Source organism: Janthinobacterium sp. (genome assembly GCF_031995485.1).
Classification (GTDB): Bacteria; Pseudomonadota; Gammaproteobacteria; order Burkholderiales; family Burkholderiaceae_D; genus Janthinobacterium.
In genome coordinates this window covers 54,630-110,194 of the sequence record NZ_DAMAGB010000004.1, presented here as the reverse complement: position 1 = coordinate 110,194, position 55,565 = coordinate 54,630, and the positions used below count along the sequence as shown (strand labels likewise).

54 protein-coding genes (2 of these 54 cut by a window edge) are annotated in these 55,565 nt (G+C 63.9%); 30 read left to right on the top strand and 24 right to left on the bottom strand.

Going from position 1 to position 55,565, the window contains the following annotated elements; all coding sequences use genetic code 11:
- Both tssF and RTQ46_RS04685 read right to left on the bottom strand, forming a co-directional pair.
- Positions 1-1,149: the 5' portion of a type VI secretion system baseplate subunit TssF gene (gene tssF / locus RTQ46_RS04690; protein WP_312434913.1), read on the bottom strand. The gene continues 681 nt to the left of window position 1, outside the view; only the first 1,149 of its 1,830 coding nucleotides appear in the window; it begins with the start codon at positions 1,147-1,149; its stop codon lies off the left edge, out of view.
- 78 nt (positions 1,150-1,227) lie between these two features.
- A complete protein-coding gene (locus RTQ46_RS04685) occupies positions 1,228-2,040 on the bottom strand; it encodes an outer envelope protein (protein ID WP_312435014.1) in 813 nt (270 codons plus the stop codon).
- 477 nt (positions 2,041-2,517) lie between these two features.
- Here RTQ46_RS04685 and RTQ46_RS04680 point away from each other — a divergent pair, with 477 nt between their 5' ends.
- The 6 genes from RTQ46_RS04680 to RTQ46_RS04655 all read left to right on the top strand — a co-directional run bounded on the left by RTQ46_RS04680 (position 2,518) and on the right by RTQ46_RS04655 (position 9,787).
- Positions 2,518-4,041 (top strand): ABC transporter ATP-binding protein, encoded by a 1,524-nt coding sequence (locus RTQ46_RS04680; protein ID WP_312434912.1) that lies wholly within the window; start codon positions 2,518-2,520, stop codon positions 4,039-4,041.
- Positions 4,034-5,110: an ABC transporter permease gene (locus tag RTQ46_RS04675; RefSeq protein WP_312434910.1), complete on the top strand. Its 1,077-nt coding sequence runs from the start codon at positions 4,034-4,036 to the stop codon at positions 5,108-5,110. The genes RTQ46_RS04680 and RTQ46_RS04675 overlap by 8 nt, the downstream gene beginning before the upstream one ends.
- The gene (locus RTQ46_RS04670) at positions 5,110-6,039 is read left to right on the top strand and encodes an ABC transporter permease (RefSeq protein WP_312434909.1); all 930 of its coding nucleotides are present in this window, start codon (positions 5,110-5,112) and stop codon (positions 6,037-6,039) included. Before RTQ46_RS04675 ends, RTQ46_RS04670 begins: the two co-directional genes overlap by 1 nt.
- 33 nt (positions 6,040-6,072) lie before the next feature.
- On the top strand, positions 6,073-7,158 hold the full coding sequence (locus RTQ46_RS04665; protein ID WP_409518296.1) for a BMP family ABC transporter substrate-binding protein: 1,086 nt from the start codon (positions 6,073-6,075) through the stop codon (positions 7,156-7,158).
- A gap of 71 nt (positions 7,159-7,229) precedes the next feature.
- Positions 7,230-8,066, top strand: a complete 837-nt coding sequence (locus tag RTQ46_RS04660; protein ID WP_312434908.1) for an HDOD domain-containing protein — start codon at positions 7,230-7,232, stop codon at positions 8,064-8,066.
- Positions 8,067-8,146: 80 nt separating this feature from the next.
- Positions 8,147-9,787, top strand: a complete 1,641-nt coding sequence (locus RTQ46_RS04655) for a M28 family peptidase (RefSeq protein ID WP_312434907.1) — start codon at positions 8,147-8,149, stop codon at positions 9,785-9,787.
- Between the two features lie 113 nt (positions 9,788-9,900).
- On the opposite strand, the gene RTQ46_RS04650 is transcribed toward RTQ46_RS04655, so the two are convergent.
- Together RTQ46_RS04650 and RTQ46_RS04645 are read right to left on the bottom strand one after the other, a co-directional pair.
- On the bottom strand, positions 9,901-11,109 hold the full coding sequence (locus tag RTQ46_RS04650) for an MFS transporter (RefSeq protein WP_312434906.1): 1,209 nt from the start codon (positions 11,107-11,109) through the stop codon (positions 9,901-9,903).
- Between the two features lie 143 nt (positions 11,110-11,252).
- Positions 11,253-12,251, bottom strand: coding sequence for an LLM class flavin-dependent oxidoreductase (locus RTQ46_RS04645; protein WP_312434905.1), 999 nt, complete (start codon positions 12,249-12,251; stop codon positions 11,253-11,255).
- Positions 12,252-12,457: 206 nt separating this feature from the next.
- On the opposite strand from RTQ46_RS04645, the gene RTQ46_RS04640 reads away from it, so the two are divergent.
- A complete protein-coding gene (locus tag RTQ46_RS04640; protein ID WP_312434904.1) occupies positions 12,458-13,960 on the top strand; it encodes a dipeptidase in 1,503 nt (500 codons plus the stop codon).
- A gap of 158 nt (positions 13,961-14,118) precedes the next feature.
- Positions 14,119-15,240 (top strand): peptidase M24, encoded by a 1,122-nt coding sequence (locus RTQ46_RS04635; RefSeq protein ID WP_312434903.1) that lies wholly within the window; start codon positions 14,119-14,121, stop codon positions 15,238-15,240.
- Positions 15,241-15,274: 34 nt separating this feature from the next.
- Here the strand turns inward: RTQ46_RS04635 and RTQ46_RS04630 are convergent, their stop codons facing one another.
- Positions 15,275-15,691, bottom strand: coding sequence for a hypothetical protein (locus RTQ46_RS04630; protein ID WP_312434902.1), 417 nt, complete (start codon positions 15,689-15,691; stop codon positions 15,275-15,277).
- Between the two features lie 224 nt (positions 15,692-15,915).
- Here RTQ46_RS04630 and RTQ46_RS04625 point away from each other — a divergent pair, with 224 nt between their 5' ends.
- The gene (locus RTQ46_RS04625; protein WP_312434901.1) at positions 15,916-16,206 is read left to right on the top strand and encodes a hypothetical protein; all 291 of its coding nucleotides are present in this window, start codon (positions 15,916-15,918) and stop codon (positions 16,204-16,206) included.
- Between the two features lie 10 nt (positions 16,207-16,216).
- Here the strand turns inward: RTQ46_RS04625 and RTQ46_RS04620 are convergent, their stop codons facing one another.
- From RTQ46_RS04620 to RTQ46_RS04600, 5 genes are all read right to left on the bottom strand, one after another.
- Complete coding sequence (locus RTQ46_RS04620; RefSeq protein ID WP_312434900.1) at positions 16,217-16,642, bottom strand: VanZ family protein; 426 nt, start codon at positions 16,640-16,642, stop codon at positions 16,217-16,219.
- A gap of 461 nt (positions 16,643-17,103) precedes the next feature.
- Positions 17,104-17,868 (bottom strand): SDR family oxidoreductase, encoded by a 765-nt coding sequence (locus RTQ46_RS04615; protein WP_312434898.1) that lies wholly within the window; start codon positions 17,866-17,868, stop codon positions 17,104-17,106.
- 7 nt (positions 17,869-17,875) lie between these two features.
- On the bottom strand, positions 17,876-18,397 hold the full coding sequence (locus tag RTQ46_RS04610) for a TPM domain-containing protein (RefSeq protein ID WP_312434897.1): 522 nt from the start codon (positions 18,395-18,397) through the stop codon (positions 17,876-17,878).
- Positions 18,397-19,221, bottom strand: coding sequence for a TPM domain-containing protein (locus RTQ46_RS04605; protein ID WP_312434896.1), 825 nt, complete (start codon positions 19,219-19,221; stop codon positions 18,397-18,399). Before RTQ46_RS04605 ends, RTQ46_RS04610 begins: the two co-directional genes overlap by 1 nt.
- Positions 19,222-19,223: 2 nt before the next feature.
- Positions 19,224-19,838: a LemA family protein gene (locus tag RTQ46_RS04600; RefSeq protein ID WP_312434894.1), complete on the bottom strand. Its 615-nt coding sequence runs from the start codon at positions 19,836-19,838 to the stop codon at positions 19,224-19,226.
- A gap of 180 nt (positions 19,839-20,018) precedes the next feature.
- Between RTQ46_RS04600 and pyrF the strand changes: the two genes are divergently transcribed.
- Positions 20,019-20,840, top strand: coding sequence for an orotidine-5'-phosphate decarboxylase (pyrF, locus tag RTQ46_RS04595; protein ID WP_312434892.1), 822 nt, complete (start codon positions 20,019-20,021; stop codon positions 20,838-20,840).
- 87 nt (positions 20,841-20,927) lie between these two features.
- Here the strand turns inward: pyrF and sbcB are convergent, their stop codons facing one another.
- Entirely contained in the window at positions 20,928-22,370 is a 1,443-nt protein-coding gene (gene sbcB, locus RTQ46_RS04590) for an exodeoxyribonuclease I (RefSeq protein ID WP_312434891.1), read from the bottom strand.
- Between the two features lie 152 nt (positions 22,371-22,522).
- Between sbcB and RTQ46_RS04585 the strand changes: the two genes are divergently transcribed.
- Entirely contained in the window at positions 22,523-23,122 is a 600-nt protein-coding gene (locus tag RTQ46_RS04585; protein WP_312434889.1) for a DUF5610 domain-containing protein, read from the top strand.
- Here RTQ46_RS04585 and RTQ46_RS04580 read toward each other — a convergent pair.
- From RTQ46_RS04580 to RTQ46_RS04560, 5 genes are all read right to left on the bottom strand, one after another.
- Positions 23,119-24,084, bottom strand: a complete 966-nt coding sequence (locus RTQ46_RS04580; protein ID WP_312434888.1) for a GGDEF domain-containing protein — start codon at positions 24,082-24,084, stop codon at positions 23,119-23,121. The genes RTQ46_RS04585 and RTQ46_RS04580 overlap by 4 nt on opposite strands.
- A gap of 203 nt (positions 24,085-24,287) precedes the next feature.
- A complete protein-coding gene (locus tag RTQ46_RS04575; RefSeq protein WP_312434887.1) occupies positions 24,288-24,665 on the bottom strand; it encodes an HPF/RaiA family ribosome-associated protein in 378 nt (125 codons plus the stop codon).
- A 195-nt stretch (positions 24,666-24,860) separates the two neighbouring features.
- Complete coding sequence (locus RTQ46_RS04570; protein WP_312434885.1) at positions 24,861-25,526, bottom strand: DUF1345 domain-containing protein; 666 nt, start codon at positions 25,524-25,526, stop codon at positions 24,861-24,863.
- A gap of 40 nt (positions 25,527-25,566) precedes the next feature.
- A complete protein-coding gene (locus RTQ46_RS04565) occupies positions 25,567-26,838 on the bottom strand; it encodes an MFS transporter (protein WP_312434883.1) in 1,272 nt (423 codons plus the stop codon).
- Between the two features lie 83 nt (positions 26,839-26,921).
- Positions 26,922-27,947 (bottom strand): CDP-6-deoxy-delta-3,4-glucoseen reductase, encoded by a 1,026-nt coding sequence (locus RTQ46_RS04560; protein ID WP_312434882.1) that lies wholly within the window; start codon positions 27,945-27,947, stop codon positions 26,922-26,924.
- A gap of 12 nt (positions 27,948-27,959) precedes the next feature.
- Between RTQ46_RS04560 and RTQ46_RS04555 the strand changes: the two genes are divergently transcribed.
- The 3 genes from RTQ46_RS04555 to RTQ46_RS04545 all read left to right on the top strand — a co-directional run bounded on the left by RTQ46_RS04555 (position 27,960) and on the right by RTQ46_RS04545 (position 29,854).
- Positions 27,960-28,880 carry an SDR family oxidoreductase gene (locus RTQ46_RS04555; RefSeq protein WP_312434881.1) on the top strand — a complete coding sequence of 307 codons (921 nt, stop codon included), beginning with the start codon at positions 27,960-27,962 and terminating at the stop codon, positions 28,878-28,880.
- Positions 28,881-28,965: 85 nt separating this feature from the next.
- Positions 28,966-29,226 carry a hypothetical protein gene (locus tag RTQ46_RS04550; protein WP_312434880.1) on the top strand — a complete coding sequence of 87 codons (261 nt, stop codon included), beginning with the start codon at positions 28,966-28,968 and terminating at the stop codon, positions 29,224-29,226.
- A gap of 388 nt (positions 29,227-29,614) precedes the next feature.
- The gene (locus RTQ46_RS04545) at positions 29,615-29,854 is read left to right on the top strand and encodes a hypothetical protein (protein ID WP_029496207.1); all 240 of its coding nucleotides are present in this window, start codon (positions 29,615-29,617) and stop codon (positions 29,852-29,854) included.
- A gap of 140 nt (positions 29,855-29,994) precedes the next feature.
- Here RTQ46_RS04545 and RTQ46_RS04540 read toward each other — a convergent pair whose 3' ends face one another.
- From RTQ46_RS04540 to RTQ46_RS04530, 3 genes are all read right to left on the bottom strand, one after another.
- Entirely contained in the window at positions 29,995-30,693 is a 699-nt protein-coding gene (locus tag RTQ46_RS04540; RefSeq protein WP_312434877.1) for a hypothetical protein, read from the bottom strand.
- 177 nt (positions 30,694-30,870) lie between these two features.
- Entirely contained in the window at positions 30,871-32,712 is a 1,842-nt protein-coding gene (locus RTQ46_RS04535) for a CHASE domain-containing protein (protein WP_312434875.1), read from the bottom strand.
- 192 nt (positions 32,713-32,904) lie between these two features.
- Complete coding sequence (locus tag RTQ46_RS04530; protein WP_312434874.1) at positions 32,905-34,671, bottom strand: glutamine--tRNA ligase/YqeY domain fusion protein; 1,767 nt, start codon at positions 34,669-34,671, stop codon at positions 32,905-32,907.
- Positions 34,672-34,832: 161 nt separating this feature from the next.
- Here RTQ46_RS04530 and RTQ46_RS04525 point away from each other — a divergent pair, with 161 nt between their 5' ends.
- The 4 genes from RTQ46_RS04525 to RTQ46_RS04510 all read left to right on the top strand — a co-directional run bounded on the left by RTQ46_RS04525 (position 34,833) and on the right by RTQ46_RS04510 (position 37,413).
- Positions 34,833-35,126, top strand: coding sequence for a DnaJ domain-containing protein (locus tag RTQ46_RS04525; protein WP_312434873.1), 294 nt, complete (start codon positions 34,833-34,835; stop codon positions 35,124-35,126).
- Positions 35,127-35,221: 95 nt separating this feature from the next.
- A complete protein-coding gene (locus RTQ46_RS04520; RefSeq protein WP_312434871.1) occupies positions 35,222-35,734 on the top strand; it encodes a hypothetical protein in 513 nt (170 codons plus the stop codon).
- Complete coding sequence (locus tag RTQ46_RS04515; protein ID WP_312434870.1) at positions 35,724-36,521, top strand: hypothetical protein; 798 nt, start codon at positions 35,724-35,726, stop codon at positions 36,519-36,521. The genes RTQ46_RS04520 and RTQ46_RS04515 overlap by 11 nt, the downstream gene beginning before the upstream one ends.
- A 19-nt stretch (positions 36,522-36,540) precedes the next feature.
- Positions 36,541-37,413: a DUF6178 family protein gene (locus RTQ46_RS04510; RefSeq protein ID WP_312434868.1), complete on the top strand. Its 873-nt coding sequence runs from the start codon at positions 36,541-36,543 to the stop codon at positions 37,411-37,413.
- 91 nt (positions 37,414-37,504) lie between these two features.
- On the opposite strand, the gene RTQ46_RS04505 is transcribed toward RTQ46_RS04510, so the two are convergent.
- Complete coding sequence (locus RTQ46_RS04505) at positions 37,505-37,804, bottom strand: YciI family protein (RefSeq protein ID WP_312434867.1); 300 nt, start codon at positions 37,802-37,804, stop codon at positions 37,505-37,507.
- A 44-nt stretch (positions 37,805-37,848) separates the two neighbouring features.
- On the opposite strand from RTQ46_RS04505, the gene RTQ46_RS04500 reads away from it, so the two are divergent.
- From RTQ46_RS04500 to RTQ46_RS04485, 4 genes are read left to right on the top strand one after another with little or no spacing between them, the layout of a single operon-like run.
- Complete coding sequence (locus tag RTQ46_RS04500; RefSeq protein ID WP_312434866.1) at positions 37,849-39,465, top strand: ABC transporter substrate-binding protein; 1,617 nt, start codon at positions 37,849-37,851, stop codon at positions 39,463-39,465.
- Positions 39,462-40,394, top strand: a complete 933-nt coding sequence (locus RTQ46_RS04495) for an ABC transporter permease (RefSeq protein WP_312434864.1) — start codon at positions 39,462-39,464, stop codon at positions 40,392-40,394. The genes RTQ46_RS04500 and RTQ46_RS04495 overlap by 4 nt, the downstream gene beginning before the upstream one ends.
- Positions 40,391-41,158, top strand: a complete 768-nt coding sequence (locus tag RTQ46_RS04490; protein ID WP_312434863.1) for an ABC transporter permease — start codon at positions 40,391-40,393, stop codon at positions 41,156-41,158. The genes RTQ46_RS04495 and RTQ46_RS04490 overlap by 4 nt, the downstream gene beginning before the upstream one ends.
- Positions 41,151-42,560, top strand: a complete 1,410-nt coding sequence (locus RTQ46_RS04485; protein WP_312434862.1) for an ATP-binding cassette domain-containing protein — start codon at positions 41,151-41,153, stop codon at positions 42,558-42,560. The genes RTQ46_RS04490 and RTQ46_RS04485 overlap by 8 nt, the downstream gene beginning before the upstream one ends.
- Before the next feature lie 212 nt (positions 42,561-42,772).
- Here RTQ46_RS04485 and RTQ46_RS04480 read toward each other — a convergent pair whose 3' ends face one another.
- On the bottom strand, positions 42,773-43,675 hold the full coding sequence (locus RTQ46_RS04480; RefSeq protein WP_312434860.1) for a LysR family transcriptional regulator: 903 nt from the start codon (positions 43,673-43,675) through the stop codon (positions 42,773-42,775).
- Between the two features lie 107 nt (positions 43,676-43,782).
- Between RTQ46_RS04480 and RTQ46_RS04475 the strand changes: the two genes are divergently transcribed.
- Both RTQ46_RS04475 and RTQ46_RS04470 read left to right on the top strand, forming a co-directional pair.
- On the top strand, positions 43,783-45,072 hold the full coding sequence (locus RTQ46_RS04475; protein WP_312434859.1) for an MFS transporter: 1,290 nt from the start codon (positions 43,783-43,785) through the stop codon (positions 45,070-45,072).
- Between the two features lie 67 nt (positions 45,073-45,139).
- On the top strand, positions 45,140-45,466 hold the full coding sequence (locus tag RTQ46_RS04470) for a hypothetical protein (RefSeq protein WP_312434858.1): 327 nt from the start codon (positions 45,140-45,142) through the stop codon (positions 45,464-45,466).
- Between the two features lie 6 nt (positions 45,467-45,472).
- Here RTQ46_RS04470 and RTQ46_RS04465 read toward each other — a convergent pair whose 3' ends face one another.
- Together RTQ46_RS04465 and RTQ46_RS04460 are read right to left on the bottom strand one after the other, a co-directional pair.
- On the bottom strand, positions 45,473-46,336 hold the full coding sequence (locus RTQ46_RS04465) for a LytTR family DNA-binding domain-containing protein (RefSeq protein ID WP_312434856.1): 864 nt from the start codon (positions 46,334-46,336) through the stop codon (positions 45,473-45,475).
- On the bottom strand, positions 46,333-47,472 hold the full coding sequence (locus RTQ46_RS04460; RefSeq protein ID WP_312434854.1) for a sensor histidine kinase: 1,140 nt from the start codon (positions 47,470-47,472) through the stop codon (positions 46,333-46,335). The genes RTQ46_RS04465 and RTQ46_RS04460 overlap by 4 nt, the downstream gene beginning before the upstream one ends.
- A gap of 182 nt (positions 47,473-47,654) precedes the next feature.
- Between RTQ46_RS04460 and ugpQ the strand changes: the two genes are divergently transcribed.
- Entirely contained in the window at positions 47,655-48,383 is a 729-nt protein-coding gene (ugpQ, locus tag RTQ46_RS04455) for a glycerophosphodiester phosphodiesterase (RefSeq protein ID WP_312434853.1), read from the top strand.
- A 281-nt stretch (positions 48,384-48,664) separates the two neighbouring features.
- Here ugpQ and RTQ46_RS04450 read toward each other — a convergent pair whose 3' ends face one another.
- Positions 48,665-50,677 carry a TonB-dependent receptor domain-containing protein gene (locus RTQ46_RS04450; protein WP_312435010.1) on the bottom strand — a complete coding sequence of 671 codons (2,013 nt, stop codon included), beginning with the start codon at positions 50,675-50,677 and terminating at the stop codon, positions 48,665-48,667.
- Between the two features lie 197 nt (positions 50,678-50,874).
- Here RTQ46_RS04450 and RTQ46_RS04445 point away from each other — a divergent pair, with 197 nt between their 5' ends.
- From RTQ46_RS04445 to RTQ46_RS04425, 5 genes are all read left to right on the top strand, one after another.
- Entirely contained in the window at positions 50,875-51,309 is a 435-nt protein-coding gene (locus RTQ46_RS04445; protein ID WP_312434852.1) for a transcriptional repressor, read from the top strand.
- A 130-nt stretch (positions 51,310-51,439) separates the two neighbouring features.
- On the top strand, positions 51,440-54,055 hold the full coding sequence (gene alaS / locus RTQ46_RS04440; protein WP_312434850.1) for an alanine--tRNA ligase: 2,616 nt from the start codon (positions 51,440-51,442) through the stop codon (positions 54,053-54,055).
- Between the two features lie 204 nt (positions 54,056-54,259).
- Positions 54,260-54,517: a sulfurtransferase TusA family protein gene (locus tag RTQ46_RS04435; protein WP_225317265.1), complete on the top strand. Its 258-nt coding sequence runs from the start codon at positions 54,260-54,262 to the stop codon at positions 54,515-54,517.
- Between the two features lie 242 nt (positions 54,518-54,759).
- A complete protein-coding gene (locus RTQ46_RS04430; RefSeq protein WP_312434847.1) occupies positions 54,760-55,509 on the top strand; it encodes an electron transfer flavoprotein subunit beta/FixA family protein in 750 nt (249 codons plus the stop codon).
- Positions 55,510-55,549: 40 nt separating this feature from the next.
- Positions 55,550-55,565, top strand: the beginning of a protein-coding gene (locus tag RTQ46_RS04425; protein WP_312434845.1) for an FAD-binding protein. Its footprint extends 920 nt past the window's final position; the window shows 16 of its 936 coding nt (coding positions 1-16); it begins with the start codon at positions 55,550-55,552; its stop codon lies off the right edge, out of view.

The window sequence follows — 55,565 nt, the reverse complement described above, 5'->3', positions numbered from 1 at the left end:
GTCGCCGCTGCGTGCGTCGTACAGCGGCATGAACGAAGTCAGCCGCTCGCCCGTGTCGTCCTTGCGCACCATGGTGACGGCGTCGATGTTGTAAATGTCATAGGCAAACGCATGCGTGCCGTCGGCCACCAGCGCGTAATCTGGCTCGGTATGCGTGAGGCGGATCGGCACGCCGCCCTTGGCAAACAGATTGACCACCGGCGTGCAGCCGAGCAGCAGGTTGTCCGCGCCCACACTGGCCAGCAAGCGCGCCGCATGGCTGTCGCTGCGCACATTGTTGAGCGGCAGGTGCAAAGTGAATTGCCGGCAGTTTTTCGGCAGCAGCGCGGCCAGCAGCGGCCAGGCGATATCGAAAAAATGGAATTTGTCGGGAAAGGCAAAATATTCGGTCAGCAGCCGCTGTGCGGGATGCGAGCGCGGTGAATACGGTATCAGCGCTTCGTCATCGGCATAGCCGGCCGGCTGCAGCAGCGCGCCATCGACGGCCAGCCAGGGCGCGTGGCTATCGAGCGCAACATACGCGCCGGCGCCGCGCAGGAACAGCGCATCGAGCAGGGCCGCGCGCAGGGAGGCTTCGCCATCGGCAAACACGCGCAGCTGCTGCAGGCCCGTGTCGTGCAGGTCGAACTGCTCGCTGGTGCTGGCAAACACGATGGACAGCAAGGCACTGGCGCCGTCAGGCAGGCACAGCCCGGGTGGCGCATCGATGATCGGCGAGAAGCGCAGCTGGGCAATCGCCAGCGGCGCCACGGTCACATCGTAGCTGCTGGTAAATTTGCAGGCCACGCCCTGCACCGGCTGCGAGCGCAGCACGGTGCCGCGTGGAATGCTTGTCACCTGGCCGCCGGCCTGCGCCGCATCGGGATAGACGCGCGCAACCGAGCACGAAGGGAAGGGACGCAGATAATGCGGGTACAGCGTTTCCAGCAAGGACTCGGTCAATTGCGGATAGCTGTCGTCGAGGCGCTTGGCGATGCGCGCCGTCAGCAGGGCAAAGGACTGGATCAGCCGTTCGACGTGGGGGTCTTCGCAGCTGTCGCCGGCGATCAGCAGGCGTCCGGCGGCGCGCGGAAAGCGGCTGGAAAATTCACGCGTGTACTGGCGGAACAGGCCCAGTTCGCGTTCGTAATACGGGAGCAGCTGTTCCACGATCGCCCTCTTTGCCAGCTGGAAAGTTCCATGCTGGCATCAGGCGCGATCGTGGATATTGATTTACGGCAATCAGCCTCAGAAATGGTATTCGGCGCGCACCATCGGTGTCTTCGCCGTCTGGCCCTGGTTGCCGGTGGTGGCCGCCGAGTTGCCGAACTTGTTCTTCCAGTACTGGTACTCGAGGCCGACGCGGAAGGTATTTTTCGCGTTGCCCATGGCGGCGCCCACGTCGAACATCACCTGCATGTCGATATTCGTCTCCACCGCGGTATTGCGGCCCACTTCATCCTTGCCCTTGGAGTCGATCAGGTTGAAAAAACCTTCGAACGAAAACAGCGGCGACAGCGGAATGCCCCAGGCGCCCGTCAGCATGGCGTGGGTTTTATAGGTGTAGCGGCCGGTGACCAGCGAGATGGGCGGGAAGGCGCCGCTCGGGGCATTGCTTTCGCGCAGCAGCAGCAGGCTGGTGTTGAAGAAGCCGGGCACGTCCCACATCAGGGTCGGGCCTGCCACCAGCATGCGCTTGCGCGAGTTGTAGCCGACGTCGTTCTTGGTATTGACATCGAAACCCAGGGTGACGCCGACGCCGCGCACGGGACCGAATTTGATGTCGCTGCCGCGCACCTTGCCGATATCGATGGTGTTGCGGTACACCAAGTAGGCTTCCTGCGCGCCCGAGGTCTTGCCCAGCGCGCCAGGGTCCTTGCTGTCGGACATCAGGAAGTCGAGGTTGACGAAGTTGCTGCCGTACTTGTAACCGCTGGCATGGGTGATGGCGAAAATATTTTTCTTGATGTCATCGGGATTGAACGGCTCGCGATAATCATTGCCGGCGCGCCAGCTCAGTGCGGTGTCGCTCCAGTCGGCGGCGTGGGCATTGGCGCCCATCCCCAGGGTGGTGGCAAGGCACAGGCATGACAACAGACACGGTGCGAATTTGGACAATTTTGACTCCTGGTAGCGATGTTAAAAAATGGTATGTATCTGGCAAAGCGGTCTGGCGCGACGGGTAAGGCATGCGATGCGGCGCAATGATGGAAACTTGCGCTCCGTTCAATCCATGATGCGAGAATTGCCACGTCCGGCCATATGGACTATTTGCATAGTGACTATCAGTTCTTGCATATAATCATCGCACCAACGTGGCGCTGCGGGGCAGGGAGCTGTGGTAGAGGGGGCAATATTTTTTCAAAATGCCGCAGCGGTGTTGTTTTTTTGTGGAAACGTCAAGTTCCCCCCGCAAACCTGTCCACCTCAACCGCCCGGATGCCGATACGATAGATGGCAACGGCGGCATGAGAATCTGCATGCAGCTGCTGCATCCGATCAACGTAGGCAAGCGCCTGCTCCAGGCAGAAAACACAGATGACGGCACGTTTGGAACTCATCAATATCAGCAAGCGCTACCCGACCGTGGTGGCCAACGACGGCATTCATCTCACCGTCGAGCCAGGCCAGATTCACGCGGTGCTCGGCGAAAACGGCGCCGGCAAATCGACCCTGATGAAAATCATTTATGGCGCCGTCAAACCCGATGGCGGCCAGATGGCGTGGAACGGCCGCGAGGTCGAGATCGCCAACCCGTCGGCGGCGCGCGCGCTGGGCATCGCGATGGTGTTCCAGCACTTTTCGCTGTTCGATACGCTCACCGTCACCGAGAACATCGCGCTCGGTCTGCCGGCCAATACGGATCTGGCGGAACTGGCGCAGCGCATCGAGGAGACGGCGCGCGAATACGGCCTGGACCTGGAGCCGCAGCGCCATGTGCATACGCTGTCGGTGGGTGAATGCCAGCGGGTGGAAATCGTGCGCGCGCTGCTGGCCAAACCGCAGCTGCTGATTCTCGACGAGCCGACTTCGGTGCTGACGCCGGCCGCTGTCGAGAAACTGTTTGAGACCCTGCGCCTGCTGGCCGCGCGCGGCTGCAGCATCCTGTACATCAGCCACAAGCTCGATGAAATCCGCGCGCTGTGCCATACCTGCACGGTGGTGCGCGCCGGCAAGAACGTGGGCGTGTGCGATCCGTCGCAGGAAACGGCGGCCAGCCTGTCGCGCATGATGATCGGCGCCGAGCCGCCGGCCGTCACGCGACGGGCCAGCGCGCCCGGCCCGGTCATGCTGAGCGTGAACAAGCTGAATTTGCCGAAGAGCCATCCGTTCGCCACCGAGCTGCGCGATATCTGCCTGGACGTGCGCGCCGGCGAGATCGTCGGCATCGCCGGCGTGTCCGGCAATGGCCAGCAGGAGTTATTGGCCGCGCTGTCGGGCGAGGATATGCGCGCGCTGCCAGCCGCCATCAAGCTCGGCAGCGTCGAGGCCGGGCGCCTGCCGCCGGGCAAGCGCCGCGCGCTCGGTTTCGGTTTTGTGCCGGAAGAGCGGCTGGGACGGGGCGCCGTGCCCGACATGTCGCTGGCCGACAATATTTTATTGAGTCTGCAGACGCCGGCCACCATCCGCCACGGCTTTTTGCGGCGCCATGCCATCGTGCAGCGGGCAAGCGAGATCATCGCCCGCTTCCACGTGAAAGCGGGCGGGCCGCAGGCGCTGGCGCGCAGCCTGTCGGGCGGCAACTTGCAGAAATATATCGTCGGGCGCGAAGTGCTGCGCCAGCCCACGGTGCTGGTGGTGGCACAGCCGACCTGGGGCGTCGATGTGGGCGCTGCCGCGCAGATCCGCGCCGAACTGCTGGCGCTGCGCGACGCTGGCTGCGCGTTACTGGTGGTATCCGAGGAGCTGGACGAATTGTTTGAAATCAGTGACCGCCTGCTGGTGATGGCGAAAGGAAAATTGTCGCCCTCGCTGGCGGTGCAGGACGCCAGCGTCACGCTGGTGGGGCAATGGATGAGCGGACTGTGGCCACAGGCGACCAAGGAGGCAGCCCATGGTTAAGCTGGCCTTTTACCTGGAAGCGCGGCCCACGCCGTCGCGCCTGATGTCGTGGCTGTCGCCGGTGCTGGCGGTGCTGCTGACCGTGATCTGCGGCGCGCTGCTGTTCGTGGCGCTGGGCCACGATCCGCTGGCGGGCCTGGGCGTGTTCTTTGTCGAGCCGCTGCGCGACCTGCATGGCTGGTCGGAACTGGCCATCAAGGTCGCGCCGCTGCTGCTGATTGCCGTGGGCCTGGCCATGTGTTTTCGTGCCAATGTGTACAACATCGGCGCCGAAGGGCAGCTGACGCTGGGCGCCATCTGCGGCGGCGCGGCCGCGCTGTACCTGGACACGGGCGACGGTGCCAACGGCGGCGCGATCATTGCCGTGTCGCTGCTGGCCGGCATGGCCGGCGGCATGGCGTGGGCGGCGATTACGGCCTGGCTGCGCGACCGTTTCAACGCCAGCGAAATCCTGGTCTCGCTGATGCTCGTGTATATCGCGCAGTTGCTGCTCAGCTATCTGGTGTACGGCGTGCTGCGCGACCCCGAAGGATTCAACTTTCCACAATCGAAACTGCTGTCGGACGGCCTGCTGCTGCCGACCATCCTGGCCGATACGCGCTTGCATATCGGCATCGTGTTTGCCTTGCTGGCCTCGCTCGGCGGCTGGCTGTTCCTGTCGAAAAGCATTTCGGGTTTCCGGCTGCGCGTGGGCGGCATGGCGCCGGCTGCGGCGCGCTATGCGGGCTTTTCCTCGCGCAAGGCGCTGTGGTCGTCGATGCTGATCTGCGGCGCATTGTCGGGCCTGGCGGGCGTGTGCGAAGTGCTGGGACCGATGGGGCAGCTTACGCCCACCGTGTCGCCCGGTTACGGCTTTGCCGCCATTATCGTTGCCTTTGTGGGACGGCTGCATCCGGTCGGCGTGATCTTTTCCAGCTTCGTGATGGCGCTGTTCTATATCGGCGGCGAACTGGCGCAGTCGCGCCTGGGCCTGCCCAGTGCGATCACCGGCGTGTTCCAGGGCATTTTGCTGTTCGCCCTGCTTGCCTGCGACGTGCTGATTCAATACAAACTGCGCTGGAGAAAATAATGGACAACCTCGCACTCACGCTTGCGCCGCTGGTTGCCGCCAGCATCAATGCCGGCACGCCGCTGATGCTGGCCGCGCTCGGCCTGCTGGTCAATGAAAAGGCCGGCGTGGTCAACCTGGGCGCCGAAGGCATGATGCTGGTCTCCGCCATTACCGGCTTTGCGGTGGCCGTCAATACGGGCAGCCCCACCTTGGGCTTTATTGCCGGCGCGGCGTCCAGCATGCTGCTGTCGGGCTTTTTTGCCTGGCTGACGGTGTGGCTCGGCACCAACCAGTATGCGACGGGCCTGGCCTTGTCGCTGTTCGGCGCCGGTGCGTCGACGTATATTGGCCTGAACTATGTGGGCAACAGCCTGCAGAACGGCCGCTTCGGCATCCCGTTGCTGGAGGACATACCGTTCGTCGGGCCGGCCCTGTTCCGCCAGCATCCGATGGTCTACCTGGCGCTGCTGCTGTGCGCGGCCATCGCCTGGTTTCTGTACCGCACACGGGCCGGCCTGGTGCTGCGCGCCGTGGGCGAGTCGCCGTCGTCGGCGCATGCGCTCGGCTACCCGGTGCGCCGCATCCGCCTGGCGGCGGTGCTGTTCGGCGGCGCCTGCTGCGGCCTGGCCGGCGCCTTTTTGTCGCTGGTGTATACACCGCTGTGGGTCGAGGGCATGGTGGCCGGACGCGGCTGGATCGCGCTGGCGCTGACCACCTTTGCCACCTGGCGCCCGGCGCGCGTGGTGGGCGGCGCCTATCTGTTTGGCGGCATCACCATCCTGACTTTCCATGCACAGGCGATCGGCGTGCCGGTGGCGTCGCAGCTGCTGTCAATGCTGCCCTACCTGGCCGCCATCGTGGTGCTGGTGCTGATATCGAGCAACGCCAACTACATCAAGCTGAATATGCCGGCCTCGCTGGGAAAAAACTTCAATCCAGGTCATTAATCACTCACCAAAAGGAAACTCATGTCCAAGCTTATGCCCAAGAAAATGCTGCGTGCCGCACTGTGCGGTGTCGTACTGATGCCGGCCGTCGCCATGGCCGCCGCCGCTCCCGCCGCTGCGCCACTCAATGTCGGCTTTGTATATATCAGCCCCATCGGCGACGCCGGCTGGACCACCCAGCACGACCAGGCGCGCAAGGAAATGGAAAAGGCGCTGGGCAGCAAGATCACCACCAAGTATGTGGAAAACGTGCCGGAAAGCGCCGACGCCGAACGCGTCATCCGCGACCTGGCGCAGACCGGCAGCAAGCTGGTCATCACCACCTCGTTCGGCTACATGAATCCGACCTTGAAAGTGGCCAAGCAATTTCCTAATGTGAAGTTCATCCACCTGACCGGCTACAAGACGGCTGTCAACGTGGCCAATACCAATGCGCGTTTCTATGAAGGCCGCTACCTGGCCGGCGTGCTGGCCGCCAGGATGAGCAAGACGCATGTGGCCGGCTACGTGGCGGCGTTTCCGATTCCGGAAGTGCTGCAGGGCGTGAACGCCTTTACGCGCGGCATGCGCAGCGTCGATCCGAAAGCGGAAGTGAAAGTGGTGTGGGTCAACAGCTGGTTCGATCCGGGCAAGGAACGCGATGCGGCCATCACGCTGATCGGCCAGGGCGCCGACGTGATCACCCATCACACGGACTCGACCGCCGTGGTGCAGGCGGCCGAAGAGAAGGGCAAGTATGCGATCGCCTACCATTCGGACATGAAGAAATACGGTCCGAAAGCGCAGCTGGCCGCCGTTACCCATCATTGGGGCGCGTACTACACGAAACAGGCGCAAGCCGTGATCGATGGGACCTGGAAAACCAGCAGCACCTGGGGCGGCATCAAGGACGGCATGGTCAAGCTGGAAGGCATCAACAGCAGCGTGCCGGCGGACGTGAAGCAATTCGTCGCCGCGCGCGAAAAAGAATTGGTGGCCGGCACGCTCAATCCGTTCACCGGTCCGATCAGGGATAACGACGGCAAGGTGCGCCTGGACAAAGGTGTGCTGGACGATGCGGCGCTGTCGAAGATGGATTATTTCGTCGAGGGCGTGGCCGGGAAAGTTTCCGGCAAGTAACATCAACTTGATGTAGTATGGCCGGTACGATCCACGCAGCAGAGCCCGCACAGGCCGTACCGGAGACAGACATGGACAGACTCGAAGTATTCAAGATCATTGCGCACCAGGCGGGCAAGGGCGAACTGACCTTTCCCGCCAACGTCAACGCGACCCTCAAACTGCAGCAAGCGCTGGACGATCCCGATTGCCATATCGAAACGGCCGCCCATATGGTGATGGCCGAACCGCTGCTGTCGGCGCGCGTGGTGGCGCTGGCCAATTCGGCCGCCTACAACCGTTCCGGCAATGAAATCGCCAATGTGCGCGCGGCCGTCTCGCGGCTCGGTTTTGCCACGCTGAAATCGATGGTGGCATCCGTCATCGTGCGCCAGCTGGGCAGCCAGATCACCGATCCGCAACTGCGCGCCAAGACGGCCAGGCTGTGGGAACATACGGCCCATGTGGCTGCGCTGAGCCAGGTGATCGCCAAAAAGGTCACGCATGTGGACCCGGAGACGGCCATGTTCGCCGCCATCGTGCATGAAGTGGGCGGCTTCTATCTGCTGTCGCGCGCCGAGGAGTATCCGGGCCTGCTCGACAACAATACCGAAGACTGGCTCGAATACGGCGAAAAGCTGATCGGCCGCGGCGTGCTGCGCCAGCTCGAAGTGCCGGACCAGGTGCTGCAGGCAGTCGAAGGCCTGTGGCATGGCGGCGGCCCGTTCCCGCCGCGCACCCTGGGCGCCACCCTGGTGCTGGCCAACGACCTGGCGCCCGTCGCTTCGCCGCTGCATCCGCCGGAAGTGGCCGAGCGGCGCCGCGCGGCGGCGCTGATCGACTTCAGCATTAACGGCAGCACCTTGCACACCATCCTGGCCGAATCGGCCGAAGAGATCGAATCGCTGGCGGCTGCACTGCTGGTGTAGTTCTTCCTCGTATCGCATACAATCGCCGGCGCGGCTATCCGCCGCCCGGTTTTTTTTCGTCCTCTTATCCCAAGGATCTCATGCCAAAGCTGTTTTCATCCCTGACTTTTTCCGCGCTGGCCACCAGCCTGGCGCTGGCTTTCCCCGTTCACGCTGCATCGACGCTGCCGGTGGTGCAGGAAGCGCCGCTGCGCGCCCACCTGGCCTTCCTGTCGAGCGACCTGCTCGAAGGCCGCGGCACCGGCCAGCGTGGCGCCGACCTGACCGTGTCCTACCTGGAAACCCAGGCGCTGCTGGCCGGTTTGAAACCGGTGCGCGGCAACAGCTTTCGCCAGAGCGTGCAGATCGCCGGCGTGAAGTCGCTGCCGCAAGAGAGCAGCCTGCAGGCGGTGGCTGGCGACGGCAAGGCCGTGCCGCTGGCCTTCGGGCCGGACTGGGTCTGGGCCACGGGCGACTCGGTGGCCGCGCACACGTTCGACGCGCCGCTGGTATTCGTCGGCTACGGCATCACGGCACCGGAAGAGGGCTGGAATGATTTCAGGAATGCAGACGTGAAAGGCAAGATCGTCGTCATGATGGTCAACGACCCGCAGCCGACCGAAGCCGAGCCGAACCGCTTTGCCGGCAAGGCGCTTACTTATTATGGCCGCTGGACCTACAAGTTCGAGGAAGCCAAACGCCAGGGCGCGACCGGCGTGCTGCTGATCCACACCAAGCCGTCGGCCTCGTACGACTGGAACGTGGTGCAGAGCAGCTGGAGCGGCAGCGAGCGTTTCCAGCTGGCCGACCGTACGGCCGGCACGCCGCTGCAGGGCTGGATCACGGAAGCTGCCGCGCGGCGCCTGTTCGCGGCCGGCGGCCAGGATCTCGATGCCTTGCGAGCAAAAGCCGAAAGCAAGGACTTCCAGGCCGTGGCCTTGAACGTCAGACTGGCGGGCGAAATGAAGTCCGCCGTGCGCAAGGTCGAGCAGTTCAATATCGCCGGCATGGTGCCCGGTACCGATGCGAAACTGAAGGACGAGGCCGTGATCTACAGCGGCCACTGGGATCACCTGGGCAAGCAGGGCGATGAAAAGGCGGGCGTGGACATCATCTACAACGGCGCAGTGGACAATGCGTCGGGCACGGCGGGCCTGTTGGCGATGGCGCAGGAAGCGGTGAAAAAGCCGGCCAAACGCACGCAGATTTTCCTGTGGGTGGCGGCGGAAGAACAGGGCTTGCTGGGCAGCGCCGCGTATGCGGCCGATCCGCTGTGGCCACTGAACAAGACGGCCGCCGCATTGAACCTGGACAGCCTTAATTTTGTCGGCGCCACGCGCGACATGGGCGCCCAGGGCAGCGAGCGCACGGAGCTGGGCAGCGTTGCCGCCACGGTGGCGAAAGCCATGGGCCTGCAGATCGCCGCCGCCCGTCCCGACCTGGCAGGCGGCTATTTCCGCAGCGACCACTTCAGCTTTGCCAAGGCCGGTGTGCCCGCGTTTTCCATCAATGGCGGGCGCGACTATGTGAAGGATGCGGAAGCGTCGAAAGCCAAGGCCGCGGCGTATGGCCCGCGCTACCATCAGGTCACCGACGAGTACGATGCGAGCTGGGACCTGTCGGGCATGACGCAGCAGGCGCAGTTCACGCTGAACCTGGGGCAGGCGGTGGCGAATGCGCCGAAGATGCCGGCGTGGAAGGCGGGCGATGCGTTTGGCAAGGTGCGCGAACAAACAAAATAAACCCTGACGCAGGCGTAGGTCGGATTAGCGTAGCGTAATCCGACAAACATTGTTGGCGTCGGTGGTGTTGTCGGATTACGGCGCTTTGCGCCTAATCCGACCTACGTCATTTATCAGGCGCGTTCCAGGCGCCGTTGCTCAAAGCGGTACTTGCTCCACACCAGCAACATCACCAGCGGCATCGCCCCGCCGACCGCGCACAGCGCCAGCCAGCCGCCGGCGGCAAAGCTGGCGCTGGCCAGGGCTGACCCTGCCGAGGCGCCGATAAAGCCGGCGGCGATAAACACGGTGGTGACCCTGGCGCGCGCCTGCGGCGCCAGTTTGTAAATGATGGACTGGTGCGTCACCTGCAGGCCCATCACGCCCATGTCCAGCAGCACGATGCCGATCAACAGCAGCGTGAGCGATTGCGCGCCGAAGCCGATCAGCGCCCAGCCGGCAATCGAAGCAATTGCCAGCAGCCAGGTCGCCTGCCGCGCATAGCCGCGGTCGGCCATGCGCCCGGCCGTATTGGCGGCCAAAGCACCGGTGGCGCCAGCCAGGCCGAACAGGCCGATCTGCATTTCCGTGTAGTGATACGGCGCGCCGCTCAGCAAGAAGGTCAGGCCGGTCCAGAACACGCTGAAGGTGCCCAAGCCGAGGCTTGAGAACAGCGCGCGCTGGCGCAGCAGCGGTTCCTGGCGGATGATCTCGGCCAGCGACGCCATCAACTTGCCGTATTGCAGTTTTCCGCGCGGCGCTTCGTCGGGCAGGATGCGGCGCAGCATCACCAGCAGGGCCGCCACCACGACGGCCGCCAGCACATACACGGTGCGCCAGCCGCCGCTGATCTGCGCCACCGTGCCCGACACGGTGCGCGCCAGCAGTATCCCCAACAGCAAGCCCGTCATCACGGTGCCTACCATACGGCCCCGGCTGTGGTCGGGCGCATACGAGGCCACCATGGCCGTGACCACCATCAGCGCGCTGGCGGTAATGCCCATCAGCACGCTGGCAATCGCAAACACGACGATATTCTGGCTGGTGGCCGCCAGCAGCAGCGCCCCGATCTTGGCGACCAGCATCCAGGTGAGCAGTTTGCGCCGGTTCAGTACGTCACTGAGCGGCACCAGGAACACGATGCCCAGCACATAGCCGATCTGCGTGGCCGTGACCAGGTAGCCCGCTTGCGTGACGCCCACGCCGAACGAGGCGGCCAGCATCGAGGTCAAGGGTTGTACGTAATACAGGCTGGCCACCAGTACGCCGGCCGACAGGGCAAACAGCAGGATGCGGGTGGAGGTCAGCAGGGCGCTGGCGTTGATGGAGGAAGGGGATGACATGCTGCGGCTTTCAAATGATGCTCAAGGCCACGCATGATACTGGCGATGCACTTTTCCTGCCGGAGGGAGCAAAAAAATCCCGGCGGTCCATCTGGACGGCCGGGAAAAGGGTATACGCTGGGGTATATACCAGGGAGAGAAGGTTACGACTGTGCTGACAGCTCCGCATGCACCTGCGCCGTGATTTCATACGAGCGCAAGCGGTGCTGGTGCTCGAAGATCTGCGAGGTGATCATCAGTTCGTCGGCGCCCGTCTCGGCGATAAACGCCGCCATTTTTGCCTTGACCGTTTCCGGCGAGCCGATGGCGGTGCAGGACAGCACGGAGTCGAGCATGGCGCGTTCCTGCGGCCCCAGCTGCTCCAGGTAGCCGGGCACGGGCGGCTGCAGGCGCGACGGCCGTCCGGTGCGCAGGTTGACGAACGCCTGCTGCATCGAGGTGGCGCGCACATGCGCTTCGGCGTCGGTATCGGCGGCAAACACGTTATAGCCGAGCATCACATAGGGCTTGGCCAGCTGCTTCGACGGCTTGAAATGTTCGCGGTAGTAGGCGACGGCCTGCATCATCATCTGCGGCGCAAAGTGCGAGGCGAATGCATACGGCAAGCCCAGGTGCGCGGCCAGCTGCGCGCCGAACAGGCTCGAACCGAGGATCCACACGGGCACATTCGAGCCCTTGCCGGGCACGGCCAGCACGCGCTGGCGCGGCTCGTCGCACATGTAGTCGATCAGTTCCAGCACGTCCTGCGGGAACTGGTCCGAGTCGGACTGCAGGTCGCGGCGCAGCGCGCGCGCGGTGGTCTGGTCGGAGCCGGGCGCGCGGCCCAGGCCCAGGTCGATGCGGCCCGGATGCAGCGCTTCCAGCGTGCCGAACTGTTCCGCGATCACCAGCGGAGAATGGTTCGGCAGCATCACGCCGCCGGCGCCGACGCGGATCGTCTTGGTGCCGGCCGCCACATGGGCGATCACCACTGCGGTGGCGGCGCTGGCGATGCCGGGCATGCCGTGGTGTTCCGCCAGCCAGTAGCGGTTATAGCCCCAGCGCTCGCCGTGCTGGGCGAGATCCAGGGTGTTCTGGAAAGAAATCGAGGCATTGCTGCCTTCGGCGATGGGCGCCAGGTCGAGTATGGAAAATGGGATCATGAAAGAGATATCGGGTCGGGTTATGAAATCACAATGGACGATTTGTCTATCCCCTGACGCCAGCATGGTTGTCGGCAGCGACGGGTGGGGAACATCATAGGACGATTCGCGATCCGGCGTACGGGACGGTCAAAAAAGCATACCGATTGGAAATTGCCGGAGGCAGTGCTAGAGTCGCTTTTTCCCTCCTCCCGGCCCGCGCTTCCATGATGCTGAAACAATTCGCCCTGCTTGCCCTCCTGCTGCCCTCGCTTTACAGCCATGCCGCGCCCGTCAGCGCGGAAGCGCGCGACACCGCCAGCTACGCGCTGGCCACTTATCCTGAACCGATGATCGCCAGCCTGGCCAGAATGGTCAGCTTCAATACGGTGGCGGTGCCGAACCTGCCGTTGGCCGACAACCCGCAGCATACGGGCTTCAAGCGCTATCTGGCACAGGAAGCGCAGCGGCTGGGACTGGACTTCCAGGACTACGGTTATGTGGTGGTCATTGGCCTGGGCAAGGGCGCCGAACGCGTCGGCGTGATCACGCATGGCGACGTGCAGCCGGTCGATCCGTCGAAATGGGCGCGCTCGCCATTCGAGCTGGACCGCACCAGCGAACCGGGCAAGCTGCTGGGCCGCGGCACGGAAGACGACAAGGGGCCGATCGCCACGGCCCTGTATGCGATGAAGGCGATTGCCGACAAGAAGGTGGTGCTGAACAAGCGCATCGAGCTGTATGTCTACATGGCCGAGGAGTCGGACTGGGAGCCGCTCAAGCAATTCCTGCAAACGCACACGCCGCCGCAAATCAATATCACCATCGATGCCGAATATCCGGTGGTGACGGCCGAGAAAGGCTACGGTTCGATCAAGCTGAGTTTGCCGGTGCCCGCCATCTCGCAAAGCCCCGACCACCCCGTGCTGGCCAGCCTGACGGGCGGCTTTTTCGGCAGCCAGATTCCGGAAGATGCGCGGGCCGTGATCGAGTATGCGCCGGCCTCGCTGGAAAAGGCCATCCGGGCGCGGGCAGAAATCCAGCAGGGCATGCGCTACACGTTCGAGCGCACCGGCCAGACCTTGAGCGTCAAGGCGCGCGGCGTCTCGGCCCATTCCTCGAAACCGGAAGACGGCGTCAATGCCATCAGCATGCTGGCCGATGCGCTGCAGGTGCAGCCATGGCAGGGCACGCAGGCGGCCGACATGCTGTCGTTCCTGAACGAACTGGTCGGCACCGGCATCTACGGCGAGCGCTTTGGCGAGATCGCCTACCGCGACGGTTTCATGGGGCCGATGACGGTGGCGCCGACCGTGCTCAAGCAGAACGGCAATGCACTGGAACTGAATATCAACCTGCGCCGCCCGCAAGGCAAGAGCAGCGAGGTGTTGCACCAGCAGGTGATGGCCGCGTTTGAAGCGTGGCGCGCGCGGCGCCAGGCGCAGGCGTCGCTGAAGGTGCAGATCGGCGAGCCGTGGCTGCAAACCGCTGCGCCGCAGATTCCCACTTTGCTGGGCGTATTCGAACACTACACCGGCATCGCCGATCCGCAGCCGGTGGCGATCGGCGGCGGCACCAACTCGCGCCTGTTCCCGAACGCCGTCAGCTTCGGCCCGGCCATGCCGCACACGGTGTACACGGGGCATTCCGAGCATGAATTCATGACGGAAAAACAGCTGCTGCTCAATTTGCAGATGTACACAGCCGTCTTGATCGAACTGGCGAAATAGGCACGTAAAACTGCAGGGCGTCTGATCTGCCGCGTGAAAAAGGGCGGAACTTTTTCTCGGGTTTCACTGTCTTACGTCTCCATGCCTGGCGGGGAGACAGTGATGCGGATGATACGGACGAGCTTGCACAAGCGGTCGCGGCCGAGCGGAGCTATCCCATGAGCTGGCCGCTGGAACTGGAAGTGGCGCACAAGCTGGCGCGGATGCGCGGCTGGCTGGAGCAGCAGCATGCGGGCGCGATCCGCCTGCGCGGCGCGGACTGGTTTGCCTGGGCCACGGCCGGCGCCTCGAACAGCCAGTGCCATGCGTGGGACGCGGGCTGCGCCGAGGTGCTGGTGACGCGCGCGGCCGCGTATATCCTGACCGATGAAGCATCGGCGCCCCGGCTGCGCGATGAAGAAGTGCGCGGCCCGTGGACCTGGCAGGTGACGCCGTGGATGCTGCCGCAGCTGGTCGAGCTGCGCGAGCATTTCGTGCAGCATGCGGCGGCGGGCAGCCCGGTGCTGTCGGACCGTCCCGGCCTGCACGAGCGCAGCCTGCCGGTGGCGCTGCGCGAAGAGCGGCTGGTGCTGCTGGCTTCGGAACAGCAGCGCTACCGCCATGTGGGACAGCTGGCGGCCAGCGCCGCTGGGGCAGCGTTGCGCGCGGCGCGTCCGGACTGGACCGAACTGGAACTGGCCGCCTGCTGCGTGCAGGCGCTGTGGCTGCGCGGCCTGCACGCCGTGCATGTGCTGGCCGCTGGCGCCGAGCGGCAGTCGCGCTACCGGCGCGCACCGGCCACCAATGTGGCGCTGGGGCCGGGCGCCGTGCTGGCGCTGTGCGCGCGCCGCCATGGCCTGTGTGCCAGTCTCAGCCGCCAGCGCCGCTTCGTGCCGCCATCGGGCTTCGAGGCACGCCACCGACAAGGCATGGAGGAAGAAGACGCCGCCATCCTGGCGCTCGAGGCGATTGCCCTCGATGCGTGCGAACCGGGCCATGCGCTGAGCATGGTGTATCACGCCCTCGACAGCGCCTATGCCTATGCAGGGCAGCCCGATACCGTGCGTACCTGCCGCCAGGGCGGCATCCATGGCTACCTTGCGCCCGAAGTGGCGGCCGGTCCGCATACGGAAATCACGCTCCGGCACGGCATGGCGCTGGCGTTTCACCCCAGCCTGCCCGGCAGCACCGTGGAAGACACTTTCCTGTTGGCCGACGATCAGTTGCACAACCTCACCCATGATCCCGGCTGGCCTTCGGCCATGGTGCAGGGGCGCGCAAGGCCGCTGACGCTGGTATGAGCCGGGTGGCCATGATGACCATGCTGCAGCGGGCTCAATACGGCCGCAATACGCCTTTCTGCACCGAGACGCGCTCGCCGATCTGTACTGCCGGCTGGCTGTTTTGCACGACAGTGCGCGTGCTGCTGTCGTCGAGACGCAGTGTCACGCGGTAAACCCTGTCATCGCCGGTATCGATCGATTGCACGGTCGCCGAGCTGATGTCCATGTCGGCACTCATGCCGGCACTCAGGCCGGCGCCATCGGCTTCGCCGCGCTCGCGCATGTCGCCGGGCGTGCTGGCGGCCGGACTCGGAACGCTGCCTTGCGGCGTGGTTCCGGGCTGGACGGCGCGCTGTTCGCCGCTGTCGGCAGGCGTGGTCACAGCCGGGCTGTTGAGGTCAGTGGTGCTGCAAGCGGCAAGCAAGCTGCAAACCAGGCCGGTCAGCAACAGATTTTTTTTCAGGCTCATCGTGGTCTCCGGTAGGGAAAGTTCTGGGCGTCGGACTGCAGCCGATCTGGCGTGATTGCAGCGACTACCTGTCTGAGTGCCTTGGCGCGCAAATGTTCTTTGCCTGTTCCTGAGGCTTGCGTTAGCTCAAATAATGAGAGGATGCTGCTTGGTATAAATAGATGCTTGCATCACACATTCCTTGCGCTACATCGTTCTTTCACTGTTTATTTCCAGGAGAAAAAATGTCGTCCAGCCATACCGCCAAATTGATCGCCGAACTGGTTGCCACCACGCCTGGTGCCGTACAGGACGCGCGCACCCGGCATCTGCTGTCGCAGGCCTTGCACGGCCTGGTGCGCCTGGCCCGCTCGGAGCAGTTGCTGGAAATGCGACGCGATACGGCGCGCGCAGCCGGTGCCGGCAGCCGGCGCGAGATGCGGGCACTATTGCGGCGCGTTAAAACGCGGGGTGTGCGGGAGCAGGCGCAGCTGCCATTGGAGTTGCTGGCAGGCGAAGCGGACGAGGACGCCTGAGGGAAGGGCGTCAGGCTCCGGGCTGGCGGCGGCCCTGGCCCAGGGCAGCCATGACCATTTTGGGCCACAGGAAATACAGCGGCAGGGCGACTACCGCCGCAGCCGTGATATCGACCAGCCAGTCCGACACGGCGCCGCGGCGGTATGGCAGGAAGCTCTGGATGAATTCGTCCAGCGCACCCATCGCCATCACCATCAGCACTGCCAGCACCGCGCGGCGGCCCATGCCGCCGGCAATGCCGCTGAACAGGATCAGCGTCAACACGCCATAACCGAACGAATGCAGCACCACGCCCGAGGCATACTGGCCCACATCGGCGCGCGCACCGGGAATATCGCCAATGATGATCACCAGCGCATATAAAAACAGGGCGGTGCGAAAGCGCAGGCGTTCGTGGCGGTCGGCAAAACAGAGCTGGGTCAGGGGAGCTGGCATGGTCATCAACGGATAAAAAAGGGCAACCATAGCACGGCGCTTGCCTGGCAACCGTGACCTGAGCCAAAAAAAAGGCCCGCCGGGAAGCGGGCCAAAAACCCAAACGGGTTCAAGAGTTGAGAAACGGTGACCATGTCGCGTTCGCTCGCGCCACAGTGTGCAATGAGAGTGGTGTGCCGGTGACGGCACACCTGTCGGCAGTCGCGCATATCGGTTGCGTGTACTGCAGATGAAGCAAGTATAGCCAGCGAAGATGACCGGCTCATGACACGCGCAAATCTTTTTGGAAAGAGGGAAGACAGCTGCAGGACAAAAAAAAGCCCGCTGGTGAAAGCGGGCTTAAAACTATTTTCTTGGAGGAGAATAGTGGAGACAGGTGCATTATGCTGCGCCGCACGATATATGTCTAATGGTCTTTTCGGATAACGATTATCGTTTTTTGATATAACTGACCAGGCTGCTTATTCCTGCACCGCCACCGTGTAGTTCAGTGCCATGCGGCCGCCATCGGCATAAATCGTCTGGCCCGTCATGTAGCTGGCGTCGTCGCTGGCAAGAAACGCGGCGATGCTGGCCACTTCTTCCGGCTCGCCGCAGCGCCCCAGCGGCGTGCGCGACAAAATGGTGTGGCGCGCTTGCGGACTGGACAACACAGCCTGCTTGGCCAGTTCCGTCAGGATGGTGCCCGGGCCGATGGCATTGACGCGCACGCCATGCGGCGCCAGGTTCAGCGCCATCACCTTGGTCAGCTGGTTGATCGCGCCTTTCGACACCACATACGGGACCTGGTTCGGGATCGCCAGTTCCGCATTCACGCTCGACATATTGATGATCACGCCGCTGTTGCGCTTGACCATCTCGCGCGCCACGGCCTGGCCGCACAGAAACATCGATTTCAGGTTGATGCGCAGCACGCGGTCGAAATCGTCTTCCGTCACGTCGAGGAAATCGGCCGCATGCGTGACGCCCGCGTTGTTGATCAGGATATCGACATGGCCAAGGCGGGCCAGGGTGTCGTGCAGCATGGCGTCGACATCGGCCTTCTGGCTGACGTCGGCGCAGAAGAAGTGTGCCTGCGGTCCCAGTGCGGCCGCCGCTTGGGCGCCGCTTTCCTTGATATCGACCAGCATCACGTGTGCCCCTTCGGCAATCAGGCGGCTGGCGCACGCCAGGCCGATGCCTTGCGTGGCGCCGGTGACGATGGCGGTTTTATTGTGTAGTTTCATAACTATTTTAGATAAGTATCGGTTCGTTCGGCAACTGGTTGCCGCGCTCGCCGGTGGCGGGAAAATGGTGTTGCAGCAAACTGTTCAGTTCGCCCAGCGCCTGCACGGTGCTGTCGTGGTAATTACCCTGGGCAAAACCGGCCGTCATGGTACGGCAGATCGCCTGCCATTGCTCGGGCGTGATGCGGCGGCCCACATGGCGGTCGGCCACGATATCGACCTGGTGTTCGGCCAGGTTAATGTAGATCAGCACGCCGACATTGTCTTCCGTGTCCCACACGCCATACTGGACAAACAGTTCGCGCGCGCGCTCGCGGTTGGTCACGCCCTGGTAGGCCATGCCGGGCGTCAGCGCCGCTTCGACGATCAGGCGCACTTCCGCGCGATGTTCGGTTTCGCCCTCGGCAATGGCCGTTTCGATCGCCTTCAGCGTCGCTTCCGGAAAAGCCTGTCTTGCCGTGGCGGGGGTGCCGCGCCAGTGTTTCAGGGCGCGTCCGCAGCGCTGCCCGAAGCTCAAGTGTTTTGTCATTACCAGTCTCCCGAGGCGCCGCCGCCGTCAAAGCCGCCACCGCCGCCGCCGAAGCCGCCGCCGCCACCAAAACCGCCACCGCCGCCAAAGCCGCCGCCACCGCCGCGGTTGTTCATGGCCTGGCTGAGGATGCTGCCCAGCACCACGCCGGTGGCGCCGCTGGTCCAGTTGCTGCCGCGCTGCAGCCGGCCCGGTCCGCCGCGCGAGCGGAACAAGGTCAGTACCACCAGGAAGCCGAAGAACAGCAGCGGCAGCCAGAAGCCCATGCCGCCGGCTTCCACCGTGGCCGGCGCCGCCTGTTTTGCAGGGGCAGGGAATTGCTCCTGGTTCAGCAGGGTGGCTATCGCGCCCACGCCGGCCACCAGGCCGCCGTAATAATCCTGCTGCTTGAAGTGGGGTGCGATCACGTCCTGCAGGATGCGCTTCGATTGCGCATCGGTCAGCACGCCCTGCACGCCACGGCCCGCTTCGATGCGCAGCCGGCGCAGCGCAGAGGGATTGTCTTTGGCGACCAGCAGCAGCACGCCGTCATCGACGCCCTTGCGGCCCAGTTTCCAGGCGTCCGTCACGCGGATGCTGTATTGCTCGATCGCTTCGGGCTCGGTCGACTTGACCAGCAGCACGGCGATCTGGCTGCCGGTGCGCGCTTCGTAGTCGGCCAGCACGGCCTCCAGCGACGCTTTCTGTTTCGCGTCCAGCATGGCCGCCTGGTCGGTGACGCGCTCGGCCAGCGGCGGCACGGCCGCCAGCTGGGCGCTGGCCGGCAGCGCCATCAGGCACAGCAGCGCCATGCACAGCGCCGCCAGATGGGACTTGATGTTCATGCTTATTTGCCGAAGTCGACGGTCGGTGCGGTCGAGATGGCTTTTTCATTTTCCACCGTGAACGATGGCTTGACCTTGTAGCCGAACATCATGGCCGTCAGGTTGTTCGGGAAGCTGCGCGCATGCACGTTGTAATCCTGCACCGCCACGATATAGCGCTGGCGCGCCACGGTGATGCGGTTTTCCGTGCCTTCCAGCTGCGACTGCAGGTCGCGGAAGCTGGTGTCGGCCTTCAGGTCCGGATATTTCTCGGACACCACCATCAGGCGCGACAGGGCCGACGACAGCTGGCCCTGCACCTGCTGGAATTTCTCGAATGCAGCCGGATCGTTCAGCACTTCAGGCGTGATCTGGAAACTGGTGGCGGCCGAGCGCGCCTTTGTCACCGCTTCCAGCGTTTCGCGCTCGTGCGTGGCATAGCCCTTCACAGTATTGACCAGGTTGGGGATCAGGTCGGCGCGGCGCTGGTACTGGTTGACCACTTCGCCCCAGGCCGCCTTGGTGGCTTCATCCTTGGTCTGGAAATCGTTGTAGCCGCAGCCGGTCAGGACGCCGGCCAGCACGGTGACGGAGAGGGCCAGGCGCAGCCATTTGGAAAACTGTTTGGTGATTTGCATGATGGGTTCCGTGCGTAGTAGTGAATGGATAGCAAGAGGGAGATTCAAGTGGGGCAAATATACCTGAAACGCCGCCAGATGTCGGTTTAATAAGCGTGGCAGGCAAGGCGCAGGCTGCCGTGATCAATGCCGGCCGCGTTACAATACGGGGTTTGCAACTGAAGATAGAGAAGGTGTGCCGTGAATTTCATCGATAAATTATCCGCCGCGTGGACGGCCAATAATTCCCTGCTGTGCGTGGGACTGGACCCGGACCTGGCGAAACTGCCGGCCGAACTGCGCGACGCGCCTGATGGCATCACCACCTTCTGCACCCGCATCATCGACGCCACGGCCGACCTGGCCTGCGCCTTCAAGCCGCAGATCGCCTACTTCGGCGCGCTGGGCGCGGAACAGCAGCTGGAAGACATCTGCCGCTATGTGCGCGAACACTACCCGCACATTCCGCTGATCCTCGACGCCAAGCGCGGCGACATCGGCGCCACCGCCACGCAATATGCGCGCGAAGCGTTCGAGCGCTACGGCGCCGACGCCGTCACCGTCAACCCCTACATGGGCGAGGATTCGCTCGACCCCTACCTGGCGTGGCAGGATCGCGGCGTGATCATCCTGTGCCGCACCTCGAACCCGGGCGGCTCGGACCTGCAGTTCCTCGACACGGACGGCGTGCCCCTGTACCAGCGCGTGGCGCGCCTGGTGGCCGAGAAATGGAACAAGAACGGCCAGTGCGCGCTGGTCGTTGGCGCCACCTTCCCCGAAGAGCTGGCGCAGGTGCGCGCGATTGTCGGCGACATGCCGCTGCTGGTGCCCGGCATCGGCGCGCAGGGCGGCGACATTGCCGCCACCGTCGGCGCGGGCCAGACGGCCAATGGCATGGGCATGATGATCAGCTCGTCGCGCGCCATCATCTACGCCAAGCCGGAGGCGGGCGAGGATTTTGCCGACGCGGCACGGCGCGTGGCGATCGAGACGCGCGATGCGATCAATGCGCATCGCGCGTAATCCGACAACATTGTTGGCAGCGATCATGGTGTTGTCGGATTACGCGCTTGCGCGCTAATCCGACCTACGCGATACGCAATATTGGCCTCAATCCCTTTGCGGGGCCACGATCTCGGCATAATCGTACAGCTCGCCCAGTATCTCTTCGCCCCGTTCATCCACCGATTCCGACAAGGTATCGATTTCTGTAAACAGCTGCTCGATGGTGCGCGCGCCGCCGGCGCCGTCGAACAGGCGCGCGGCGCGGTGCTCTTCCCAGCGCAGGCTTTCCGCTTCGCTCAGCGTCTGCGGGAAGTTGCGCGCGCGGTAGCGGAACAGCAGTTCCTGCAGGCGCTCGTCGGCAAACGAGGGGCGCGCTGCTGCCAGCCTGGCCGGCGTGTCGCGCCGCAGGCCGTCGAGCAGGCGGCGGTCGTCATTGCTGACAAAGCCGTTGTAGAGATCTTCATCGACATCGGTATGGCCTTCGGCGCCCGGACGCTTGAACACTTCGGCCCAGATCGCATCCATATTGGGCGCTTCGGCGGCCAGGCGGCCATGGGCCAGCGCGGCCTCGATATCGATGCCCCAGTGGGCGGCCATGGCCGGCGACAGGGTTTTCAGATTACCCACCAGCATGGGCGACTTGTTCAGGTGCACGCTTTTCACGGGCAGGCGGGTCATGCCCTCGGGCATGGCGTCGCTGCGCGTAAACAGCCGCGTGCGGATGGTGTCGGCGTCCAGCGTGAACAGCTCGCGCGGATCGTACTGGCAATCCCACACCAGGATTTCATTTTTGTTGCCCGGGTGCGTGGCCAGCGGCCAGACCACGCCCAGGCAGCCGCGCTCGGCGGGGAACATGCCCGAGACATGCAGGAAAGGCTGGCGCTGGGCAGCGGCCAGATGCATGCCCATCTCGCTGGCAACCTTGTCTTTCTTGTGCAGCGCCAGGCAGAATTCGAACAGTTTCGGCTGTTTCTGCCGGATCAGGCGTGCCAGGGCGATGGTGGCGCGCACGTCGGACAGCGCATCGTGCGCCGCTTCATGCACCAAACCGTTAGCCTTGCTCAGGTGTTCCAGCTTGAAGCTGGTCTGGCCATCGTCGCGCTTGGGCCATTCGATGCCTTCCGGGCGCAGCGCATGCGTCATGCGCACCACGTCGAGGATGTCCCAGCGGCCGCAATGGTTTTTCCATTCGCGCGCATACGGATCGATCAGGTTGCGCCAGAACAGGAAGCGCGTCACTTCATCGTCGAAGCGGATGGTGTTGTAGCCGACGCCGATGGTGCCCGGCTCGGAAAAAGCCGCCTCGATGGTGGCGGCGAATTCATGTTCCGGCACGCCCAGCGCCAGGCATTGCTGCGGCGTGATGCCGGTAATCAGGCACGATTGCGGATCGGGCAGGAAATCATTGGCCGGCTGGCAATACAGCATGATGGGCTCGCCGATTTCGTTCAGTTCGGCATCGGTGCGGATGGCAGCGAACTGGGCCGGACGGTCGCGGCGCGGCTGGGCGCCAAAGGTTTCGTAGTCGTGCCAAAGAAAAGTTGTCATGGATGGTGCTTGCTTTATTTGTTATAGGCGATGCAGCGACAAAAATCGCCGCTTCAGTTTTCGGAATACTTGCCGATACTACCAAAGAGAGGATCAGCCGTACTGCGCATTCTCGCATGGAGTCCACCATTGCCTGTCCAAGGAGACCTATCGTGTCAATTCCCATCGCATCAAGCGGCAATTCCGCCAGTTCCGTCAGCACCACCGGCAATACCACCACCAGTGGCGTGGCCGGCAAGGATGACAAAGTCAAGCAGGCCGACGGCACTACAGCCCAGATGAGCGTCAACGACCGCTCGAAACTGCAGCTGAACGCCGCCATCCTGCAGGCATCGATGAATGTGTCGATCAGCTCGCAAAACGATCCGCTGGCGCTGGTCTACAAATCGGCCATCACCAGCATCAATGAAGCGCTGCAGGCGGACTTCGGCGACAACGCCGTGCAAAACGCAGCCTCGCAGGACAATAGCGCCGAGGCGACAGCGAACCGCATCGTCTCGCTGTCGACCGGCTTTTTCGAGGCGTTCAAGCAGCAGAATCCCGGCATGGACAACGATGCCGCGCTGGAAAAATTCATGGGCACCATCACCGGTGGCATGGAAAAGGGCTTCTCGGAAGCGCGCGACATCCTGAAGGGACTCAACGTGCTGCAGGGCGATATCGCCGGCAATATCGACAAGACCTATGAGCTGGTGCAGAAGGGCTATGCCGACTTCGTTGCCGCGCACAGCAGCAAAAAGGCCGAAGCTTAAACCGAGACGCGGTTGCGGCCGGCTGCCTTGGCGCGGTACAGCGCCGCATCGGCCGTGGCGATCAGGCCGTGGTCGTCCTGGCGCGCCACCAGGCTGGCTACGCCGAACGAGCCCGTCACATGGGGCAGGGGACAGCGCATGTCTTCGAAAATGACGGCTTGCCGAAGGCGTTCGCACAGCCGTTCGGCCACCAGCAGCGCCATGTCTTCGCGGGTGTCGGGCAGGATCACCATCAGTTCCTCGCCGCCATAGCGCACGGAAAAATCCGTGGGCCGCGAGGCTGCGCCCAGCACCTGGGCGGCAATGCGCAGTGCCTGGTCGCCCGCCTGGTGGCCGTGCAGGTCGTTGAAGCGCTTGAAATGGTCGAGGTCGATCATCACCAGCGACAGCGGTTCGCTGCTCTCGTGCGCGGTGGTAATCATGTTCGGCAACAAGTCGTTGAGCCAGGCGCGGTTGTACAGGCCCGTCAGGCTGTCGACCATCGACAGCTGGCGATAGAATTCACCGAGTTTCTGGCGCCGGCGCAGCAGCGCGTTGGCGGCGCGGATGCGGAACGACATCAGGCGCAGCAGGTTGCGCGCCAGGCCGTTCGACTGTTCGATCAGTTCCCACACCAGCACGGCGTCGATCACCAGCACATCGGTTTCTTCCAGCGCCGAGATGGCAGCCAGGTTGCTCGCTTCATCGAGCACCGACTGTTCGCCCACGCTTTCGCCGGGCAGGACCTTGCTGACGGTGCCGTCATCCATGCCCGTATGGGTGTCGGCCGCCACCGCCAGCGAACCGCGCAGCACGATATACAGGCAGGCGCCGCTGGTGTCGCTGAGTGCTTCGCCCGCTTCCAGGCGCATCACCGGACACGGCGCCAGCATGGCAGCCGTGCGCTCGTCAGCGGCGTCCGAAAACAGCTGCAAATCGCCGACGTTGCAGCCTGAAGCCTCGAAATTGCCGATTTTTTCCACGATATGCTTTCCAAGAGGCAGAGCCGCGCACGCAGCGGGGCATGCGCAACATGATAGCGTAAAGCGTTCTTGGGAGTAACGACTATGGTCGAATTGAAAGCAACTTCATGGGAAATACGACAGTACCGCCATGTGCATGCGGCGCATGAAAAGCAAAGGCAGCCTTGATCGGCTGCCCAGGTCTCTGCTAAACGGCGAGGGGTTTATTCTGCGGCTTCTTCGGCTTCAGGCGTGTCCAGCACGGCATGCTTGCCGGTGGCGTGGCGCTTGCTGTCCTGCAGGCGGCCCAGCGCATTGTCGATGGCGCGTTTGAGCTTGTCGGTGGCGCCGCTGATCGACTGGTGCACGGTGGCATTCTGTTCGGTCACGGCGATCGGCTGGTAGCCGGCGATGCGCGCTTCCATCACGCAGCGGATATCGTCCGCGCCGCCTTTCGGACCGTTGGTGTCGCTCAGGTGGACTTCGATGCGGGTGATATTGTCGCGGAAACGGCTCAGTGCCGATTCGAGTACGGATTGCACATGTTCGTTCAGTCCAGCGTTGTTGGCGATGGTGCTGTCGGTTTGAATATTGATTTGCATATGCTATCTCCTGTCAATTCATAAAAAACCCAACACAGGCGGCACGTCACTAGCCAGTCATTCCACCCGGTTCCAACCTTGTCTACATGACCTTGTATGACTGTTATCTTACTCCTGTTTGACGCAATTCAAGGGCGCCGCACAATTAAGAGGGGCTTAACGCTTCAGCAAGATCAAGTTTCCCTGTCGCAAGCTTCATCCATTGATCAGGCCGGCCGCGATATTGATCGACAGCCCCAGCACCACCAGGTTGAAGAAAAAGCTCAGCACCGACTGCCCCAGCACGATCTTGCGCATCATGCGCGTCTGCACCGTCACGTCCGAGGTCTGCACGGCCACCGCCAGCGTGAACGCGAAATACAAAAAATCCCAGTAATCGGGGTTGGCTTCGTCGTCGGGAAATTTCAGGGGCCGCTGGGTGGGGCTGGCGCGGTAGTACAGGTGCGCGTAATGAAAGCAGAACAGCGTGCCGACCAGGAACCACGAGCCGACCAGCGTCAATATCGTCAGCGCATAGTGCAGGGCGCGCTGCTCGGCGTCCATGTCCTTGATCGAGGACAGCTGGGAGATAATGGCGAGCAAGCTCATCACGGACGCCACCGACAGCGCGCACAGCACCATCGCGGCCCGCTCGTCCTGGCGCGCCGCCATCTGCTTGACCTTGTGATGGTTGGCGCGCATCATCATCGCGCCCATCGTCAGCAGGTACAGCCAGACGGCGACATTCCACGCCGTCAGTACCCGCGTCATCAGCTCCCAGCTTGACGGCAGCAGCACGCCGGCCACCACGCCGATCACGATGGCCAGGCTCAGGTGCGGGCGGCTGCGCACGAAACTGTGAAACGGGAGCGGTATCTTCATGGTGCGTGCAGGCGTGATTATCGATACCGCATCTTAGCGCTTATGCCGCCGTGCCCGTCGCGGCCTTGGCAGCTTCTTCTTTCTCGTGATGCGGGAAGCGGTCCATGCGCGACAATACCGGGAACAGCACCGCCCAGATGCCGGTCACGGCCAGGGTAGCGGCGCCGCCGAACAGCACCGCGCGCACCAGGCCGAACCAGCCGGCGGTCAGGCCCGATTCGAATTCGCCCAGTTCGTTCGAGGCGCCGATAAACACGGAGTTGACGGCGCTGACGCGGCCGCGGATTTCATCGGGCGTTTCGTACTGCACCAGCAGGTGGCGGATATAGACGCTGACCATGTCGCCGGCGCCCATCAGGAACAGCGCCGCCAATGCCACCAGGAAGGTGCCGGTCGAACCAAGCACGATGGTGCCCAGGCCGAACACGGCGACGCCGCCGAACATCCAGGCGCCAACGCGGCGCGTGATCGGATAAAACGCCAGCAATACCGAACACAGTGCCGCGCCCATGCCGGGCGCCGTGCGCAAGAGACCCAGGCCGGTCGGACCGATATGCAGCACGTCGTGGGCCAGCGCCGGCAGCAGGGCGGTGGCGCCACCGAACAGCACGGCGAACAGGTCGAGCGAGATAGCGCCCAGCATGATCGGGCGCGACCACACGAAATGCAGGCCCTCCAGCAAAGTCGACCAGCTGACCGGCTCGCGCTTGACGACCTGCGGCGCCGGCGTGGTGGCGCGCATCAGGATTACCGACAGCACCAGCAGCGCCGACGAGATCAGGTACACCACCTTGGGGCCGAAGATATACAGCAGCCCGCCCAGCGTCGGACCGAGAATGATGGCGATATGCGAGCTCGACGAACTGAGCGCGAGCGCCTGGCTGAAACTTTCCTTCGGCACCATGTTGACCAGCACGGCCTGGGTGGCGGGCATCATGAAGGCGCGCGCGCTGCCGAACAGGACCAGCACGGCAAACACGGGCCAGACGATGGACAGGCCGGTCATGGTGAACGCCAGCAGCGCCAGCGCGCAGGCCAGCTGCGCCGTCAGGCACCAGGCGATAATGTTGCGGCGGTTGTAGCGGTCGGCGATATGGCCGGCCGGCAGGATCAGCAGCAGGAAGGGAGCGAATTGCGCCAGGCCGATCAGGCCCAGGTCGAACAGGCTGCCCGTCATCTGGTACACCTGCCAGCCGATGGCCACGCTTTGCATCTGCACGGCCAGGGTGCCCAGTACGCGGGCGGACAGGTAGAAAGTGAAATTGCGGTGGCGCAGGACACTGAAGCCGTTGCCGGATGAGGCGAGAGACATGAAAACTTTCCAGACACTGCGGGGTGGTGGGCAGGCGTCAGCGCGGAGCGCGCCTGCAGCGCCGCCCCGCTGCCTGGAAGGTGTTACTTGGCCAGGTCGGCCTCGGTGGTGAAGGCGTCGGCGTAGAATTCCTCGGCAGGCAGATTGCACAGCTTGACGAAGTCGCTGTTGGCCGATTCCACCATGATCGGTGCGCCGCAGGCGTACACCTGGCAGGCGGCCATGTCGGGCAGGTCGGCCATGACGGCGTGGTGCACGAAACCGGTACGGCCCTGCCACTGGTCTTCTTCCAGCGCATTCGATACCACCGGCACATAGGTGAACTGCGGCAGGTCGGCGGCCCACTGGCGGCACAGCGCATCCATGTACAGGTCGTGCGGACGGCGCGCGCCCCAGTACAGGGTGATCGGGCGCGTCGATTTTTCGTTGATCATGTGCTCGACGATGGCTTTCAGCGGCGCAAAGCCGGTGCCCGACGCCAGCAGGATCACCGGCTTGTCGGAGTCTTCGCGCAGGAAGAAGGTACCCATCGGGCCTTCGAAACGCAGGATGTCGCGTTCCTTCATGGTGGTAAACACCTGGTCGGTAAACAGGCCGCCAGGCATATGGCGGATATGCAGGCTGACCGGGCCGCCGTCGACGGGGGCGCTGGCCATGCTGTAGCTGCGGCGTTTGTTGTCGCGCAACATGATTTCGATATACTGTCCGGCACGGTACTGCAGGCGCTCGCTGGCCGGCAGCTGCAGGGTCAATACCAGCACATCGGGTGCGACTTTTTCGATGGTGGTCACGCGCGACGGCATTTTCTTGATCGGGTAGTCGCCGCTGCCGGCCACTTCGCGTGCCTGCACCACCAGGTCGCCCTGGGGAATGGCGCAGCACAACAGGGAATAGCCTTGCGCCGCTTCGTCCTCCGTCAGCGAGCGCGACTGGTAAGCTTTGTGCTTGACGCTGCCCGATACGACCTTGCCTTTGCAGGAGCTGCAGGCGCCGCTCTTGCAGCTATATGGCAAGCCCACGCCGGCGCGGATGGCGGCCGACAGGACGGTTTCGTCCGCTTCGCAGCTGAATTGGTGGCCGCTGGGCTGAACAGTAATTTGAAAAGTCATACAATCCTTGAGATGAAAAACAGTTTAATTCAACCATTGCACAAGGCGCCAGGACTGCCGCGCCTGCTGATACTGGGCTGCGGCGATGTCGGCATGCGCCTGCTGCCATTGCTGCGTTCGCGTTTTCGCGTCTTTGCCGTCACCAGCCGGCCCGAGCGCTGCGCCGAGCTGCGCGCCGCGGGCGCCATACCGGTCGTGGCCGACCTCGATGACCGCGCCAGCTTGCGCCGGCTGGCCGGCCTGGCGCCGTGGGTCGTGCACCTGGCGCCGCCGCAGGCGTCCGGCCTGCTGGACCGGCGTACGCGTAATCTGACCGCCATTTTACCTGAGCGCGCGCGCCTGGTGTATGTGAGCACCAGCGGCGTGTATGGCGATTGTGGCGGAGAAAAGATCGATGAAACCCGCACGCCGGCGCCATCGAACGCGCGCGCGCGGCGCCGCCTGGACGCCGAAACCGTGCTGCGCGCCTGGGGTGCGCGCCGCACCGCCCGCCTGGCGATCCTGCGCGTGCCCGGCATCTATGCGGCCGACCGCCTGCCGCTGAAACGCTTGCGCGAAGGCACGCCGGCGCTGGCCGAGCCGGACGACGTGCACACCAACCATATCCATGCCGATGACCTGGCCCGCATCGTCCTGCGCGCGCTGTGGCGCCTGAAAGGGGGCGGACGCCTGTATCACGCCAGCGATGACAGCGACATGAAAATGGCGGCGTATTTCGATGCCGTGGCCGATGCCTTCGGCCTGCCGCGTCCACCGCGCCTGCCGCGCGAGGAGCTCAGGCATGTGGTCACGCCGATGCTGCTGTCGTTCATGTCCGAATCGCGCCGCATGGATAACACCCGCCTCAAGCGCGAGCTGGGCGTGCGCCTGTGCTACCCGCGCGTGGCGGATGCCTTGCAAATGCTGACAGACGGCACGCCCGGCATCAGTTAAAATGGCCGGTTATTTCCACGCTTTCCACGGGCCGGGAACTTGCCCAGCCTGTCTGCCGCGCGCCTGATCAACCAAGGATTACACCATGACTACCCTGACCTACGAAGAATTCCTGGACGAAGTGACCACCGTCCTGACGGAACTGTATGACCTCGACGACGAGGCCGCCATCAAGCTGGTGGTCGCGGCGCAGGACGCCGAATTTTTCGTGCCGCACGATGCGCACGAAGCCATGCGCACGCTGGAGCAGGCCAGCAAAGACGCCGTCACGCTGTTCGAGCAAAAGAAGAACCGCCAGCAGACGCAGGAAAAGCAGCAGCAGCGGGTGCGCCAGAAGAAGGCTTGAACTTGTCCGTCATGCGATGACGGCATCGCTGCCGGCATCGCCATCCGGCTGCGGCGTCCATGCGCTGTAGCTTTCTTGCAACATGGCTGCCGCGCATGTTGCCCGTCTCCCTGCCAGCCCATTGAACTGCCCTGCCAGAAAAAGATGGCTTCCAGCAAACCTTGGTGTTTTGAGTTATCCTCTAGCACATTCCAAACGCGCAAATTCTCTTCAATTGTCACAATTTCGGCTTAAGTTAAGCAAAAATCAACAATTAAGTGTATTATATTGTCTGTCGGCTAAACGCCGTACAAGCAATGGCGCTTTTTAGTGTGTTTACCCTGAATTAGCGCAAAAGCGACGACCAGTCTTTTTTTTGCATTAATACAACAAGTACGGATTCTCAATTATGTCTCTCAAACAAATCACCTCACTGCCGACCTACAACCCGAACCGCGTGCTCGATGCCATCATCGACAAGCTGCAGCTGAAAAACGACGCCGCCCTGTCGCGCGCGCTGGAAGTGGCGCCACCGGTCATCAGCAAGATTCGTCACAATACCCTGCCGATCGGCGCCACCATCCTGATCCGCATGCATGAAATCAGCGACTTCAGCATCCGCGAACTGCGCGAACTGATGGCTGCCTGAGTGCGCCTACAGACGGCAAACTGAGAGCTGCCGTCTGCTTGCAAGCCGGCTTGCCGCGTGCGGCAGCCAGAACGTCACGTTGTGTTCTGCAATATCCTTATGCAATACCCTCGCACTGTCCTGACGCGCCAGCCTTGCGCCTACTCCTGGGGTAATCCCGGACGATCGGCATACAAGCGTTTCACGTCGCCCTGCGCCAGTGCCGCAGTGGAAGATGCCATCAGCGCCGCGCTGACCAGCGCCGGTGCGCTGGAAAACGCCGTGACCGCTCCCGCCGCCCCGACTGCCCGTCCCGAATACGCCGCCTGCACCGCCCGTCCCGAGTACGCTGCCGCCTGCACCGCGCGTCCCGAATACGCTGCCTGCACTGCGCGTCCCGAATAGGCAGCCTGCACTGCGCGTCCCGAATAGGCTGCCTGGGCTTGTACCGCCCGTCCCGAATACGCCGTCTCGGCACGGATATAGTCTTCGCCGAATGTCTGCTCATACAGCTGCTTCATGCGCTCGCCCACGCGCTCGTGCGCCGCGGCGTCGTCTTCGCCGCGCAGCCCGATATACGGGAAGTGGTGCAGGAAATAGCCGAACACCTGCTGGCAGTCGGCCGCATACTTGAGCGTGTCGAGGATATGGTAGTGCCAGAAGGTGTCGACATCCATCAGCGGCGCCGTTTCCTCTTCGGGAAACTGTTTCATCAGGATCAGGAAGCGGCGGTATTCGAACTCCACCGCATTGGCCTTCTCCAGGCTCCAGCCTTCGCCGGACTCCCGGTGCATCAGTTTGACCTTGATCGCGTCCAGATTCAGTTCGGCGATTGCCTTGAAATCAACGTTCGTATCCATGAATGTCCTTTGAAAGAGTGTCAATGAAAAACTGCGTGGGAAAGTGCGGAAAAAAGATGCTGGCTGGTGGATGATTTTGATGGGGTCGCTTGGTTTCCCATCAATATTGCAGCTAATTGGATCGTGCGCAAGCCCGGCAAACCGCCGCGCGCGGCGTGCTGACTTGCAGATCGATAGTCAGTCGGCCGCTTGCGGCCGGTGCACCTCTTCGCCGCCGGCGTCCAGCGGCACGCTGACCTGGATGCACATCCCGGCGCCGGGACTGCTGTCGATCAGGAAGGTGCCGCCCAGCAGCTTGATGCGTTCTTCGATGCCGACCAGGCCAAACGAGCCCTGTTTGTTGCGCCGCTCGACCCCGGCGCCCACGCCATTGTCGCGCACGGTCATCGATACGCTGTCGCGCGATTTTTCCAGGGTGATCTGCACCCGGCTGGCATTGGCATGCTGGGAAATATTGCTGAGCGACTCCTGCAGGATGCGGAACAGGGCGGTGGCGCACTGGTCGCTGATGCTGATGTCGCAGTGGCTTTCGCTGACCTCGCAGGCGATGCCCGTGCGCAGCCGGAACTGCGCCGCCTGCCATTCCACGGCCGCATTCACGCCCAGGTCCAGCACCGTCGGACGCAGGTCATTGATGATCTGGCGCACGCTCCTGATGGTGGTGTCGATCTGGCCCAGGGTCGCGCGGGCGCGCGCATGCAGGCGCGGGTGGCGCTGCTGCGTGCGCGAGGCGAGCATGTCGGCGTCGATGCGCAGCACCAGCAAATTCTGGCCCAGGTCGTCGTGGATTTCGCGCGCGATGCGCTTGCGTTCTTCTTCCTTGATCTGGTCGGCATGGGCGGCCAGGCGGCGCAGCTTCTGGTGCGACAGTTGCAGCCGCAATTGGCTGGCGCGCAATTCGTCCGTCATCACGGTGGCCATGCGGATCGCCCGCAGCCGTGACGAAGCGAGCGTATGGAACACCGTGTACAGCAGCATGCTGCCGGTAAATCCCACCAGCAGCGCCAGCCAGGGCAGATAGGTTTCAAACGGGGTGTACAGATCGCTCTTGCGCACGCTGAACAACGCTTGCCAGACACGGCCGTTGTAATCGATCAGCATGGTGCTGCTCAGGTATTTGCGTGAACCGGGCGGCTGCCACCAGGGAGCATCGCGGCCGGCCGCGGCACTGTCGTACACGGGCCGCGCAGCGCGCGCCAGCGGCAGCGGTTCGCTGGCGTGCTGCCCGATATCGAACAGGGTCAGGCGCACGTTACGCACCGGCATTTCGGCCAGTACGCCGCGCACCATCAGCCCCAGGTCGTAGCCGAGGCCGACCGATCCCAGGTAGGCGGCGCGCCGCTGTTCCACGCTGCTGATCGGCAGGTCATTGCGGTAGACGGGCAGGCGCATGGCCATGCCCGTCAGTTGCGGGCGGCCCGGCATCGGCACGGGCAGGCCGGAATTGCTGATGGCTCCCGTGTCGCGCGACCTGGCCAGTGCGTCGGCAATCGGCTGGCGCGAAGCAATATCGTAGCCATATTTTTCGGGTGCGCTGGCGATCGGTTCGATATACAGCAGCACCGAATACCGCTCGCGCGGGCCGGGCGGATCGATGGCAAACGCGGGATAACCATCGCGCCCAGGCGGATAGTCGCGCCGCATGGCCGTTTCGAAAGCCGGACGCTGCGCTTCGCCGAGCGCCACGCAGTAGTTGAGGTTCATTACGCCGGGGAAGTTGCGCTGCAAGTCCAGGTTGTCCACGTAGTCATGAAACTGCGCGCGGCTGACCTGGCTGCTGGCGCGAAACAGGCTGGCCGCTCCGCGCAGCAAATTGGCATACGATTTGACGCGCGTGGTGATATTTTGCTTGGTGGAATGTGCCAGGCTGTCGAACAGGACGCGCGCATCATTGTCGATCGAGCGCGATGCGGCCATGTAGAACAGCAGCCCGACGCACAGCGACAGCACGCAGCTGAGCAGCCAGAGCGGCTTTCTTTCGGAGGGGCGCGGGGTCTCGCCGGTGGCAGCAGCAGGCATGGCATCAGGAATGGAAGGGTTCGGGCGCCGCGCCGCGTTTATTGGCACCAAGAAATTGTAAATTATTCAATCGCAACATAATATACAAAGATCATGCTGTTTTAGTCAACCGGCAATATTTTATTGATAGAAAAATGGTTGTGAAAAAGAAAAAACCGCCGCAGCGGTTTTTTCAGGGAGGTCATGCAGTGCTTACTTCACCGGCTGCCAGCTGTCTTTCAGCGTGACGATGCGGTTGAACACCGGCTTGCCCGGCTGGCTGTCGACGCGGTCGGCCGCGAAGTAGCCGTGGCGCTCGAACTGGAAGCGCTGTTCCGGCTCGGCCAGTTCCGCGCCCGGCTCCAGCCAGGCCTGTACCACTTCCTTGGCCAGCGGGTTCAGCGCCAGCTTGAAGTCCTTGCCGCCCGCGTCCGGCTGCGGATCGGTAAACAGGCGGTCGTACAGGCGCACTTCGGCGGCGATCGCCGTCGGCGCGCTGACCCAGTGCATATTGCCCTTGACCTTGTAGGTCGAGCTGCCTTCGGTGCCCGACTTGCTGTCTTCAAAGTAATTGCAATGCACGGCGATGACCTTGCCGTTTTCATCCTTGTCGTAGCCGGTGCACTCGACCACATAGCCGTAGCGCAGGCGCACGCGGCTGCCCGGCTTGCCGTCGATCGGCGGATACAGGCGGAAGTAGCCCTTGTTCGGCACTTCCATGAAGTCGTCTTCCTCGATCCACAGCTCGCGCGTGATGGGGAAGGTGCGCAGGCCGCGCTCGGGGAAGTGCGGGTGCACGGGCGCCGTGCACTCCACGCCCTGGCCTTCAGGGAAATTGTCGATAATCAGTTTCAATGGACGCAGCACGGCCACGGTGCGCGGCGCCTTCGGATCGAGGTCCTCGCGCAGGCAGCCTTCGAGCACGCTGTAGTCGATCCAGCCGTCGGACTTGGTCACGCCCGTGCGTTCGCACATCAGCTGGATCGCTTCCGGCGTATAGCCGCGGCGGCGCATGCCCACCAGGGTCGGCATGCGCGGGTCGTCCCAGCCGTCGACGATTTTTTCTTCCACCAGCTGGCGCAGCTTGCGCTTGCTGGTGACGATGTAGGTCAGGTTCAGGCGCGAGAACTCGTACTGGTGCGGCACCGGGCGGGCAAAGAAGCCGCCGGCGGACAAGGTATCGAGCAGCCAGTCGTAGAACGGGCGGTGATCCTGGAATTCCAGCGTGCAGATCGAATGGGTGATGTTTTCCAGCGCGTCCGAGATCGGATGCGTGTAGTCGTACATCGGATAGATGCACCAGGCGTCGCCCGTGCGGTGGTGATGCGCATGGCGGATGCGGTAGATGGCCGGGTCGCGCAGGTTCATGTTCGGCGAACTCATCGCGTCTTCGCTGATCTTCGCGCGCAGGATATGTTCGCCATCCTTGAACTGGCCCGCCTTCATGGCGCGGAACAGCGCCAGCGACTCGTCGGCAGGGCGGTCGCGGAACGGCGAATTCTTGCCGGCCTGGCCGAAATTGCCGCGGTTGGCGGCCATGTCTTCGGCGCTCTGGCTGTCGACATAGGCATAGCCGGCCGTGATCAGGTATTCGGCCATCGCATACAGCTGGTCGAAATAATCGCTGGCGTAGTGCAGATGGCTCTGGCCGTCGGCCTGTTTCGGTTCCCAGTCAAAGCCCAGCCATTTCACGCTGTCCATGATGGTGTCGACGTATTCCTGCTCTTCCTTGGCCGGGTTGGTGTCGTCGAAGCGCAGGTTGCACTGGCCGGCGTAGTCGCGCGCCAGGCCGAAGTTGACGCAGATCGACTTGGCGTGGCCGACGTGCAGGTAGCCGTTCGGCTCCGGCGGGAAGCGCGTGATCACCTGCGGCAGGCCGGGACGCACGTGCGTGCCCGCGGACAGGTCGGCTTCGATGATGTTACGCAAAAAATTGGGCGCCAGCGCTGGCGCGGCGGTATTCGGTTTATCGTTGCTCATTGATCAATGCTGGAAGAGTGACAGTAAAGAGCATTTTACCGTACCGCCGCTTCTTTTTCCGGGGCAATTTTCAGCCGTAAAGTGGGGTGGCAGCGACGCGCAAGCCGTTCTATAGGATAATCGCACTTTAATTTGCAAAAAACGTGCCTCCGGAGCCTGCCATGGAAAATCTATACAACGTCCTCGGTGTCGCCCCCAATGCCAGCGATGACGAGATCAAGAAGGTGTACCGTTCGCTGGCGATGCGCTTTCACCCCGACCGCAACCAGGCCCCCGGCGCCGAAGCGCGCTTCAAGAGCGTGACCAAGGCGTACGAAATCCTGGCCGACCCGGTCAAGCGCGCCGAGTACGACCAGAGCGTCAACCACCGCATCATCATCGACCCGGAAGCGGAAGCGTATGCCTTGTGGAGCGGCGTGTTCCGCCTGCATGGCACGACGCTGCCCGCAGACTGAGGCCCCTGGCCTGCAACGGCCGGCGGCATAGCCCCGAAAAACAACAACGACGGCGCCTGCACCGCGGCGCCGCGCAGCATATTGGAAAGCACACAATGAGAAGAGTACACCCCGAATTCGCCTATCAGTCGCGTGAACTGGAAGGCCAGATCGAAGGCATCCTGGGCGATCCGCCGAACCGCAAGAACTACAAGAGCATGGTCGACGCGCTGGTCGGCGAATACGCCAGCGGCGGCGGCATCGAAGACGTGAACATGCTGGCCTTCGCGCTGGTCGACCATATCACCTTCAGCGACCCGAAGGGCCTCTTGGCCGAAAGCGAAGACTACGAATTCGGCGACAACGCGCGCGTATTTGCGATGGCCTCGTGCGCCGCGCCCGAAGCGGCCAAGATGTACGCCGCCATCGAAGACAGCTTCCCGGACCTGGCGCGCCAGGCCATCATCACGGCATTCCTGCACAAGAACCCGCGCCTGTGGGACGACGACGACCAGTCGCTCGACCAGCTGGCCGCCAACGACGACGGCGACGACGATCACGACGATGACCAGGCAACCGACGATTTCGCCCAGATGTTTGACCAGGATGGAGATGACCATGGCCGATAACAAAGAGAACGCAGAACAGAAAAGCAACCTGCCCGCATTGACGAAACAGGTGACCGAGCTGGTGCTGTCGGGTTCGCTCGGCCACGCCGAGCAGGCGTTTGCCGACGCGGCCGACCAGTACGGCGACCTGGCCGTGGTGGAAGTGCTGAGCGCGATCCCGCCGCAAGTGACGGCCCTGCACCTGGCCGGTTTCGACGGCGGCAAGATGTCGCTGGCGACGCTGCTGGTGCCGCCCAAGGCCTGGGCCGACAGCCTGGCCTTTATCGCCGCCACCTGGAGCGACGACCAGATCGAGGACGATCCGGAACGCATCGCCGAAGCGCTGTTCGCGCATATCCACGGCGTGGTGTTTTCCACCGACGACGCGGAGCGCCGCCGCGAACTGCTGCTCGAAGCGTCGGCCACCGACTGGGGCGCCACCGCGTTTGCCATCCTGTTCTCGATGGCACCGAAGGAAATCCTGGAAGTGGCGGGCGAGATCGTCATCAAGGGACCGTACGTGACGGGCGTGACTTCGTCCGACAACGACGTCGTGCCGCTGGCGATCGAACTGGCGCAGGCCAATGAAGATGGCTGGGACCGCGCGCTGTTCGAACTGTTCCCCGACTTCCGCCACAGCGCCGACCTGGCCGACGCGGAATACACGGACGATCCGGACGAAGAGCCGACCATCCTGCAGCGCAGCACCAAGGAGCTGCTGTACCGCCTGCGCAAGCAAGTGCCGAGCACGCGCAGCGCACCACGCGCCGGCGCGCGCCGCAGCGTGGGCACCGGTATCTTCTCGTGATGAATACAAGGATTGATTGATGCTGCCAGCAATAGTTGTAGAGAACCTGCCGCGCCTGGTGCGCGCCATCAAGCTGCTGCCGGGCGATGCGCGCGAGGACGCGGCGCTGAACCTGGCCGATGAACTGACGGGCATCACGGCGATGGTGGCCGAGAAGTTCACCAACGAACGCACGGCCGACGGCATCCAGAAGGCGCTGTACCTGACCGTGGGCTGCGTCTCGCTGGGCCTGGAAAACGCGCTGCACCTGGAAAACGACCAGGCCGCGCTCGATTTCCTGGTCGAACATGGCGCCGAACACGCGTTCCAGGTGGGCTTCCGGCTGATCAAGGAATTGTCGCAATTGCCCGAAGACGCGCTGGTCGGCGAGTACGACCAGGACCCGGTCTACATGGCGCGCCGCCTGCGCGAGCTGTTCGTCGATATCTGCCAGGCGGACCCGAACCAGAACTGGGCCGGCCATGAAAAGTACGCCGTGCAGCTGCAGCAGCGCAAGGAAGTGCAGGCCGTGGTGCGCCTGGCCGGCTGGCTGCGCCGCCACCATGACAACGGCCCGGTCAGCGACAGCGACCTCAATGCCGAAGGCGTGATCGCGCTGGCCATCATCTTCGCCATCGAAGGGGGCGGGCGCATCATCGCCCGCACCGGCCAGAAGGAGTTCGAGCGTTTCGTGCGCTCCGTGCGCAAGAACAAGCCCGACTTCGAAGAGGGCTGGGCGGCGCTGGTGGCCAAGGTGCCGGCGCAGCACCACCCGGTGCTGCTGGAGCGCATTGCCTCGTACCGCCGCAGCTGCACCGTGGTGCATAAAATCCTCACGCGCGCCAGCATGAAAAGCCTGTTCGAGGACCTGGAAAATTATGCGGGCTCGGAGCTCGATGCGGATTATTCGTAATTTTTTCAACCCAAAGGCAAATTCCGGGGTCGGACTCTCAGGGACTAGGCGTCCCCGTCCAACCCCGGCATTTTCGCCGTTCGGGGTTGATTTACGCCGGAAACCCCACCTTCTGCGGCCACAAATTATTAAACGCATGGATTTTCACTTCGCCATACAAGCCGGCTTTGGTAAACGGCTCATCGGCCAGCCAGCTTTCGGCCGCCGCGCGGTCGGCGAAATCGATGGCCAGCAGGCTGCCGATCATGGTCGCGCCGTCGTCGCTGGTCAGCGGCCCCGCAAACGCCATGCGCTCGGCCTGCAGGCCCAGGTAGGCCTTGTGTTCGGGCCGCACGCTGGCGCGGAGTTGGCCGCTGTCGGGTTTGTCGGTCAGGTGAAAGATAAAGATCATGCAATGGCTCCGGTCTGGTTCAACTATTCGGGCCTGCATTTTATATGACAGAGCATTGCAGGCGCCTGACGCCGCGCCGCCATGCGCTGGTACGCCTGTCGCGGCTGCTGGCAGCCGGCGCGGCCCTGCATCTGCCATCAGCCGACGCGCATGACGGTCCGCTCAGCGAGCACGCGGCCATTGTCCCTGCCAGCCGCGATACCCTCACCGTGGTCGGACCATGGGAACTCACCGGTCTCGAACCCTCGCGTGGCGGCTATATGTTTACCCGCATGGAAGTGGCGCAGACCCTGCTCGATGCGGATGACCAGGGCCGGCTGCTGCCGGCGATTGCCAGCGAGTGGGAAGTGTCGAAGGATGGCCTGGAATGGCGCTTCTTTATCGAACAGGGCAGGCTGTTCCACGATGGCTCGCCTTTGATCGCCGGCACCGTGCTGGCGTCGCTGACACGCGCGCTGGCCGTGCCCGGCGTGTTGCGCCTGGCGCGCATTCGCAGCATGGCGGTGTCGCGCGGCGCTATTCTAGTGACGCTGGCGCAGCCATATGCGCCGCTGCCGTATCTGTTCACCCATTCCGGCACGCAGGTGCTGGCGCCGTCGTCATACGGCACGGACGGACGCGTGCTGCGCATCGTCGGCAGCGGCCCGTATCGCATCACCAGCATCTCGTTGCCACAGCAGTTCGACGTGGCGTTTTTCGAGCAGTGGCGCGGCGAGCCGCCGCTGGTGCGCCGTGCGCGCTATATCAGCGTCTCGCGCGCCGAGACGCGCACGCTGATGGTGCAAAGCGGCCAGGCCGACCTGGCCTTCACGCTGGACCCGCCCAGCATCCGCCGCTTGCTGAAGCAGAAGAATGTGCAGCTGGTGGCGGCGCCGCTGCCGCGTACCACGTTTTTGAAACTGAACGCCGGCCATCCGCTTTTGTCCGATGTGCGCGTGCGGCAGGCGATCAGCCTGGCGCTCGACCGCGACGGCATTGCGCGCGCGCTGCTGCGCGATGCGGACCTGGGCGCCACGCAGCTGTTTCCACCAGCGCTGGCGCTGTGGTACCAGAAGACGATGGCGCCGCTGCGTTCGGACCCGGCGGCGGCCCGGGCGCTGCTGCGCCAGGCGGGCTTTATTCCCGGCGCGGACGGCATCGCGCGGCGCGGCGGAAAACGGTTCGAGATTATTCTCACCACCTTTGTCGACCGCCCGGAGCTGCCCCTGATCGCCACCGCGGTGCAGGAAGAGCTGCGCCAGATCGGTATCGCGGTAAAAGTCGTGGTCGGCAACTCCAGCGATATTCCGGCCGGCCACCGCAGCGGTGCGCTCGAAATCGGCCTGGTGGCGCGCAATTTCGGCAGCCTGCCCGATCCGGTCGCCACGCTGGCCGACGATTACGGTCCCGATGGCGGCGACTGGGGCGCCATGGGCTGGCACAGCGCAGCATTGACAGACGCGCTGGCGCGCCTGGCCAGCGGTGGCGTCGTGGCGGACAGCCCTGAGGCGGCCCGCCTGCGCGCCGGTATCGCCGGCCAATTGCAGCAAGGGCTGCCCGTCATCCCCGTCGTCTGGTACCGCCAGACCATGGCCGTGTCGCGCCGCGTAACGGGTGCCAGCATTGACCCGTTCGAACGCAGCTACCGCATCTCGGCACTGGCCTGGAAAGCATCCGCATGAAGACACTATTCAAGGCGCTGGTGCAGACGCTGCTGGTGGCGCTGCTGGTCGGCACGCTGTGCTTCTTCATGACGCGCCTGCTGCCCGGCGACACCGCCTACCGCATCGCGGCCGGGCGCTATGGCTACGACATGGTCGACGCGGCTGCCGCGCAGGCCGTGCGCATCGAGCTGGGACTGGACCGCGCGCCGCTGGCTGCGCTGGCCGACTGGTGGAGCAGGCTGCTGCGTTTTGATCTGGGCGTCTCGCTGGTCACCGCCCAACCCGTGATCGATGAAATTCGCCTGCAGCTGGGCCAGACCTTGCGCCTGTCGCTGATGGCGGTGCTGCTGTCGCTGCCGCTGGGGCCCTTGCCCGGCGTGCTGGCCGGCCTGCGTCCCGGCGGCTGGTTCGACCGCGTCAACCTGGCGCTGTCCGTCTTGCTGCGCGCCTTGCCGCCATTCGTGCTGGCGCTGCTGCTGGTGCTGGCGTTTGCCGTGCAGATGCAGGCGCTGCCGGCCGCCGGCCATGCGGACCGGGGCAGCCTGATGCTGCCCGCATTGACGCTGGCGCTGGGCTTGGCGGCGGTGTCGTCCCGCGTGGCGCGCGATGCAATGATGGGCGTGCGCACATCGAGCTACTACGCATTTGCCCTCGGCAAGGGCCTGTCCGCCAGCCAGGCATTGCTGCGCCATGGCGCGCGCAATGTGGCCACGCCGGTGGTCGCTTATACGGCGGTGCAGCTGGTGTACCTGGTCGAAGGCGTGGTGCTGGTGGAAACCATCTTTGCCTGGCCCGGCATCGGCCACGCGCTGGTGCACGCCATCTTTGCGCGCGACGTGCCGATGATACAGGGCACGGCGCTGGTGCTGGGATTGATGTTCGTGTTGTTTAACTGCGTGGTCGACCTGGCGTGCGCCGCGCTCGATCCGCGTGCGAGGCGCGCATGAAGCGGTTCGGTGTGATCCTGTTGCTGGCGACCGGCGCGTTTGGGCTTCTGGGACCCTGGCTGGTCGGCATCGATCCGGCGCGCCAGACGCTGTCGCGCTTTCTCGAAGCGCCCAGCCTGGCCCACCCGCTGGGCCTCGACCACCTGGGCCGCAGCATGCTGGCGCGCCTGGCTTACGGTGCGCAGCTGTCGCTGTCGATGGCGGTGGTCAGCGTATTGAGCGCGGCCGTGCCGGGCACGGTACTGGGGCTGCTGGCAGCCTGGCGCGGCGGCTGGCTCGATCGCGGTTTGAGCGCGCTGGCCGACGCCGTGCTGGCCTTGCCGGGCTTGCTGCTGGTGCTGCTGCTGGCCGCGTTTGCGCCGGGCCAGTTCTGGCCTCTGTACGTGGGTATTTCGCTGGCGCTGTGGGTCGAATACTTCCGCGTCACACGCAGCGCTGCCGCGCTTCTACTGGCCGGCCCGCAGGTGGAAGCTTCGCGCCTTCTCGGTTTTGGCCCGCTGTACATTTTGCGCCGCCATCTGGCGCCGGCCCTGCTGCCGCGCCTGGCGACGCTGATGCGCTTCGGCTTCGGCGGCGCCGTGCTGGCGATGGCGGCGCTGGGGTTTATCGGCGTCGGCCTGCAGCCGCCCACGCCCGAACTGGGCGTGATGATGATCGAACTGCTGCCGTACTACAGCGAAGCGCCGTGGCTGGTGGGCGCGCCGGTGGCGCTGCTGTTTTTCACCATGCTGGGGTTGATGCTGAGCGGCGGTCGCCATGAATAAGGTCTTTCTTGAGGTGGCGGGCTTGCGCGTGATCGAGTCCGCCAGCGGCAAGGCCATCGTCGACGGCGTCAGCCTGCGCGTGGCGGCCGGCGGCGCACTGACCTTGCTGGGCGAAAGCGGCTCGGGCAAGTCGCTGCTGGCGCAGGCCATTATGGGCACGCTGGCCAATGGCTTGCATGCCAAAGGCGCGATCACGATTGCTGGTGCGCTGTTTGACGCGGCCGACCAGCGATCGCGGCAGCGCCTGTGGGGCCGCGAAGTGGCGCTGCTGCCGCAGGAGCCGTGGCTGGCGCTGGACCCCACCATGCGCGTGCAGCGGCAGGTGGCGGAAACGCATCAACTGGTGGCGGGCCTGGCTGCCGATCGATCGCGCGCGGCGGCGCTGCGCGACCTGCGGCAGCTGGGCATGGAGCATGCGGCGCGCCTGTATCCGCACCAGATCTCGGGCGGCATGGCGCAGCGCGTGGCCTTTCTCGCCACCCATGCGGCCGGCGCCAGATTGCTGATTGTCGACGAGCCGACCAAGGGCCTCGACAGCGGCAAGCGTGCCGAACTCCTGGCCATGCTGCGCGCGGCGCAGGACGATGGCATGGCGGTGCTGTGCATTACGCACGATGTGTGGCTGGCGCGCGCGCTCGGCGGCGAGATGGCAGTGATGCTGGACGGCCGCGTCATCGAGCAGGGCGGGGCGGCGCAACTGCTGGCGCAGCCGTCCCATGCGTATACGCGCGCGCTGCTGGCGGCCGATCCGGCAAGCTGGCCGGTGCGCGCTGCCGTGCGTGCGCCAGGCGAGGTGCTTGCACATGTCCGCGAGGCGGCAAAATCGTTTGGCAAGCGTTGCCTGTTCTCCGGCATCAGCGTTGACATCCGCCGTGGCGAGGTGGTGGCGATTACGGGCGAGAGCGGCGCCGGCAAGACCACGTTCGGCAACCTGCTGCTGGGACTCGTGCGGCCCGATGCGGGCACGGTCACGCGCGCCACAGGCCTGGCGCGCACGGCGTTCCAGAAGCTGTGCCAGGACCCGGCCGCGGCGTTTGCGCCCACCGTGACCCTGCGCACGGCGCTGGCCGATGTGCTGGCGCTGCATGGACTGACATGGGACGCGGCCACGCCACTGCTGGCCCGTTTGCGGCTTGGCGACCATCTGCTCGGCCGCCTGCCGTCGCAGGTATCGGGCGGCGAACTGCAGCGCTTTGCGCTGGCGCGCGTGCTGCTGTTGAAACCGGCCCTGATCTTTGCCGATGAACCGACTTCGCGCCTCGATCCCGTCACCCAGCAGGAGACGTTGAACCTGCTGCTGGAAGTGGCCGGCGACAGCGGCTGCGCGGTGCTGCTGGTGACGCACGACGCCGAGATTGCGCGGGCGGTGGCGCAGAGACGAATTGCGTTGTGCGTTAGCTGACGCGGCACTTTTAACCCTGACGGCGAAAGGGCGGGGTCGGACCCTGAGGGGCCGATCCCGGTCCCTGCTCTTGGGTTGATGCTGCAAACTCAGGCCACGCCACGTTCCGCCGCCAGTAACGCCGCCTCCAAACAAGCAAACCAAACCGGGTGGCCTATCCTGCCGGGCATGCTGGAACTGATGGAGCTGCGCCTCGGTGGTGGATCACGCGCTCAGGCGCCGCCTTCCAGCGCGGCTTCCTCCGCCAGCTTGACAAAGGCCGCCACCATTGGCGACGTCTCTTCTTCGCGCTGCGCCAGCAGCAGGCTGGTGGTGGCCTGCGGATCGGCGATCGGGCGGTAGCACACGCCGTCCATGCGGATGCGGTCAAAAGAAGATGGCAATACCGAGATGCCGCAGCCGGCCGCCACCAGGCCGATAATGGTCGACGCTTCGCCCGCCTCCTGCACCACGTCCGGCACGAAGCCGGCCGCCTTGCACAGCCTGAAAATTTGCGGGTAGATGCCGGTACCCGCATCCTTCGGATACATCACGAACCCTTCGCCAGCCATGTCGGCAATCGCAATGGCCGGCTTGGCCGCCAGCCGGTGCGCTACCGGCAGTACCAGGAACAGCGGGTCCTGGCGCAGTTGCGTCAGGCGGATATCGCCGGGGCAGGCCGTTTCGGGCGGACGCACGAAACCGAGGTCCATGCTGCGCGCGCTGATCGCTTCGAGCTGATGCAGGGTGGCCATCTCGTGCAGGGTCAATGTCACGTGCGGGAACTGCTGGCGGTAGCGGTTGATGACGGTGGCGAAATACGGTGTAAATGGCGTGGAAAACGTAAAACCGATGCGCAGTTCGCCCGCTTCGCCGCGCTGGGCCCGGCGCGCCGTCACGCCCGCCTGTTCCGACAGCGCCAGGATGCGGCGCGCGTCCTCCAGAAACAATCGGCCCGCTTCCGTCAGCCGCACCGAGCGCTTGTTGCGCTCGAACAGCTGCGCGCCCAGCTCCGCTTCCAGCGCCTGGATCTGCTGGCTCAGCGGCGGCTGGCCGATATGCAGCCGCTCGGCCGCGCGCGTGAAGTGCAGTTCTTCGGCGACGGCGACAAAGTAACGCAGGTGGCGCAGTTCCATAGTCCGTCCAGTAATCGTTTTAAAGTATGAGATAGGCCTTAAATATATATTGGACGATATGAGTTGGCAATCCTATGATGAAATCTCGCCTCCTTCCGAACACCGTCATGTCCGACTCACCGCTAGCTTTTGCCGCCTCGTCCACTACCGTTTCTCCTGCCGCGCCCATAACACCGGCCACCCCGGGGCCGCGCACCGCGATAGCCAAGGGCACGCCCGCCTTCAAGCGCAGCAACCGCGCGCTGTTCTTCGGCGGCTTTTCCACCTTCAGCCTGCTGTACTGCGTGCAGCCCCTGATGCCGGTGCTGTCGCACGAATTCCACCTGACGCCGGCGCAAAGCAGCTGGTCGCTGTCGATTTCGAGCGGCCTGCTGGCCGTCTCGCTGGTGCTGCTGAGCGCCGTGTCCGACCGTTACGGCCGCAAACCGCTGATGGTGGCGTCGATGTTCTCGGCCGCCATCCTGACTATCCTCTCCGCGTTTGCGCAGGACTACGCGCAGCTGCTGGCGATCCGCGCCATGCTGGGCATCGCGCTGGGCGGGATGCCGGCGGTGGCGATGGCTTATCTGGGCGAAGAAATCGAAGGGCCGTCGCTGGGACTGTCGATGGGCCTGTATATTGCCGGCAGCGCGTTTGGCGGCATGTCGGGGCGCCTGATCGCGTCGATGCTGAGCGACTTTCTGTCGTGGCGCTGGGCGCTCGGCGTGCTCGGCGTGGCGGGCGTGCTGGCGGCGGCGGAATTCTGGCGCAGCCTGCCGGCCTCGAAGAACTTCGTGCCTTCTACCCGCGGCTGGAATGCGCTGCCGCATGCCGTCAAGCAGCATTTTTCAGACAAGGGCCTGCCGTGGCTGTTCTGCCTGGCGTTCGTGCTGATGGGCTGTTTTGTCAGCCTGTATAACTATATCGGCTACCGCCTGCTGGCCGCGCCGTTCGGCCTGCGCCAGAGCACGGTCGGGCTGCTGGCCTTTCTGTACCTGATCGGCATCTTCAGCTCGGTCTGGGCCGGCCGCCTGGTCGACCGGCTGGGCCGGCGCGGCGTGCTGTGGATCATGCTGTCGGTCATGCTGACGGGGATAGCGTTGACGCTGTTCGACTACCTGCCGTCGATCGTGCTCGGCATGGCGCTGGCCACCTTCGGTTTCTTTGCCTCGCACTCGATCGCCAGCAGCTGGGTCAGCCGCCGCGCCCGCGCGCCGCAGGCGCTGGCCTCGGCCTTTTACCTGCTGTTCTACTACCTGGGATCGAGCCTGATCGGTTCCGCCTCGGGCATGATGTGGGGCTTCGACGGCTGGACCGGCGTGGTCGCCATGCTGGGCGTGTGCCTGGGCGGCGGCGTGCTGATCGCCCTCAGGCTGCGCCATCTGCAGCCGCTGGGCGCGCGCGAAGCGGCCGGCTGATCTCTGCCGGGGGAACCTGGCGCCGCTTCGGTGATCCAACTGCATATATCACGCGAGGAGGATCATCATGTTGCAAGCAAACGAAGTGGCACGGCGCTTTGGCGCCATCGAGCAGGCCATCGGCCAGGCGGCGCAACTGTGCGGCAGCGCGCAGGAAATGCCGATGGACCTGAAAGACTGCATCAACCAGCTGGACCAGCAAAAAGCGTCCGTGCGCCAGGCGATCGATGCGCATGACGACGCGCGCATCCGCCAGGCCGTCGACAATATGGAGTCGCTGGGCGACCGCGCCAAGAAGGCATGCGGCACGGCCGCCAGGCTGACGCCTGAAATGAAGCAGGCGGTACTGAAGGTCCACGATGAGTTGTCGGACCTCAAGCACGAACTGCACTAGCGCACTTTACATCTGGCGGAACAGATGGGCGTAAAGCGGGCTGACGCGCAGTTGCGCCGGATGTCCGCGCAAGGTCAATGACAGCTTGCCGGCCTCGTCGCGCACGGCGCTGGCAATTGCGTTGGCGCTGACAATGGTGCCGCGGTGGATTTGCCAGAACTGCTGCGGGTCCAGTTGCGGCAACAGCTCCTTCAGGCTGGTACGGATCAGCGCTTCGCCATCGCGGCAGACCACGTTGATGTATTTGTCCAGCGCTTCGAAATACACCACGTCGGCCAGCGCAATCATGCGCACGCTGTTGCCGACGGCTGCCCGTACCATTTGCAGGCGCGGCGCCGGCGGCGTCAGTGCCTGCAGCTGGGCCAGCAGGCGGGCCAGGTTGTCGTCGGAAGGAGCAGCTGCCGGCACCGGCGCGGGCGTGGCGAATGCTGGCGCTGGCGCGGCAACTTGCAGCCGCTGTTTCAGGCGCTCCACCGTCTTGCCCAGGCGCGCGTCGTTGACGGGTTTCAATACGTAATCGGCAGCCGCCTGTTCGAACGCGGCCAGCGCATAGTCGTCGTAGGCGGTCACGAACACGACCTGCGGGAAGGGCCGGCCATCCTGTCCTTGCTGCCCGTCGTCCCATTGTTCGGCCAGCTCCTCGGCCGCTTCCAGCCCCGTCTTGCCCGGCATCTTGATGTCGAGGAACAGGATATCGGGGCGCAGGGCCAGGCCCTGCTGCAGCGCCTCCACGCCGTTGGCGCAGGTGGCGACGATCTGCAATTCGGGCCACAGCCGGCGCAGGGCGTGGGCAAGGGCGGCAGAAAGGATCGGTTCGTCTTCGGCGATCAGGGCGCGTACGGTCGCGGTGGCGTTGCTCATATCGGTCATGGCGTCGTGGTGATCATGGATGGTTGAAAGGGAAGGGTCAGGCGGGCGGTCGCGCCGCCAGTGGTATTGGCATCGAGCGACAGGCCGGCTGCATCGCCATGCATGACCTGCAGCCGTTCGCGGATATTCGCCACGCCCAGGTGGGTGCCCTTGTGGCTTCCCTTGGCCTGGCCAGGGTGATCGAGACCCAGGCCGTCGTCGGCCACCGTCAAGGTCAGCGTGCCGCCGTCGACGCTGGCGCGCACGCTGATATGGCCGCCTTCAATCTTCGGCTCCAGGCCGTGCTGGATGGCGTTTTCCACCAGCGGCTGCAGCAGCATCGGCGGCAGTTTGATATCGCGCAGCTGGTCGGGCAGGTCCAGCGTGTAGGCGAGGCGCGCACCCATGCGCACGGCCATCAGGCCCAGGTAGGCTTCCATCAGCGCAAACTCCTGTCCCAGCGTGGTGGTGCCGGCGCGCGAGGAACTGAGGGTGGCGCGCAGGTACTGGATCAGCTGATCGAGCAGCAGCTGGGCGCGGTCCGGATCAAAACTGATCAGCCCCTGCAGGTTGGCCAGGGTATTGAACAGCATGTGCGGTTCGATCTGCGCCTGCAGCAGTTGCAGTTGTGCCTGCATGGCCTGGCGCGCCACGGATTCGGCGCGGGCTTTTTCCTGCGCCGCCGCCGTCTGCAGGCGCGACATCTTTTCGCGGCTGGAGAAAAACAGCACGGCGGCGCCGGTCACGACCAGCGTGAAGGCCAGGTTGGCCGCGATGTCGGCAGGATCAAGCGTGGTCAGGGCCCGTACCTTGACGTCGGTCAGCCACACGAACAGATGCATGCCCAGCCATTGCGCCGCCGGGACTGACACCAAAATGATGGCGATGAACGGCAGCGCCCTGGGCCGCTCGTCGGGGCCCCACAAGGTCAGGCGCGCGCCGTCGATCAGCACAAAGGCGATGCCGCCGATGCACATCGAGGCGATCAGGTTCTGGCCCAGGTGGCTGCCCGGATTGAGGATATACGTGATCACCAGCGCGCAGATCACATTGAGCGCCAGCGCATAGCGGATATCGGGCAGCATGCGGTAGTAGCGCGAGCGGCGGCGCCTGACTGACGGCACGGTCTGGACTGAGGGGATGGTCGGGCTGGACATATGCGCTTTGAATGTGTGATCGATAAGTCATTGTGTCGCCTTCGCGCGGCCGGCGCAACGCCCGTGCGACGAAACGGGGCTGGCACGGCGCCAATCGCAGCAGTGTGCCCTTTGGTGTGCTCTTTACACGGCCGCGCTGGCACGCGATGATGCAAGTCCATCATCATCAAGCAAGGATCACCATGTGGCCATATCCACGCACCCTGGCGCACCGCGGCGGCGGCACGCTGGCCCCTGAAAACACGATTGCCGCCCTGCGCTGCGGCCTGGCCCACGGCTACCGCGCCGTCGAGTTCGACGTGATGCTGGCGCAAGACGGCGTGCCTGTCGTGGTGCACGACGTGGAGCTGGGCCGTACGGTCGCCGGCAGCGGCAGCATTCCCGACTACACGGCCGAACAGCTGGCGGCCATGGACGCGGGAACGTGGTTCGGCCCGGAATTTGCGGGCGAGGGCGTGCCGGCTTTTGATGCGGTGGTCGCGTATTGCAAGGCGCAGGGCATCTGGATGAATATCGAAATCAAGCCGGCGCCGGGCCATGAGGTGCGGACAGGCGAAGTGGTGGCGCGGCTGACGCGCCAGCATTTTGCCAGTGGCGGCCAGCTGCCCTTGCTGTCGTCATTCAGCATCGCCGCACTCGAAGCCGCCCGCACGGCGGCGCCCGAACTGGCGCGCGGCTGGCTGGTCGAGGAGTTGCCGGAAAACTGGCTGGCGCAGGCGCGCGAGTTGGACGTAGTGGCGATCCATTGCGATCACACGCCGCTGACACGCGAGCAGGTGCAGCTTGTCAAAGAAGCGGGATTTGGTGTGTTCTGTTATACCGTCAATACGCCGGAGCGGGCCAGCGAGCTGCTGGGCTGGGGTGTCGACGGGTTTTGTACGGATCGGATCGATATTATCCCGGCTGGATAAATCGAACCCCAGAACGAAGACTGGGGTCAGACCCTGAGGGTCTGACCCCGGCACTTGCATCTGGGGTTGCAGGTAAAACAGCTTGAAACGTCACCCTTGCCCCCGCCTTCGATGGCGCCGCATTCTTGATGAGCGAGATGTGGCTGCGCGCCAGTCATGCGTAGGTCGGATTAGGCCCAAGGGGCCGTAATCCGACAACATTGTTGGCCTGGGCCGGTGGTGGTGTCGGGTTACGCGCTGCGCGCTAACCCGACCTGTTCGGCCGATCTGATGTGATGTGCTTAAAACGTCACTCGCACTCCCGCCGTCAGATTGCGCCCCGTCAAAGGCGCCGCATTCTTGATGAATGAGGTGTGGCTGTACGCGAGTTCATTGGTCAGGTTGTTCGCCTTCAGATAGAACTGGGTTGGCGTGCCGCCGATGCGGGTGTCGTAGCTGGCGGACAGGTTCAGCATATTGTAGCCAGGCGTGGTGGTTTCAAACGCGGCCACCTTGTCCTGCTTGCCCACGCGGTAGAACTCGGCCACGCCATTCCAGTTCTGCCAGCTGGCGTCGAATTTCACGCCCAGGCGCTGGGCCGGGATGCGGGGCAGGTTGCCGCCGCCGTCGGCCAGTTTGGCCCGTACATAATCGCCGAACACGCTGGCGCCAAAGATCGGATTGAGTTGCTGGCGCACCTGGCCTTCGATGCCGGTAAATGTCGCGTCGCGCTGCGCGTATTCGATCAGCTGGAAGCCTTCGTGGCTGTCCAAGGTCGAGCCGAAGATGTAGTTGTCGATCCGGTTGCGGTAGGCGCTCAGCGAGAACGTGGTGGCGCCCGCGTATTTGCGCAGGGTGACATCGATATTGTTCGAGGTTTCCTTGCCCAGGTTCTCATTGCCCAGTTCATAGGTGGCGGTGGCCATGTGCACGCCGTTGGCGTACAGCTCTTCGGCGCCCGGCAGGCGGTGCGTGCGCGAGATGGTCGAGCCGAGCGAATACTGCGGCGCAAATTTCCATACGGCGCCCAGCGAGATGGATGTGCCGCTGGCGCTGTGATCCTGCAGCGTGGCGCTGTCGACGGCGATATCCTGCCATTCGTGGCGCAGGCCCGCTTCGAAGCGCCACTGCGCCAGGTTGTATTCCTCGACCAGGAAAGCGGCGTGCTTTTTGGTCACGGTTGGCGCCACGTAGGCTTCTTCGCCCAGGGCCGAGAAATCGCGCTTCGAGGTCTGCAGTCCCGCCACGCCGCGCCAGCCACCAAGCGGCACATGCTCCATTTCCAGCCGCGCATCGTGGCCCTTGTTCTTGAACGTGGTGGCGACCTCCGTGCCTTCGATCTCGTCGTGCTTGTAATCGGTGAACGCGGCGCGCAGGCGCAACCGGGTAAAGCCGGGCATCGGATCGCGCAGCTCGCCGCGCACATCCCAGCGCTCGCTTTTCAGTTTGACGTACGGCACGGCGCCGCCTTCTTCGTGCTCGTGGTCGTGCTCTTCGCCTTCTTCGCCTTCGTGTTCATGCTCGCCGCAATGCAGGTGCGTGCCGTGCGGGTGGCAGCTTTCGAATTCGTGGTTGTGGCCGGGCAGGCCGTATTCGGCGCGCTGGCTGGTAAATGCCAGGCCCAGGAAGCCGCGCGAGCCCACCCATGCGGCGCCGACGCTGCCGGTGTCCGTCTCGTTGTAGCTGCCGGCCACTTTCGCGCCGCCCTCCCAGCCGCTGCCGACCTTGTACTCTTTCGCATCGCGCTTGACGCCTTCCGCGTGGAAGGCGAAGTTGCCGGCGCCACCGGTCACTTCAAACGCGCCGGCTTTTTCGCGCGCAGCCGAGTTGGCGCGCACTTCCGCGCTGCCTTCAAAACCCTTGGCCGGGACCTGCGTGTGGATCTTCCTGTCGATCACATTGACCACGCCGCCGACGGCGCCGCCGCCATACGCCAGCGCCGACGGGCCGCGCAGCACTTCGATCTGTTCGGCCAGCATCGGTTCGGACGCCACCGCATGGTCGGGGCTGATGGTCGACGCATCCTGGATTTCCGCGCCATCGGACAACACCTTGACGCGCGGTCCGTCCATGCCGCGAATAATCGGGCGGCTGGCGCCGGCGCCGAAATGGCTGGACGTGATGCCGGGCTGGCCGGCCAGGGTTTCGCCCAGCGTGCCTTCGCGGGCGCGCACCAGTTCGTCGCCGTCAAGCACGGTGACCGGCGTGCTCATGTCATCGCTGCCCAGCGACAGCGCGCTGGCCGAGACGGTAACGGCGGGCAGGGTGCTTGCCTGCTGGGCCAGCGCGGTGGCGGGCGTGGCAAAGGCCAGCATCAGGGCCAGGCTTAACGGGGCGGGGCGGGGCAGGGGGCGTGCTGCGTGTTGCGGTGCGGTCATGTGTGTATCCTTGTTTGTGACGATGTTTGCAGGGGCTGGGCAAGCGCTTATTTGATAATGATAACCCATTATCATTAGCTTGTGAACCGCCCGCCGCTGCTGCCTGACCGGTTCGATGGTGTATTCTGTCGGCTATGGAACGCACAACACGTCAAAAAACCGCCATTCAAGCCGCCATCGAGTCGGCCCGGCGCCCGCTGTCGGCGCAGGAAATCCTCGAACAGGCCAGCTTGCAGGTCACGCAGCTGGGCATTGCCACGGTGTACCGCAACCTCAAATCGCTGGTATTGGAAGAAAAAGTCCATGTAGTGACCTTGCCCGGCGAGAACCCGCGCTATGAGTCGAATGCGATCGCCAACCACCATCACCACCATTTCCAGTGCACCAGCTGCCAGCGCGTGTTCGACGTGCACGACTGCCCGGGCGACCTGAAGCGCATGGCGCCACAGGGCTTCGTGGTCGAGCGCCACGAGCTGACCTTGTATGGCCGCTGCGCCGACTGCAATGCGGCCGGCGAAGTAGCGGCTTCCGCCGGCACCGCACCGCACGGCTGCGCCGACCACGCCTGAGTCTCTCCTGTCATTGACAAGGGCCTGTGCGCAACATATCCGCGCACAGGCCCTGCCTGCCTTAATTGCAGGCAGCCATATCACGTATAATCTTCCCTTTAAAGCTGCCGCCACTTTTTGCCAAGAAAACATGAAATCATCTGAAATCCGCGACAAGTTCCTCAAGTTTTTCGAGTCCAAGGGCCATTCCATCGTCCGCTCGAGCTCCCTGGTGCCAGGCAACGATCCGACCCTGCTGCTGACGAACAGCGGCATGGTGCAATTCAAGGACGTGTTTACGGGCACCGACAGCCGTCCGTACACGCGCGCCACCTCGGTGCAGCGCTGCGTGCGCGCCGGCGGCAAGCACAACGACCTGGAAAACGTCGGCTACACGGCGCGCCACCATACGTTCTTTGAAATGCTGGGCAACTTCAGCTTCGGCGACTATTTCAAGCGCGACGCGATCCACTTCGCGTGGGAACTGCTGACCAAGGTGTACGGCCTGCCGGTCGACAAACTGACGGTCACCGTCTACATCGAAGATGACGAAGCCTACGATATCTGGGCGAAAGAGATCGGCGTGCCGGTCGAGCGCATCATCCGCATCGGCGACAACAAGGGCGCGCGCTACGCGTCGGACAATTTCTGGCAGATGGCCGACACCGGCCCCTGCGGCCCGTGCACCGAGATCTTCTACGATCACGGCGCCGACATTCCGGGCGGCCCACCGGGTTCGCCTGACGAAGACGGCGACCGCTTCATCGAAATCTGGAACCTGGTGTTCATGCAGTTCAACCGCGACGAAGCGGGCGTGATGCACAAGCTGCCGAAGCCGTGCGTCGACACCGGCATGGGCATGGAGCGCCTGGCCGCCGTGCTGCAGCACGTGCATTCGAACTACGAGATCGACCTGTTCCAGCATTTGATCCGCGCCGCCGCGCGCGAAACCGGCGCCACCGACCTGGAAAACAAGTCGCTGCGCGTGATCGCCGACCATATCCGCGCCGCCGCCTTCATGATCGTCGATGGCGTCATTCCGGGCAGTGAAGGCCGCGCCTATGTGCTGCGCCGCATTATCCGCCGCGCACTGCGCCACGGCCACAAGCTGGGCCAGACCAAGCCGTTCTTCTACAAGCTGGTCGAAGATCTGGCCATCGAGATGGGCGCTGCCTATCCGGAGCTGGAAGAAGCCAAGGTCAACGTCGCCAACATGCTCAAAGCCGAGGAAGAGCGTTTCGGCGAGACGCTGGAAACCGGCATGAAAGTGCTGGAAGCGCAGCTGGCCAAGGACAGCACCGGCATCGACGGCGCCACCGCATTTACCCTGTACGAAACCTACGGCTTCCCGCCGGACCTGACGGCCGATATCTGCCGCGAACGCAATATCGCCTTCGACCAGGCTGGCTACGACGCGGCCTTGAAGGAAAGCCAGGAGCTGTCGCGCAAGGGCGGCAAGTCGAGCAAGGACAGCAAGGTCGACTACACAGGCGAGAAGAACAGGTTCGTCGGCTACGATAACCTCAGCCACGCCACCAGCAAGGTTGTCGCGCTGTACGCAGCCGGCACCGCCGTGCAGGAACTGAAGGCGGGCGACGCCGGCATCGTGGTGCTCGACACCACGCCGTTCTACGCCGAATCGGGCGGCCAGGTGGGCGACCAGGGCGTGATTTCCACCGGCGCAGCTTCGTTCAAGGTCGACGACACGCTGAAGATCCAGGCCGATGTCTTCGGCCACCATGGCGTGCTGGCAGCGGGCTCGCTGAAAGTGGGCGACGCGGTCAGTGCCGACGTCGACCAAGGCAAGCGCGCGCGCACCATCCGCAACCACTCGGCGACTCACCTGATGCACAAGGCATTGCGCGAAGTGCTGGGCGGCCACGTGGCGCAAAAAGGCTCGCTGGTCGATCCGGATAAAACCCGTTTCGACTTCAGCCACAATGCGCCACTGACGGCTGAGCAGATCGTCGAAGTGGAAGCCAAGGTCAATAAAGAGATCCTGGAAAACCATCCGACCAAGGCGCAGCACATGTCGTTCGACGACGCCGTAAAACACGGCGCGATGGCGCTGTTCGGCGAAAAATACGGCGACGAAGTGCGCGTGCTCGATATCGGTACCTCGAAAGAACTGTGCGGCGGCGTGCACGTGCAGCGCACGGGCGACATTGGCCTGTTCAAGATCACGGGCGAGAGCGGCGTGGCGGCCGGTATCCGCCGCGTCGAAGCGGTGACGGGCGAAGGCGCGCTGGCGCTGGTGCAGGCCATGAACCGCCGCCTGCTCGACGCTGCGGCCGCGCTCAAGTCGAATCCGGAAGAGCTGACGGCCCGGATTGGCCAGGTACAGGATCATGTCAAGGCGCTGGAAAAAGAACTGGCGGCCCTGAAATCGAAACTGGCTTCGGGCCAGGGCGATGAACTGGTCACGCAGGCGGTCGACGTGAATGGCGTCAAGGTGCTGGCAGCGGTGCTGGAAGGCGCCGACGTGGCCCGCCTGCGCGAGACGATGGACAAGCTGAAGGACAAGCTGAAGACGGCGGCCATCGTGCTGGCCAGCGTCACGGACGGCAAGGTCAGCCTGATCGCCGGCGTGACGGCAGACGCCACCTCGAAGGTCAAGGCGGGCGAGCTGGTCAACTTCGTTGCACAGCAAGTGGGCGGCAAAGGCGGCGGACGCCCCGATATGGCGCAAGCGGGCGGCACCGATCCGAGCGGCCTGTCCAACGCGCTGGCCGGCGTGCCGGCCTGGGTGGGCGAGAAGGTCAAGTAAGCTGCCAACGTGCAGGCATGCGGGGTTCGCGCCCCGCGTGCACTCGAAAACGGTCCGCCAACCTGGTTTGCGGGCCGTTTTGCTTTAGAGCATCTCGTTGTGACACCACAACAGCCGGTGAACTATTTTGGTGCAGCGCGTCATCGGCCCTGAATTAGAGTAGTATGTCGAAAATCAGTACAACAAAACAATGGTGGGATATTGATGAGCGACACACTACTTGATACCGAGATTATGGAATTTCATAAAGAACTCGACGCGCGGGGCCTGAACTGCCCGTTGCCGATTCTGAAAGCAAAAAAGGCATTGTCAGAGCTGCAAAGCGGCGAAGTGCTGCGCATCATGGCAACCGATCCCGGTTCCGTGCGTGACTTCCAGGCGTTTGCCAAACAGACCGGCAATGCGCTGCTGTCGCACGTGCAGACGGGCACCGAGTTTGTCTTCCTGATGCAGCGCAAGTAACTCCCGCCACCGGATCGTCCCGACTGGCGATCTGCACGGCGCGCGCAGGTGGTATTTTGCTGCCGTGCAGCGTAGCGCCAGATTTCCCTCTACACAGCCATCTCAGCCAATTTAGATGGTTTGCTCTAACTAAAAATCGCACGATCGTGCTTAAATTCGGTTCAAGATTCAAATTTCTCTTATAATCGAAGTCACAATCAGCACTTGATCCGTCATTTTTATAATTTCCCAAAGGCATAGCTATGAAAGTCTTGGTACCCGTCAAACGCGTGGTCGACTACAACGTCAAAGTACGCGTCAAGAGTGACGGCAGTGGCGTCGATACCGCCAACGTCAAAATGTCGATGAACCCTTTCGACGAGATCGCTCTCGAAGAGGCCATGCGCCTGAAAGAAGCCGGCAAGGTCACCGAAGTGGTCGCCATCTCGTGCGGCGTGACCCAGTGCCAGGAAACCCTGCGCACCGCGATGGCCATCGGCGCCGACCGCGGCATCCTGGTGGAAACCACCACCGAACTCGAACCGCTGGCCGTAGCCAAGCTGGTCAAGGCGCTGGCCGAAAAAGAACAGCCACAACTGATCATCCTGGGCAAACAGGCGATCGACGACGACAGCAACCAGACCGGCCAGATGCTGGCGGCCCTGCTCGGTTGGCCGCAAGCCACCTTTGCCTCGAAAGTCGTGCTGGAAGACGGCAAAGTGACCGTCACGCGCGAAGTGGACGGCGGCCTGGAAACCCTGGCGCTGACCCTGCCGGCCATCGTCACCACCGACCTGCGCCTGAACGAGCCACGCTACGTGACCCTGCCGAACATCATGAAGGCGAAGAAAAAGCCGCTGGAAACCGTCAAGCCGGAAGACCTGGGCGTCGACATCGCACCGCGCCTGAAAACGCTGAAAGTGGCGGAACCTGCCAAGCGCTCGGCCGGCATCAAGGTACCGGACGTGGCCACCCTGGTTGCCAAGCTGCGCACCGAAGCCAAAGTCATCTAAGCGGCTTTGCCGTCTACCCAGAACAATTACAGGACATATCATGGTCGCATTAGTTA

Bases quoted from the DNA above. Each gene is read 5' to 3' on its own strand.
- RTQ46_RS04685 (WP_312435014.1), bottom strand. From the start codon at position 2,040: ATGGGCGCCAATGCCCACGCCGCCGACTGGAGCGACACCGCACTGAGC.
- RTQ46_RS04680 (WP_312434912.1), top strand. From the start codon at position 2,518: ATGACGGCACGTTTGGAACTCATCAATATCAGCAAGCGCTACCCGACC.
- RTQ46_RS04675 (WP_312434910.1), top strand. From the start codon at position 4,034: ATGGTTAAGCTGGCCTTTTACCTGGAAGCGCGGCCCACGCCGTCGCGC.
- RTQ46_RS04670 (WP_312434909.1), top strand. From the start codon at position 5,110: ATGGACAACCTCGCACTCACGCTTGCGCCGCTGGTTGCCGCCAGCATC.
- RTQ46_RS04665 (WP_409518296.1), top strand. From the start codon at position 6,073: ATGCCCAAGAAAATGCTGCGTGCCGCACTGTGCGGTGTCGTACTGATG.
- RTQ46_RS04660 (WP_312434908.1), top strand. From the start codon at position 7,230: ATGGACAGACTCGAAGTATTCAAGATCATTGCGCACCAGGCGGGCAAG.
- RTQ46_RS04655 (WP_312434907.1), top strand. From the start codon at position 8,147: ATGCCAAAGCTGTTTTCATCCCTGACTTTTTCCGCGCTGGCCACCAGC.
- RTQ46_RS04650 (WP_312434906.1), bottom strand. From the start codon at position 11,109: ATGTCATCCCCTTCCTCCATCAACGCCAGCGCCCTGCTGACCTCCACC.
- RTQ46_RS04645 (WP_312434905.1), bottom strand. From the start codon at position 12,251: ATGATCCCATTTTCCATACTCGACCTGGCGCCCATCGCCGAAGGCAGC.
- RTQ46_RS04640 (WP_312434904.1), top strand. From the start codon at position 12,458: ATGATGCTGAAACAATTCGCCCTGCTTGCCCTCCTGCTGCCCTCGCTT.
- RTQ46_RS04635 (WP_312434903.1), top strand. From the start codon at position 14,119: ATGAGCTGGCCGCTGGAACTGGAAGTGGCGCACAAGCTGGCGCGGATG.
- RTQ46_RS04630 (WP_312434902.1), bottom strand. From the start codon at position 15,691: ATGAGCCTGAAAAAAAATCTGTTGCTGACCGGCCTGGTTTGCAGCTTG.
- RTQ46_RS04625 (WP_312434901.1), top strand. From the start codon at position 15,916: ATGTCGTCCAGCCATACCGCCAAATTGATCGCCGAACTGGTTGCCACC.
- RTQ46_RS04620 (WP_312434900.1), bottom strand. From the start codon at position 16,642: ATGCCAGCTCCCCTGACCCAGCTCTGTTTTGCCGACCGCCACGAACGC.
- RTQ46_RS04615 (WP_312434898.1), bottom strand. From the start codon at position 17,868: ATGAAACTACACAATAAAACCGCCATCGTCACCGGCGCCACGCAAGGC.
- RTQ46_RS04610 (WP_312434897.1), bottom strand. From the start codon at position 18,397: ATGACAAAACACTTGAGCTTCGGGCAGCGCTGCGGACGCGCCCTGAAA.
- RTQ46_RS04605 (WP_312434896.1), bottom strand. From the start codon at position 19,221: ATGAACATCAAGTCCCATCTGGCGGCGCTGTGCATGGCGCTGCTGTGC.
- RTQ46_RS04600 (WP_312434894.1), bottom strand. From the start codon at position 19,838: ATGCAAATCACCAAACAGTTTTCCAAATGGCTGCGCCTGGCCCTCTCC.
- sbcB (WP_312434891.1), bottom strand. From the start codon at position 22,370: ATGACAACTTTTCTTTGGCACGACTACGAAACCTTTGGCGCCCAGCCG.
- RTQ46_RS04575 (WP_312434887.1), bottom strand. From the start codon at position 24,665: ATGCAAATCAATATTCAAACCGACAGCACCATCGCCAACAACGCTGGA.
- RTQ46_RS04570 (WP_312434885.1), bottom strand. From the start codon at position 25,526: ATGAAGATACCGCTCCCGTTTCACAGTTTCGTGCGCAGCCGCCCGCAC.
- RTQ46_RS04565 (WP_312434883.1), bottom strand. From the start codon at position 26,838: ATGTCTCTCGCCTCATCCGGCAACGGCTTCAGTGTCCTGCGCCACCGC.
- RTQ46_RS04560 (WP_312434882.1), bottom strand. From the start codon at position 27,947: ATGACTTTTCAAATTACTGTTCAGCCCAGCGGCCACCAATTCAGCTGC.
- RTQ46_RS04555 (WP_312434881.1), top strand. From the start codon at position 27,960: ATGAAAAACAGTTTAATTCAACCATTGCACAAGGCGCCAGGACTGCCG.
- RTQ46_RS04550 (WP_312434880.1), top strand. From the start codon at position 28,966: ATGACTACCCTGACCTACGAAGAATTCCTGGACGAAGTGACCACCGTC.
- RTQ46_RS04545 (WP_029496207.1), top strand. From the start codon at position 29,615: ATGTCTCTCAAACAAATCACCTCACTGCCGACCTACAACCCGAACCGC.
- RTQ46_RS04540 (WP_312434877.1), bottom strand. From the start codon at position 30,693: ATGGATACGAACGTTGATTTCAAGGCAATCGCCGAACTGAATCTGGAC.
- RTQ46_RS04535 (WP_312434875.1), bottom strand. From the start codon at position 32,712: ATGCCTGCTGCTGCCACCGGCGAGACCCCGCGCCCCTCCGAAAGAAAG.
- RTQ46_RS04530 (WP_312434874.1), bottom strand. From the start codon at position 34,671: ATGAGCAACGATAAACCGAATACCGCCGCGCCAGCGCTGGCGCCCAAT.
- RTQ46_RS04525 (WP_312434873.1), top strand. From the start codon at position 34,833: ATGGAAAATCTATACAACGTCCTCGGTGTCGCCCCCAATGCCAGCGAT.
- RTQ46_RS04520 (WP_312434871.1), top strand. From the start codon at position 35,222: ATGAGAAGAGTACACCCCGAATTCGCCTATCAGTCGCGTGAACTGGAA.
- RTQ46_RS04515 (WP_312434870.1), top strand. From the start codon at position 35,724: ATGGCCGATAACAAAGAGAACGCAGAACAGAAAAGCAACCTGCCCGCA.
- RTQ46_RS04510 (WP_312434868.1), top strand. From the start codon at position 36,541: ATGCTGCCAGCAATAGTTGTAGAGAACCTGCCGCGCCTGGTGCGCGCC.
- RTQ46_RS04505 (WP_312434867.1), bottom strand. From the start codon at position 37,804: ATGATCTTTATCTTTCACCTGACCGACAAACCCGACAGCGGCCAACTC.
- RTQ46_RS04500 (WP_312434866.1), top strand. From the start codon at position 37,849: ATGACAGAGCATTGCAGGCGCCTGACGCCGCGCCGCCATGCGCTGGTA.
- RTQ46_RS04495 (WP_312434864.1), top strand. From the start codon at position 39,462: ATGAAGACACTATTCAAGGCGCTGGTGCAGACGCTGCTGGTGGCGCTG.
- RTQ46_RS04490 (WP_312434863.1), top strand. From the start codon at position 40,391: ATGAAGCGGTTCGGTGTGATCCTGTTGCTGGCGACCGGCGCGTTTGGG.
- RTQ46_RS04485 (WP_312434862.1), top strand. From the start codon at position 41,151: ATGAATAAGGTCTTTCTTGAGGTGGCGGGCTTGCGCGTGATCGAGTCC.
- RTQ46_RS04480 (WP_312434860.1), bottom strand. From the start codon at position 43,675: ATGGAACTGCGCCACCTGCGTTACTTTGTCGCCGTCGCCGAAGAACTG.
- RTQ46_RS04475 (WP_312434859.1), top strand. From the start codon at position 43,783: ATGTCCGACTCACCGCTAGCTTTTGCCGCCTCGTCCACTACCGTTTCT.
- RTQ46_RS04470 (WP_312434858.1), top strand. From the start codon at position 45,140: ATGTTGCAAGCAAACGAAGTGGCACGGCGCTTTGGCGCCATCGAGCAG.
- RTQ46_RS04465 (WP_312434856.1), bottom strand. From the start codon at position 46,336: ATGACCGATATGAGCAACGCCACCGCGACCGTACGCGCCCTGATCGCC.
- RTQ46_RS04460 (WP_312434854.1), bottom strand. From the start codon at position 47,472: ATGTCCAGCCCGACCATCCCCTCAGTCCAGACCGTGCCGTCAGTCAGG.
- ugpQ (WP_312434853.1), top strand. From the start codon at position 47,655: ATGTGGCCATATCCACGCACCCTGGCGCACCGCGGCGGCGGCACGCTG.
- RTQ46_RS04450 (WP_312435010.1), bottom strand. From the start codon at position 50,677: ATGCTGGCCTTTGCCACGCCCGCCACCGCGCTGGCCCAGCAGGCAAGC.
- RTQ46_RS04445 (WP_312434852.1), top strand. From the start codon at position 50,875: ATGGAACGCACAACACGTCAAAAAACCGCCATTCAAGCCGCCATCGAG.
- alaS (WP_312434850.1), top strand. From the start codon at position 51,440: ATGAAATCATCTGAAATCCGCGACAAGTTCCTCAAGTTTTTCGAGTCC.
- RTQ46_RS04435 (WP_225317265.1), top strand. From the start codon at position 54,260: ATGAGCGACACACTACTTGATACCGAGATTATGGAATTTCATAAAGAA.
- RTQ46_RS04430 (WP_312434847.1), top strand. From the start codon at position 54,760: ATGAAAGTCTTGGTACCCGTCAAACGCGTGGTCGACTACAACGTCAAA.